We start from the raw sequence: 57671 nt of genomic DNA on the forward strand, positions 1-57671 counted from the left end.
GCCCAACAGGGTTAATGGGAACAAAAGAAGTTGCGGACTTATTTAAGTTTGGTAAAAAAGGAGGTACAAAATAATGGCTGGAAACCTTCTTATCAATGTTGAAAACATGGGTATTCAATTCGGTGGTTTAAAGGCGGTACAGGGCGTTAATATGTACCTAAATCAAGGAGAGCTAGTAGGTCTTATAGGGCCCAATGGTGCTGGTAAAACAACTAGCTTTAACATGCTTACCGGAGTGTATATGCCAACGGAGGGCACGATTACATTTGACGGTATAAAGTTGAACGGGCTTGCACCATATCAAGTAACACAAAAAGGTATTAGCCGTACGTTCCAAAATATTCGTTTATTTAAGGAGCTATCTGTTTTAGATAATGTTAAGGTAGCGAACCATTCGCTTGCAAAGCATTCTATGTGGTCTTCCATTTTCCGCTTGCCGAATCATTTTAAAGGTGAGGCAGAAATGGAGCATCAATCTATTGAGTTTCTAAAAATCTTTGGTCTAGATGTTTATAAGGATGAGCTTGCGAAAAATTTACCTTATGGGATGCAGCGCCGTTTAGAAATTGCTCGTGCCCTAGCTGCAAAACCTAAGCTACTTTTATTGGATGAGCCTGCAGCAGGGATGAACCCGCAGGAAACGCAAGATTTAATGGAATTAATAGCGTTTATTCGTAAGGAATTTGGCTTAACCATTCTTCTAATTGAGCATGATATGAGCTTAGTTATGGGGATATGTGAACGTATATATGTGCTCGATCACGGTCAACTAATCGCAGATGGGACACCAGAAGAAATTCGCAACAATTCAAAGGTAATTGAAGCGTACCTTGGAGAGGAGGTTATCAGCTAATGCTAAAAGTACAAAATATAGATGTATTTTATGGTAATATTCAAGCATTAAAGGGCCTCTCTTTAGAAGTAAATGAGGGTGAAATCGTAACGTTAATCGGTGCAAATGGTGCTGGTAAAAGTACATTATTAAAAACATTGTCGGGCCTATTAAAACCAAAGGGTGGCATCATTGAATATGAAGGCTTCTCTATCGCAGGGAAGGCTGCACAGACAATAGTAAAATCAGGTATTTCACATGTTCCAGAGGGGCGTCGCGTTTTTGCCAATATGTCCGTTGAGGAAAACTTAGAGCTAGGCGCATATCTTCGCAACGATAAGGCTGGCATCAAAAAAGATATGGATCATGTGTTTGAACTATTCCCACGTCTTTTCGAACGTCGGAAACAGCAATCAGGTACATTATCCGGTGGTGAGCAGCAGATGTTAGCGATGGGGCGAGCATTAATGGCAAAACCGAAATTGTTATTAATGGATGAGCCTTCAATGGGACTTGCGCCACTCATGGTAAAAAATATTTTCAATATTATTGAGCAAGTCAACAAAGAGGGCACAACTGTATTGCTTGTTGAGCAAAATGCGAATATGGCATTATCAGTAGCGCATCGTGCGTACGTACTTGAAACGGGACGTATTGTATTATCAGGTACAGCAAAAGAGCTTCAAGAGAGTGACCAAGTAAAGGCCGCTTATTTAGGTGGTTTATAGAGGGAGAAGGCGTCTCAATTTCTGAGACGCCTTTTTTCGTATAAACGGAGGAGTGAGGCGACGATAGAAATGTTAAAGTGAAGGATAGAAGGGCAAGAGCGACGGAAAGCAGTGCCAAAGCGACGGATAGAACAATCAAAGCGACGGAAAAAAAGGCCTAAACGACGGATACCACTTATCAAAGTGACAAAATAAGAGTAGCTTTCATCTTTTATTATTTGGTAATGTGGAAGAAAGGAGTGATGTTTTATGAAGTATTCAGCACAATATTTTATTGAAAATTTAAATTTAGCAGAGCATCCTGAAGGCGGGTACTATATATCCTCGTTTCGGGCATCGGATGATATGACTGTAAGAGATATACAGAGACCAATTTATACGAGTATTTATTTCTTACTACGTTCACAGGATATATCGCATTTGCATCGTTTGAAATCGGACGAGCTTTGGTATTATCATGCTGGCAGCCCACTAACTGTCCATATGATTTTCCCAGATGGTACATATGAGGCGAAGAAGCTTGGCTTAAATGTAGAGGCAGGAGAAGTACCACAAATTGCAGTACCAAAAAATACTATATTTGGCTCATCCGTAGAGGATGCAAATACATTTAGTTTAGTAGGCTGTATGGTTGCACCTGGCTTTGACTTTGAAGATTTCGAATTATTTACACAAGATGAGTTATTAGCTGACTATCCACAGCACGAGGAAGTTATTCGAAAAATGGCTTACACGACAATTCTAGAATAGAAGAAAAATAGCCGTCTCAAAATCATTTAAGACGGCTTATGCTATTGAAAAATGATTATATTAATGAAATTAAGGTGTCAAATTAATAAGGTATGACTCTTCGGCAAAACGAGGGGGTGATTTCCCCCCATCCCCTTAAATGGCTTTATTTTGGTGTGTATTCAAGTAGTTTGAATAGTTCTGTTCGTTCTTTGTCTGTTAAATCGCGCCACTGTCCAACTTTTAAATTGCCAAGCTTTATATTCATAATACGAATGCGTTGTAGACGTTTAACGGAGTAGCCAAGCGCTGAACACATACGACGTATTTGACGGTTTAAGCCTTGCTCTAAAATGATTTTAAAGACTTTATCAGATATTTTTTCAACATGACAAGGCAGGGTTGTAGTATCTAAAATATCTACACCAGCGCCCATTTTCTTTATAAATTGCTCTGTAATAGGTTTATCGACTTGCACGATATATTCTTTTTCGTGATGGTTTTCTGCACGTAAAATCTTATTGACGATGTCCCCATCGTTAGTCAATAATAATAGCCCTTCTGATTCTTTATCTAGTCGTCCGATATGGAAAATACGAAGAGGATGATTGACAAAATCAACGACATTCCCTTTTATATGACGTTCAGTTGTGCTTGTAATTCCTACTGGTTTGTTTAAGGCAATATAAACGAGCTGTTCTTCTTTTTTTACCTCTTTTCCATCAACGCAAACCAGATTACCAGCCTCAACCTGACTGCCGACTGTAGCAAGCTCACCATTAATCGTAACTTTACCTTCTGCTATCCATTTATCTGCGCCTCGACGAGATACAATGCCTGTTTCACTTAAATATTTATTAATTCGCATACTGTTCTCCTATACATTTATATTATTTTTAAGTATACATTATAGTTGGTCGAACCGTGAATCCTAGAAGTTTTTCTAGTCAATATAAGCTACTTTGTAAGCCTAATCACAAAGCCGATTCCAGAGGCTATTATGCCGAGGAAAAATCGGTTCAAGAATAGATTTCAGTATTAATTCAATAAAATTTTAAAAAGTTGAAATTATTCTTCGTTTCTGACAATATATTGAGTAAGAGGGTATCTATGAAAATATCGTTTTTTCGATGAAAATGATGATTTTTGTAGATTATTTTCTCATTATTATTTTGTGTAAAGGGGAGAAGTAAAATGGTTTATGCATTTCCAAACACTGAAGGATCGGTAGTTCAATTCAAAGAGAAATATGAAAATTACATTGGTGGGGAATGGACACCTCCAGTGAAAGGACAATACTTTGATAATGTTACACCTGTTACTGGACAAGTTTTTACACAATTAGCTCGTTCTACTGCTGAGGATATTGAACTTGCAGTTGATGCAGCACATGCCGCAAAAGAAGAATGGGGCAAAACATCTCCAACAGAGCGTGCAAACATTTTACTTAAAATTGCGGACCGCATAGAGCAAAACTTAGAAAAGCTAGCCGTTGCCGAAACATGGGATAACGGAAAAGCGGTACGTGAGACATTAAATGCAGATATCCCTCTTGCGATTGATCATTTCCGTTATTTTGCGGGGGCTTTACGTGCACAAGAAGGCGCGGTAAGCCAAATCGATAATGATACAGTCGCTTATCATTTCCATGAGCCAATTGGGGTAGTAGGTCAAATTATCCCTTGGAATTTCCCGTTATTAATGGCCGTTTGGAAGCTAGCACCTGCACTTGCAGCTGGAAACTGTGTAGTGTTGAAACCTGCAGAGCAAACGCCAGCTTCGATAATGGTGTTCGTTGAATTAATAGAAGATTTATTACCATCGGGCGTACTTAATGTTGTGAATGGCTTTGGTTTAGAAGCAGGAAAACCATTAGCATCGAACCCACGGATTGGCAAAATTGCCTTTACTGGTGAAACTACGACAGGTCGCTTAATTATGCAATATGCTTCACAAAATCTTATTCCAGTTACATTAGAATTGGGCGGCAAGTCACCAAATATATTCTTTGAAGATATTATGGATGAAGACGATGCCTTTTTAGATAAAGCGGTTGAAGGCTTTGTATTATTCGCCCTAAATCAAGGTGAAGTATGTACATGTCCTTCTCGTGCAATAATTCAAGAGTCTATTTATGATAAATTTATGGAACGCGTCCTACAACGTGTTGAAGCGATTAAAGTTGGGAATCCACTTGATCCGAATACGATGATGGGAGCGCAGGCTTCGAGTGAGCAAATGGAAAAAATCCTTTCTTATTTAGATATTGGTAAGCAAGAAGGTGCAGAATGTCTGATTGGAGGAGAGAAAAATAATGTAGGAGCAGGTTTTGAAAATGGTTACTACATTAAGCCAACTGTCTTCAAAGGACATAATAAAATGCGTATTTTCCAAGAAGAAATCTTCGGGCCAGTTGTTGCCGTAACAACATTTAAAACAAAAGAGGAAGCATTAGAAATCGCAAATGACACACTATATGGTTTAGGTGCAGGTGTATGGACGCGTGATATGAATACGGCTTATCGCTTCGGTCGTGGTATTCAAGCTGGGCGTGTTTGGACAAACTGCTACCATGCTTATCCTGCACATGCAGCGTTCGGTGGCTATAAAATGTCGGGTGTTGGTCGTGAAAACCATAAGATGATGTTAGCGCATTATCAGCAAACGAAAAACTTATTAGTTAGCTACAGCGAAAACAAACTTGGCTTCTTCTAATTAGTAGGGAGGTGCATGAGCGTGGTCATGCGTGTTTTAGCAACTGAAGAAGCGCTAGCACTAATCGAATTATTGAAAGAAAAGCATGGGCCCATTATGTTTCATCAATCAGGTGGATGCTGTGATGGCTCCTCGCCAATGTGTTATCCAGAAGGAGACTTACTATTAGGTGACCAGGATGTTTGTCTTGGAGAGATTGGTGGTGCTTCCTTCTACATGCATAAAAATCAATATGATTATTGGAAGCATACACAAATAATCTTGGACGTTGTCGACGGTAGAGGTGGTATGTTTTCACTGGAAGGTGTTGAAGGTAAGAGGTTTTTAACAAGGTCAAGAGCCTTTTCCGCAGAGGAATTAAAAGAATTAGGATTAATTTAAGTGCACCGAACAAGCAATTAAGCAAATTTACTTTTAAGGACAGCGGCAAGAATATTGCCGCTTTTTTTTATGTTCATTCTTCTGGAAAAAGCGTATGGAAGGTTTTAAGTATGTGCTGATTTTAAAAAACAGCTGAATCTTTTCGATAATATATTACGTAAGTATGGAAAAAGGAGCGTGTTAAACATGGACTTTGTTATGATAGAAAATCAGTTTACAAGTACGGTGGAGGATGTCTCAAAGGCTGTCGGTCGGACGGTTGATCGTAAAATTGTGTTGGCAATCGCTAGCAAATATGTGGCATCTGGAAAACCCTTTGATTCCATTAAATATAAAAAAGTATTACAAGAAATGAAAAAGCAAACGTCATGGTCATCTCCGTTAAGAACGACGGTAGGTTATAGTATTGCTGCAAATTTGATGGATCAAGAGGATACAGAACGGGCGGTGAAAAATTTACTGACGAACGTTAGCATAATGAAAGAGGTAAAATTCAGAAGCGGGAATTTTAGTTTTATAGGTGCACAGTTTTTAACGGAAGAGGAAAGTGAGAAACGCGCACATGCACAGGTAGCACGCGCATTATTTGATGCAATCCGCAAGCACCACCGATTTTTAACGTCGTACGATGATATTCCCTATGCAGTATTGTTAGGTAGCCAATCTGACGATGTTGAGCTACGTGCAGAAACAATGAATCGTTATTATAAAGAATTACGTACGTATAATTTTAATGCAGGTAATGAGCTTCAATGGCTATCACAAGTACTGACTTTCTTATCACCTCAATATGAAAATAAGTTAGTGCCTAATGTTGTTACGATCCGTGACACACTAAAAAATCAAGATGTAAAGGTCAAGGCGATGCATTATCCATTACTGGGCTTTTTAGCAATCCTTGAAGTGAATCAAGCACAGCTTCAACAGATTGTTGATTTATATCATGAGTTAAAGGGTATGAAACTTTTAAAATGGCATCGTGAATTTGTGTTATTTATGGCCACACAAATTGCTATTTATGATATGGCGAATGTACAACAATCCTTATCAATGTCAATCATGTCATCCATTGAATTGCTAATTCAAGCACAGCAGGCAGCGATGTTCGCAGCAGTAAGTGCAGCAGCTGTAGCAACAAGTTCTTCGTGATAAAATAAAGAAGAATTTGATTTTGGAGGTGCATTTGAAGGATGAAGGAAACAAAACTTTGGATGAATGGCGAGTGGCAAAGCACAAAGGAAACATATGAACTGAAATCACCTTATAGTGGTGAGATTATCGCAAAGGTAGCTAAGGCGTCAATTTCTGACGTTGAACGAGCAATCGAAGGTGCTCAGGAGGCATTCCAAACGTTTAAAAAGACAACAGCCTACGAACGTGCCGAAATATTGTATAAAGTGGTCGACATAATGCGCCAGCGTAAAGAGGAATTAGCTGAAATTTTAGCTTTAGAGGCAGGTAAACCAATATCAGCAGGTTTAACTGAAATAGAACGTACAATAGCAACATACCAATTTGCTGCAGAGGGAGCTAAGCAAGCAAAGGGTGAAACGGTACCAATGGATGCTGCACCTGGGGCAGGAGATCGTATTGGCTGGACAAAGCGAGAGCCTCTAGGTGTAATTTCAGCCATTACACCTTTTAATTTTCCCTTTAATTTAGTGGCACATAAATTAGGTCCTGCCTTTGCGGTTGGAAATACGGTTGTATTAAAGCCAGCGACGCAAACGCCATTAAGTTCTATCATAATGGCGGAAATTTTCCAACAAGCTGGTCTACCTAATGGTGCGCTTCAAATTATTACAGGTAGCGGTGGGGAGCTAAGTGATACACTTGTGACTCACCCGCTTGTGAAAAAGGTGACATTCACGGGGAGCGGTAAGGTTGGAATGGGCATTAAAGCAAAAGTAGGTTTGCGAAAAGTTACTTTAGAACTTGGTTCCAATGCGGCAGTAATTGTCGAGCCGTCGACACCAATTGATAAAATTATTTCGCGTTGTGTCGGTGGTGCCTTTAATTTTGCTGGACAAGTTTGTATCTCTTTACAACGTATTTATGTACACACATCTATTATGGATGAATTTACAAAGGCGTTTGTTGCTGAGACAGAGAAATTAGTGGTAGGTGACCCACTAGATACAAATACTGATGTTAGTGCAATGATTAACCCAAAAGAAGTTGAGCGTATTCGTCAATGGATTGAGGAAGCAAAGTCACAAGGGGCGGTAGTTGCTACAGGAGGAAAATTTACGGAACGTACTTTAACGCCTACTGTTATGACGAATGTGACGGCAAATATGAAAATTGTTTGTCAGGAAACATTCGCGCCAATCGTCTCAATTGTTTCATATGAAACATTAGACGACGCTATTCGACTAGTGAATGAGTCGGACCTTGGCTTAAATGCTGGAATTTATACGAATGTTTTACAAGATGCATTATATGCAGCGGATGAATTACAGGCAGGTGCTGTTATGATTAATGATATTCCGACTTTCAGGGTTGATAATATGCCATATGGTGGCGTAAAAATGAGTGGTTACGGTCGTGAAGGCATTAAGTGGGCAATCGAAGAAATGACAGATATGAAATTAATTACGATGAAAAAATCGTTCTAGTTTGCATCGACTCTTGTTCTGCGATACGATGACGAAAGAACATTCATGAAGGGAAGTCGCAAGAATTATGTCAAACAACGCAATACCGATGAGCCAGTCACGTACTGTTCAGACTCGTCTCGTATTACCGCCAGATACAAATAATCACAACTCCATTTTTGGTGGAAGAGTGTTAGCGTATATTGATGAAATTGCTGCTATTACAGCAATGAAGCATGCAAAAGGTCATGTAGTCACAGCTTCTATCGATTCGGTTGACTTTTTATCGCCAGCACATGTAGGGGCTATTTTAGAAATTGAAAGCATTGTTTCGTCAACTGGACGGTCTTCAATGGAAGTTTATGTTCGAGTTATTTCACGAAACATTGAAACTGGTGAGGAGAAATTAACGACGGAATCCTTTGTAACGATGGTTGCAGTTGATGATGAAGGTAAACCTAAGCCAGTTCCGGCAATTTATCCTGAAACAGATGCGGAAAAACGTCTGTTTGAAACGGGACCAGCAAGACGCGAACATCGTAAACAAAAACGCGAGTTACCGCATTAAAAATAAAAGGGAAATTGACGTATGCTGTCAGTTTCCCTTTTTCGTGCTTACATTTGTAATTCATTTACTACGTTAATAAGTGAATCGGAAGAAGAAGAAACAAGTGTAGCGCCTTGTGACAATTCAGTAATCAAATTAGAGATGGCTGAAATATCTCTGGATGTATTTACATACTGCTGCTGAATGCCAGAAACTGCATCGGCGATATCATTAAATGATTTAGACAAACTGTTTTGCGTATCTACACTATGTTGAATCTTTTGATCAACGTTAGTAACCGAAGTCGACATTGTTGTAATATTACTTTCAGTTTCTTTAATGAGATGAGAAACATTTTGTACCGCATTTTTTGTTTCTTCAGCAAGTTTACGAACTTCCTCTGCAACAACAGCGAAGCCTTTACCATGCTCACCTGCACGGGCTGCCTCGATAGAAGCATTCAGTGCTAATAAGTTCGTTTGATCGGCAATTCCTGTGACCAGTCCTACAATTTCCGATATTTTTTGAGAAGATGTGCGTAGCTGGTTCATCGTAACTTCGAGACTGTTTACACTTTGTAAAATTACTTGTATTAAATCATTTTGATCTTGCAGTTGCTGCTGTCCACGTCTGGATTTTTCCTGTGTATCAGCAACGAAGGTTAAACCTTGCTTCGTAGCTACTGCGATATCATCTGTTTGAGAGGAAATGACTAATAAAGAAGCTGCCGTTTCTTCACTAATCTCATTGAGTTCCTCTGCCGTTTTTTGAATGGTAGTAACAAGTGCATGCTTTGTTTCACCTTCTACTGTACGAATGCGTTCCTCTTCTTTTTCATAGGCTTCGATTACAAGCTGCTGCTCGAAGTTAATGATTTTGCAGAAGGCATTGATAGCACGAATTGCATCATGTTTTGATACATCTAACTCATTTGTAAAGCGTGTAAAGGTCGTTGTTAATGATTGGAATGAGGCGATATACCACTTCGATTGTAGACCAATTCGAACGTGAGTTTCGGCAATTGCCTTTCGTTCATTAATGTAAGAGTCATTAATACGACTTTCAAAAATATCACTCAAATGTTTATGTAAAGTAACTTTTAAACGCTCGATTTGTGATGTTCTGTTTATAATATTTAACAAATCTTGGCTCAAACTAATGGCTGCATAAAATTGATCCACCATTTCAGGAACTAAATCCTTAGCTAAAGGCTGTAGTTGTTTTATGATGGCTAAATCCTCAATAGTTAAATCTAAAAGTTGTAACTGTTTTTGAAGATTTGGATGGTTTGATACATCCAATTGTACATCGCTCTTATAATTTTCAGGCGCTAGTGTAATTGAGTAGCTAGAATCGTTCTTTTTTGTAAACCAACTCATCGTTGTTTGCTCCATTCCTTAGGTCCGTAGTATGCATAGAATAGTAAACTAAATACCTATTAAATTACTTGGGTTGTTAATTTGCTGAATATATAGTATTTAATATATTCTACTATTTTTTGTGCTATATTTGGTTGAAATTTTAGTTTATTTCTATATTTTTTTTATTAGTTACAGATGATTGTCGATTAAAAGTCATGAAATCGACTACTAAAAAGGTAATAGGTAAATTGAATTTGAAATAGGAAACCTGTAAAATACGAACTGTTTAGCTTGAACGTAACGATAGTGTTGAGGAGGTATTATATGGAAAAGAAACGTTTCAAATTTGTCATTCCGGTTATGGTAATAGTAGCAATTGGGTCGGTTTACATGTTAAGAAACTACTATGCTGAGGTACCAGAATTAGATCAACTATTAATTACTATCTGTGCAACATTAGTATCTGGTGTACTCGCATACTTTTTATTTCCACAGCAAGGTGAAGATAAAGTTGATGATCGCGGTCCTTACTAACAGTGAAAGGCACCTTAGAAAAAATCTAAGGTGCCTTTAGCTTGTCGATAAATGAATAAATGGCTTACTTTTATGTTTTAAATAAATTGAACCAGCCTTTAAGTTTAAAGATTGCCAGCATGAATAATGCGATAAAAATCATAATTCCGAGTACGATAAAGTAGCTATACTTCCCATGTAGCTCGGGCATATGGTCAAAATTCATTCCATAAACACCTGCAATAAATGTTAGGGGAATAAAGATAGTTGAAACAATTGTTAAGGTCATCATAATGCCATTCATGCGAGTAGAGCTCATCGCCATATAACTATCACGCATATCAGCAGTGAGCTCGCGGTTAGATTCGATCATTTCGGTGAGTTTTAGCAGATGGTCGTAAATATCTCCGAAATAAGCTCGTTCTGATTTATTAAGTGAAAATCGGTATGAGTTAAGGATGCGATATAATAAATCACGCATTGGTAAAATGGTGCGTCTTAAATCGAGCAAATCACTACGGAATTCAAATACAATTTTCATGGCATTAGGGTTACTTTGATAGGTAAGCTCATCTTCAAGTGTATTTAAATGATCCTCAATTTTATAGACAAGTGGGAAATAGTTATCAACAATTTTATCGATTACCTGGTACGTTAAATATACTGTGCCACGTTCCCAATTCTTTGGCTGTTTTTCTAACATCATTTGTACTCGATCTATTTCCGGTGCTACATTTTTGTGGAACGTAACAATAAATTTATTAGAAACAAAAATATTTACTTCCTCAGCTGTTAATTCTTCGTTCATCCTTTGAATAACAAAGAAATGGAAATCATCATAAAAATCGAGCTTTGGCCGCTGTAAACGCATTAAACAATCTTCTATAGCGAGTGGATGGAAATGGAAAAACGAATCTAACAATAGTTCTTCCTCATCGGTCGGACAATTAAAATCGACCCAGTACCATTCAAATTCGTTTTTGTGTATATCTTCAAGCGGAAAGTCCTTTATAAGTTTTTGATCTTTTGTAATTCCAATAGTGCGTATCACAGCATTCACCTCAATTCTTTTAATTCTATCCTAACAGGTGTATTAATCTTCACAAGGAATAATTTTAGACGCTTTCTTTATAACATATCCAACCACCAAATAAAGTAGTGGCAAAGAATCTAGATGGTTTTGTAAAGCCTGCCTGCTGTAATAGTGCTAATATGTCCTCTTCACACATAAATGAAAGAGAACGGATGGATTTCTCCATTTCCGCTACGTCTGATGGTGATAGCTTTGTATGCTGTAGCCAATAAGCGCGCCATAAATCAAATTGTAGCTCGGTTTCTAAAGTACCCGGCTGCCCGTATTTTGAGACGAGCACAAATGGAGCACCAGGCTTTAAATTATTGGCTATTTTTTTTAATGTTGCAAGCTTCTCTTGATCATCTTGTATAAAGTGAAGCACTAGTACACAGCTTGCCGCATCAAATTTTACTGAAGGTAGCTTAGTATCCAGTATAGTTCCTTGATATAAAGAAATATTATTAGGTAGAGACTTTAAACGTTCGCCAGCAATTTGTAGCATCGCTTCTGATGGATCGATGCCAACAAATGACCAATGGGGTCTTTTCTCGGCGAGCTGTAAAATTTCATTACCGCTTCCGGAGCCAACTACTAAAAATTCAGCGTTTTCAGGTAATGCAAATTGATAAAAGGTTTGTGTTAAACGTAGCATTGCATCGTAGCTAGGTAGCGTGCGACGAATACCTTTTTCATATTCATTTGCAAGTGTGTTATTAAATTCCATCGAGTATCACATGCCTTTCAAAAAAATTTTATAAATCCAATTTAAAATTGAAACTATTTAAGGTGTATTTCCGTAAAAAATAGTACATAAAATAAAAAAATTATATGGAAGGGTTGATATAAATGGAAACTAAATGGTCTAAGGTAATCATACACGCAAGTGCATTTTTTGCGCCATGGTTAGTACCTATTATATTTTTCTTAATTAGTTCGGAGGAAGAGGTAAAGAGCATTTCTGTGCAAGCCTTGCTGTTCCAAGTAGTGATGATAGTTTTACTTACAATTTCGGGTATTTTTAGCTTCCTACTCATTGGTATACCGTTCTTAATTGTTTTTGGGATTATGTATTTTATCGCGCCAATTATCGGTATTGTGAAGGCTTTATCTGATGAGTCTTGGCGCTATCCAATTGTTGGTCGCTGGGTATAATTTTTATAGACGCAAGTATATGCTAGTTGCATATGCTTGCGTTTTTTCTTTTGCCAATAAGGGTATCTTATAGCTAAAGCACTCGGCGGATTTTTTTTCTGTGTGCGAAATAATTGCAATTATTTTCAAGCGTTTTGTATAATATACTCAAAGAAAGTCAAAGATAGTCAAAGTCAGTGTAGTAAGCGAGGTGTATTCCTAAAATGCGTAATATATCAGACATCATAGAAGGCTACTTAAAGCAAGTACTTGAATTAGGTGGAGAAGGGCATATTGAAATAAAACGTAGTGAAATTGCAGATAAATTTCAGTGCGTGCCCTCACAAATAAATTATGTAATTAATACAAGATTTACCGCCGAACGAGGTTACCTTGTTGAAAGCAAACGTGGTGGTGGTGGATACATTCGAATTTTACGTGTCCGCGCGAATTCACAAATTGATCTAATCGATGATGTCCTCAGGCAAATTGAAGGTGGGGCATCGCAAATAATGGCAGAAGATTTAGTTTATCGACTAATTGATGAGCAGGTAATTTCAAGGCGAGAAGCGAACATAATATTAGCAGCAGTTGATCGCTCAACTATTGATTTGCAACTCCCGTTACGGGATCATATTCGAGCAAAAATTTTACGAGCGATGCTAACAACGATTAAATATGAACAGCAAAAATAAAAGAGGTGATGGAAATGATTTGCGAACATTGTAAGCAGCGTAATGCGACGGTTACTGTAACACAAGTTCAAAGTGGTCAAAAGGTGGAGCACCATTATTGTGACGTCTGCGCCTCGCAGTTCCATCCATTTCATGCTGAATTTAAGCAAGAGCCAGTATCTATTCAACAGCTATTATCCAATTGGTTTGGCTCACCTACATGGCAGCAACAAAAAGTGGGTGAAAAGCAGCAAGCACCACCGCAACCGCAAACATGTCCACAATGTGGATTTACGTATAAACGGTTTTTAAAAGAAGGTAAATTTGGATGCCCTAGCTGCTATGATACCTTTAGTGAGCACTTACCGAAGCTCTTTAATCGTATACAGGCTGGACCTCAACATATAGGGAAAATGCCCGGCGCTCGAAGCAATGTTTATGTCATCAAAAAGCAAATTGAGGATATTCGTAAACGTATGAAGATGGCTGTAGATAAAGAACATTTTGAAGAGGCAGCAAAGCTTCGTGATGAAGTGAAGGAACTTGAGAAACAGGTACAATTTGAAGGTGGTGATGTGTCGTGATGATTGAATCGTTTTTAGAGCGTGCTACACCAACATGGATGAGTGTGGAGGACGATTATTCAGATATTGTCATTAGTACACGCATCCGCCTTGCTCGAAATTTAGATGGATATCGTTTTCCGTTAGCCTTTACAGAGGATGAAGCATTACATGTAGAACAGGCAGTTACACATGCAATAAAGGACAGTACAGAACTTCAAGAAAATTTTTCATATTTTGCTATTAAGGATTTAACACTTTTACAACGTCAAATACTTGTAGAAAAACATTTAATTAGTCCTCAGCTTGCAAAAAAAGAGCAAGTTGGTTCCATGCTCTTATCGGATGACGAATCAATTAGCATTATGGTGAACGAAGAAGACCATTTACGCATTCAATGTATGACAGCGAGTTTTCAACTTCAAAAGGCATACGAGCAGGCCAATAAAATTGATCGTACCTTAGAGAAAGCTCTGCCTTATGCATTCCGAGATACATTTGGTTATTTAACAAGTTGCCCAACAAATATTGGTACTGGTTTACGAGCATCTGTCATGATGCACCTGCCAGCCCTTACACTTACGGGTCAGATGAATCAAATCATTAATGCAATGACACGATTAGGAATGACGGTAAGAGGAATATATGGGGAAGGTAGCGAAAATACAGGTAATGTTTACCAAGTGTCAAATCAGATTACACTAGGAAAAACAGAGGATGACATTTTAGCGGACATCCAAAGTGTTGCTGAAAAAATAATTCAAAAAGAACGACATGCAAGAGGCAAGTTAATGGAAAAAGCAGAGCTTGCCCTAGAAGATCGTGTGTACCGTGCTTTAGGTACGTTAACATATGCTCGGGTTTTAACGAGTGAGGAAGCTGCTACCTGTCTATCCAATGTTCGTTTAGGAGTAGATTTACAGTTAATTGAAGGTATTAAAGCGACCAAATTAAACGAATGTGTAGTCAGTATGCAACCTGGTTTTTTACAGAATTATGCAGGCGACGTTTTGCCGCCTGCTGAGCGAGATCGCGTACGAGCTGAAATGCTTCGTGAGGCACTATCTCAAGAAAGTATGAGTAAGCCTATTATTCGGGGAAAAGGAGAGGATTCATTTGATGTTTAATCGTTTTACACAACGCGCGCAAAAAGTATTACAGCTTGCACAAGAAGAGGCGATTCGTTGGAAGCACGAATCAATTGGAACAGAGCATATTCTATTAGGGCTTATCCGCGAAGGTGGCGGTATTGCTGCAAAAGCATTAGAAGCCATTGATATTAGCCCTCAAATGATTGAAGCGGGTATTGAAGAGCTTGTAGGGAAGGGTAAAGAGGATGTTGGCCCAATTGTCCACTACACACCTCGAGCTAAAAAAGTAATAGAGCTATCAGTCGATGAATCACGTAAATTAGGCCATTCCTATATTGGAACAGAGCATTTACTATTGGCGCTTATTCGTGAAGGTGAAGGGATCGCGGCTCGTGTATTAAATAACGCTGGTGTCGGATTGAATAAGGCTCGTCAGCAAGTACTATTGTTATTAGGCAATAATGACAATGCTCAATCTGGTCAACAAGCTGCACAGGCTGCCAATACACCTACATTAGATAGCCTTGCGCGTGATTTAACACAAATTGCTCGTGAAGGTACTCTAGATCCGGTTATTGGTCGAAGCAAGGAGATTACACGTGTTATCGAGGTACTCTCTCGCCGTACAAAAAATAACCCTGTATTGATTGGTGAGCCAGGTGTCGGTAAAACAGCTATCGCTGAAGGCTTAGCACAGCAAATTATTAATAATGAAGTGCCAGAAATTCTTCGTGATAAACGTGTCATGACACTTGATATGGGGACGGTTGTTGCTGGAACAAAATATCGCGGTGAATTTGAAGATCGCTTGAAAAAAGTGATGGATGAAATTCGCCAAGCTGGTAATGTCATTTTATTTATCGATGAATTGCACACATTAATCGGGGCTGGTGGTGCAGAAGGTGCCATCGATGCATCAAATATTTTAAAACCATCTTTAGCACGTGGTGAGCTTCAATGTATTGGTGCAACAACACTAGATGAGTATCGCAAATATATTGAGAAAGATGCGGCATTAGAGCGCCGTTTCCAACCAATTCAAGTTGATGAGCCAACTGTAGAAGAGGCGATTCAAATTATTCAAGGCTTACGTGATCGTTATGAAGCACATCACCGTGTGAAAATCACAGATGAAGCTATTGAAGCGGCAGCAAAAATGAGTGACCGATATATTTCGGATCGTTTCTTACCAGATAAGGCGATTGATTTGATTGATGAAGCAGGCTCTAAAGTACGCTTACGTTCATTCGCGGTGCCACCAAACTTAAAAGCGCTTGAAGATAAGCTGGAAAATGTACGCTCTGAAAAGAATGCAGCTGTCTCAGGCCAAGAGTTTGAAAAGGCAGCATCATTAAGAGATACAGAGCAAAAGCTAAAAGATGAAATTGAAACTACGAGAAAAAATTGGAAGGAAGAGCAAGGTAAAGCCGAATCAAAAGTTACAGTGGATGATGTAGCGGCGGTAGTATCTATGTGGACTGGAATTCCAGTATCTAAAATTGCTTCCGAGGAATCTTCTAAGTTATTACAACTTGAAGAAGAGTTACACAAACGTGTTGTAGGTCAAGGAGAAGCGGTAGAGGCAATTTCTCGCGCAATTCGTCGTGCAAGAGCTGGCTTGAAAGATCCGAAACGACCAATTGGTTCATTTATTTTCTTAGGCCCTACAGGGGTTGGTAAAACAGAGCTGGCTAGGGCATTAGCTGAAGTTATGTTTGGTGATGAGGACGCAATGATTCGCGTTGATATGTCTGAGTACATGGAAAAACATTCGACTTCACGTTTAGTTGGTTCACCTCCAGGCTATGTAGGCTTTGATGATGGCGGTCAACTAACTGAAAAGGTTCGCCGTAAACCATATTCTGTAGTATTACTAGATGAAATTGAGAAGGCTCATCCAGATGTTTTCAATATTTTACTTCAAGTACTAGAAGATGGCCGTTTAACAGACTCTAAAGGTCGAGTGGTGGATTTCCGCAACACAGTTGTTATTATGACATCAAACGTTGGTGCGGATGCTTTAAAATATCAGAAAAACCTTGGCTTCAATGTCGGTGGTACGGATACGAAGTATAAAGATATGAAGGGTACGATGCTGGAGGAACTGAAAAAAGCATTCCGCCCAGAATTCTTAAACCGTATCGACGAAATGATCGTCTTCCACTCACTAGAAAAAGAACATTTAAAAGAAATCGTAGCGATGATGGCGAATTCTTTAACAAAACGTCTAAAAGAGCAAGACATTTCGTTAGAGTTAACGGATTCGGCTCTTGAAAAAATTGCAGAGGAAGGCTACGACCCTCAATATGGTGCTCGCCCACTACGTCGTTCATTACAAAAACAAGTAGAAGACCGTTTATCGGAAGAACTGCTGAAAGGTAATGTAGAGAAGGGTGACCAAGTGATCATTGATTATGTGAATGATGAGTTTGTTGTGAAGAAAAAAGAGGAAGTTTCTACTTCTAAATAATTCATATCATACGAACGGATATAATTGCACACTCATGCAGGGTAAACAAGGACAGCGAGGCTATAGTGCCAAGCTGTCCTTTTTTATCTTCATTCACATTCATCTCCCATCTCGGAAGGTGTGAGATGAATATGGATGCGATTCCTTTTTAGAGGGTATCCAAAATCTACTGAAATAGAGTAACTCAGTCTAAGGATGCCGCGTCCTGTGGCAATTTTGTCTGTGCGAAAACGGCTAACTGACCTGCATCGGTATACACGCCACGTCCTGTGGCACTACTGAAATGACCGACATCGTGTCGGCCCTCGTGCAGGACTGAGCTCAATTAAAAATCCGGATGCAATTACGCCAAGGCGAAATTGATGTACAATAAACATAAGAACAAATATTCGAGGTGGATGCAATTTGGCAAAGAAAAAAACAAAATTTGTATGCTCAGGCTGTGGTTATGAATCTGCAAAATGGATGGGAAGATGTCCAGGATGTGGGGAATGGAATAAGATGGTTGAAGAGGTGGAAGTCGTTGCAAAAGGGCCACGCGGTGCATTCCAACACTCTGCTACGGTTACCCAAAAGGCACTTCCTATTATGCAAATTGAAGCTGCTGAGGAATCACGCGTTGCAACAGAAATGGGTGAGCTTAACCGAGTATTAGGGGGAGGCATCGTACCAGGTTCTCTTGTGTTGATTGGGGGAGATCCTGGGATTGGGAAGTCGACATTATTATTACAAGTATCTGCGTTGCTTTCAAATAAGGGGCATCGTGTGCTCTATATTTCTGGTGAGGAATCCATCCGTCAAACAAAGCTGCGTGCAGAACGTTTAGGGGTAATCTCACAGGAGCTTTATATATATTCTGAAACAAATTTGGAGCTATTAAATCAGACGATTGATGATGTGAAGCCAAAGTTTGTTATTGTCGATTCTATTCAAACTGTTTTTCATCCAGAGGTAACGAGTGCGCCTGGTAGTGTATCACAAGTACGTGAATGTACTGCAGAACTTATGCGAATAGCAAAAACAAAAGGAATTGCCATATTTTTAGTCGGACATGTAACAAAAGAGGGGCAAATTGCAGGACCACGTATTTTGGAGCATATGGTTGATACGGTATTGTATTTTGAAGGAGAACGACATCATAATCACCGTATTTTACGCAGCCAAAAAAACCGCTTTGGTTCTACGAATGAAATTGCTATCTTTGAAATGCTTCAGGGGGGCTTAAAGGAAGTGTTAAACCCGTCTGAGTTGTTCTTACAGGAGCGTTCGCAGGGGGCGGCAGGGTCAACAATCGTAGCCTCAATGGAAGGTACACGGCCAATTTTAGTTGAAATTCAGTCGCTTGTAACACCAACAAGCTTTAATTATCCGAAACGAATGGCAACAGGTGTCGATCAAAATCGTGTGCAATTACTTATGGCCGTCCTTGAAAAGAGAATGGGCCTCATGCTGCAGGCGCAGGATGCATATATTAAAGTTGCTGGCGGCGTGAAGCTTGATGAGCCTGCCATTGATTTAGCTGTATTGACAAGTATTGTTTCGAGTTTTAAGGATCAAGCTGTTAGGGCAACGGATTGCTTTATTGGAGAAGTAGGTTTGACTGGTGAGGTGCGTCGTGTATCTCGTATTGAACAACGTGTGATTGAGGCAGCAAAGCTCGGGTTTAAACGCGCCTTCATACCAGCTTCAAATATCGGTGGTTGGGATTTTCCTCAAGGTATTGAGATAGTTGGTGTAGAAACGATAAAAGATGCATTGAATGCTTGCTTTAGAGAGCTATAAAATAGTTTGTGCATGTTGGACAATGTTCTGACATGCACTTTTAACTTCTTTTTCGCAATTGAACACCAGGGTGTTGGATTTTTTAATTCATAGATAGAAGGTAGGAAACTCAAAGAGGCGTATTGGCGTCTATGATAATGTCTGTGAAAATGCTTGTTTAATGCAGAGTGGATGCCAAGGGGCATTTCTGATTTTAGTGTGAAAAATTTTTAGTCATTGATTTTCAGTAGACTCGGGATGATCGGAAAATGGATGAAATTACCGATGCATTGATAGGGTCATAAAAGATTTTCTGCAGTAAACTATGTATAATTATATATTAAAAATGGGAGGTGACAGTTTGTGAAAAAATTTGTTCAAATTGCTTTTTTACTGATTGGAGGAGCATTAGGCCTTGTTTTCTTACCGCCATTATACGAATTGCTTCATTTATCATCTAATCCTTGGCTTGATAACCCTTACGTATCAGTAGCTTTAGGAGCGCTATTGCTATTTACATTATCATTTGCCTTTTCGGATTATTTTGTACGGCTTATTAGCTGGATGGAAGAGGTGCTATTTAAAGTGCCGGTTGGTGACTTATTCTTTGGTACACTCGGCCTTATTATCGGACTAATCGTTGCTTATTTCTTAGGTTTTGCAATCGATAGTATTGATTTACCTATTATTACAAAGGTTTTACCAATTATACTGTCATTTATGCTTGGATATTTAGGGTTCCGTGTTGGCTTTAAAAAGCGAGATGAATTAATCCAGCTATTTACTTTGCGAGGTAACACTACAAAGAAAAAATTAGCGGAAGGTGTAGAGCCTCAAGAAGTACGAGGAAGCTATAAACTGTTAGATACTAGTGTAATTATTGATGGTCGAATTGCAGATATTTCGGAAACAGGCTTTATAGAAGGTACACTAGTTGTACCCCAATTTGTTCTTACTGAGCTCCAGCATATTGCTGATTCTTCGGATACGTTAAAGCGTACAAGAGGTCGCCGCGGCTTAGATATTTTGAAAAAATTACAAGATGAGCGTATGACGAATGTTGAGATTACTGAAGAGGACTTTGAGGATGTTCAAGAGGTTGACTTAAAGCTAGTGCGCCTTGCGAAGAAAAGGGGTTACGATACACAAATTGTGACGAACGACTTTAACCTTAACAAAGTTTGTGAGCTACACCACGTTAAAGTGCTAAACATCAATGATTTAGCAAATGCAGTCAAACCTGTTGTAATTCCAGGTGAGGATATGCAAGTGATGGTCATTAAAGATGGGAAAGAGCATAATCAAGGGGTTGCTTATTTAGATGATGGCACAATGATCGTTGTTGAAGGTGGACGTAGTTATATAGGACAGGCAATTACAGTAACCGTAACAAGTGTTCTTCAAACATCAGCAGGTCGAATGATTTTTGCTAAACCAAAGGATGACTAGGAAGTGGGAAATGTGCAATATGAAGTAGTATTGCCTGCTGCGGGAAGCGGAAAGCGAATGGGTGCAGGGCAAAATAAGTTATTTTTAAATCTTTTAGAAAAACCGATCCTCGTACACACGCTAGAGGTATTTGAACAGGATAGTCAGTGTACAGGTATTTGGCTTGCGGTAAAGCCTGAAGAGCGTGTGTTTATTCAGGACATGCTAGAGAGGTATGGAATTACTAAAGTTAAAGGTTTACCTGATGGTGGTGCAGAGCGACAGCATTCAGTCCATTCTTGCATGAAAGAAATGAAGCAGGTCGATATTGTGCTTGTGCATGATGCTGCGCGTCCATTTATTACTCACGACATTATAGCGAATCTTGTGCGAAGTGCGCATGACTTTGGCGCTGCGATTGCGGGTGTTCGTGCGAAGGATACGATGAAAAAAGTACGTGATGGTGTAATTGAAGAGACGATTGATCGAGAAAGCTTATGGATGATTCAAACTCCTCAAGCATTTCAATTTGATTTGATTGTAGAGGCAGAGGATGTCGCTGAGAAGGTGGGCTTCCTTGGTACCGATGAAGCAATGCTTGTTGAACGTCTTGGACATGAGGTGCATATTGTAGAAAGTAGCTACGAAAATGTAAAGATGACGACACAAGAGGATTTAGTTTTTGGTGAAGCGATTTTGCGTAAACGTGCTTTGAAAACATTATGAAAGCATACAAAAATCTCATTAGCAGTGGATGCTGATGAGATTTTATTTTTTAATTGAACTTTAGTCTAGAGTAAGGTTTACTGTTAACTCAATTTCCTAGGAAATATGTTAAAATATGAGGGTATAATATAGAGTAAATATAAAAGTGAAGGAAGGTGAATGAGACTGCCTTATAAGCTGAATAGAAGCTTTTTAAGTCTGCATATTTCTTGAAGTAAATGAGCTTCGATTGGTGGATTTTTTATTTATCTTATTAGACAGTTTCAAAATCATATGTTTCGAGTGGGACAAGGTTTTGACGTGCATGCATTTGAAGAAGGGCGTCCATTAATTATTGGTGGTATAACAATTCCTCATGAAAAAGGGTTAGTAGGGCATTCGGATGCAGATGTTTTATTACACACTGTAACAGATGCAGCGTTAGGGGCTATTGGTGAGGGCGATATCGGTCGTCATTTCCCAGACACCGATCCTGCGTTCAAAGATGCTGATTCAGCGAAATTATTAGAGCATATTTGGAAGATTGTTGAGGATAAAGGCTATGTTTTAGGTAATGTGGATTGTACGATTATGGCACAGCGTCCGAAAATGGCACCGTATATTGGACAAATGCAAAATCGTATTGCTGAATTGCTTCATGCAGAGCCTTCTCAAGTGAATGTTAAAGCAACAACAACTGAGCGTTTAGGTTTTACAGGTCGCGAGGAAGGGATTGCAGCGATGGCGACAATCCTATTGATGAAGAAATAAAAGCGGGTTCACAGTGCTTTTATTTCCTGTAACAGAGTGGTAAAATGAACAAAGTCAATTTTTTGAACGAAAATTTAGGAGGCTTTTAATTATGGCGAAAGAAGTTCGTGTTCGATACGCGCCATCCCCTACTGGTTTCTTACATATCGGTGGAGCGCGTACAGCGTTATTTAACTATTTATATGCAAAACATCATAACGGTAAATTCATCGTACGTATTGAGGATACAGATGTTGAGCGTAATGTAGAGGGCGGAGAAGCATCTCAGCTAGATAACTTAAAATGGTTAGGTATGGAATATGATGAGTCAATCGATATTGGTGGACCGTATGCACCTTATCGTCAAATGGAGCGTCTTGATATTTATAAAGAGCACGCTGAAAAGCTACTAGAGCAAGGTTTAGCTTACAAATGCTTCTGTTCTTCAGAGAAATTAGAAGCGTCTCGTGAAGAACAAAAAGCACGAGGTGTAGCAGCTCCGACTTATGATGGAACTTGCCGTCATTTATCAGCAGAGGAAGTTGCAGCTAAAGAAGCTGCTGGTGAACAATATACAATTCGTATGCGCGTACCTGAAAATGTAACATATGAATTTGAAGATTTAGTACGTGGACAAGTAACATTTGAGTCTAAAGATATTGGTGACTGGGTACTTGTTAAAGCAAACGGAATCCCAACGTATAACTATGCGGTAGTGCTAGATGATCACTTTATGGAAATTTCACACGTATTCCGTGGTGAAGAGCATTTATCGAATACACCAAAACAAATGATGATTTTTGATGCATTCGGCTGGGAATATCCAAGCTATGGTCATATGACATTAATTATTAATGAAAACCGTAAAAAATTATCAAAACGTGATGAGTCAATTATTCAATTCGTAACACAATATAAAGATTTAGGTTACCTACCTGAAGCAATGTTTAACTTCTTCGCATTACTTGGCTGGTCTCCTGAAGGGGAAGAAGAGATTTTCTCAAAAGAAGAATTTATTAAAATCTTTGATGAAAAACGTCTTTCAAAATCACCATCTATGTTCGATAAACAAAAGCTTACTTGGATGAATAACCAATACATTAAAAAATTATCTTTAGAAGAAGTAGTGGCTTTATCTTTACCACACTTACAAAAAGCTGGTTTATTACCAGAAGAATTAACAGAAGAAGAACGTGCATGGGCTACAGATTTAATCGCACTTTATCATGATCAAATGAGCTTTGGTGCTGAAATTGTAGAACTATCTCGCCTATTCTTTAACGATCATATTGAATATGATGAAGAAGCAAAAGCAGTTTTAGAAGGTGAACAGGTACCTGAGGTAATGACTGCATTTAAAGCACAGCTTGAAAGTTTAGAGGAATTTACGCCTGATACTGTTAAAGCGGCTATTAAAGCTGTTCAAAAAGAAACTGGACACAAAGGTAAAAATCTATTTATGCCAATTCGCGTCGTAACGACGGGTGAAATGCATGGTCCAGAACTTCCGAACGCAATTTGCTTAATTGGCAAACAGAAAACAATTGATCGTGTAGAAAAATTTGCGCAATAAGTAGAAATTGATTGACAATTTATTAGTTCGTTGTAAAATGTATTTACATTGAAAAAGCGTTGATAAGGAGAAGTAAGTGGCGCATGCTCTAAAGAGAGGACCATCACCGGCTGAAAGTGGTCTGAGCCTAGGCAAAACTGAAATGCACCTTTGAGCATGAAGCTGAAAAAAAGTAGGCTTTATCGATTCGTTCCCGTTACAGAACGTCCAGAGTGGAAGGCATTCGCCTTCAATCAGAGTGGAACCGCGCAAATTTAGCGTCTCTGTCATTCCTTTTTTGGGATGATAGGGGCGCTTTTTTATTTTCTAGACGACATAGACTTAAAGTGGGGGATGTGCCAAAACTCACTCGGCTAACTCTGGGGTGAATCAACGTCAGTTATAGTATTTCAAAGGATCAAGGCAGATCAAAATGAAAAGGGGGAGCTTTTGTGTTTAAAAGAATGAAGGAAGATGTAGAAACAATTTTTGAGAATGACCCAGCAGCGCGTAGTGTATTCGAAGTGATATTAACATACTCGGGCCTGCACGCTACTTGGGCACATCGAGTTGCCCATTGGTTCTTTAAAAAGCGTTTTTATTTTATAGCCCGTACCATTTCACAAATTAGTCGCTTCTTTACTGGAATTGAAATTCACCCTGGAGCGAAAATCGGTCGACGTTTCTTTATTGACCATGGGATGGGTGTTGTCATTGGTGAAACATGTGAGATTGGTGATAATGTAACGTTGTATCAAGGTGTAACTTTGGGTGGTACAGGAAAAGAAAAGGGGAAACGCCATCCGACATTAGAGGATAATGTACTAGTTGCAACAGGTGCAAAAGTGTTAGGTTCTATTACAATTGGTGAAAATAGTAAAATTGGTGCAGGCTCAGTTGTCTTAAAAGAAGTGCCGCCAAATGCTACGGTTGTCGGTATTCCTGGTAAAATAGTGATTAAGGATGGAGTCCGTCTAGAGAAAAAACTAGATCATCAAAATATTCCTGACCCTGTAGAAGAACGTTGTCAAGCTTTCGAGAAGCAGATTGCAGCAATGAATCAGGAAATCGAACGCTTACAAAAGGAGAGAGAAATACAATGAGTATTCAAATTTTCAACTCATTAACACGACAAAAGGAAACTTTCGTACCGCTGGAGGAAGGCAAAGTAAAAATGTACGTTTGCGGTCCGACAGTATATAACTACATTCACATTGGGAATTCACGTCCTGTTATTGTTTACGATACAGTGCGTCGCTATTTCCAATACAAAGGTTACGATGTGAAATTTGTTTCAAATTTCACAGATGTTGACGACAAAATTATTAAGGCTGCTAATGAACTTGGAGAAGAGGTTCATGAATTAACGGAACGCTTTATTGCTGCATACTTTGAAGATATTACGGCGTTAGGCTGCAAGAAAGCAGATGTACATCCACGCGTAACAGAGCATATGGATGATATCATTCAATTCATTCAAGTATTAATCGATAAAGGCTACGCTTATGAGTCAGCTGGTGATGTTTATTACCGCACTCGTAAATTTAATGGTTACGGTAAATTATCTCACCAAGCGGTGGATGATTTAAAAATCGGTGCTCGTATAGAAGCGGGTGAGAAAAAAGATGATGCGTTAGATTTCGCTCTATGGAAAGCTGCGAAGCCAGGCGAAATTTACTGGGAAAGTCCGTGGGGCAAAGGACGTCCAGGTTGGCATATTGAATGCTCAGTAATGGCGCGTGAGCATTTAGGAGATACTATGGATATTCATGCTGGTGGGCAAGATTTAACATTCCCGCATCATGAAAATGAAATTGCACAATCTGAAGCTCATAATGATAAAACATTTGCGCGTTATTGGATGCACAATGGGTATATTAATATAGATAATGAAAAGATGTCCAAATCTCTTGGCAATTTTATACTCGTAAATGATATTCGTAAACAAATTAACCCGCAAATTTTACGATTCTTTATGCTTTCGGTGCATTATCGTCATCCGATTAACTTTGCGAAGGATTTAGTAGATGCAGCTGCAAATGGTTTAGAACGAATTCTTACTGCCTACAACAATGTCAAACACCGTTTAACAGCAACAGCAAGCTTAGGTGATTGCTCAGAAGAATGGCTTGAAAAAATTGCTGAACAAAAAGCTCATTTTGAAGAAGCGATGGATGATGATTTTAATACAGCCAACGCCATTTCTGTATTATTTGAATTAGCGCGAATCGCAAATATTTATTTAAACGAAACGAATACTGATGAAAAAGTATTATTGCGTTTTACTGAAACTTTTGAGGTGTTAGGTGACGTCTTAGGTATTGAATTTGCAAAAGAAGAAGAGTTGTTAGACGAAGAAATTGATGCTCTTTTACAGGAGCGTATAGAAGCTCGTAAAAATCGTGATTTTGCCCGTTCAGATGAAATTCGTGACCATTTGCAAGCACAAGGTATCATTTTAGAAGATACGCGACAAGGAACTAGATGGAAACGAGGGTAAGTAATTTGGGTAAACTCCGCAACGAAGATGTTAAGCAATTGAATGCATTAGCGTTAGCCTATATGGGGGACGCAGTTTTAGAACAAAAGGTACGAGAGCATCTGCTACGTGCCGGTCGCGTCAAACCTAACACACTTCATAGGGAAGCGACACATTACGTATCAGCGAAAGCACAATCTACGATTGTACATCGAATGATGGATGAAGGTTTTTTAACAGAGGAGGAGTTGGCTGTGTTCCGTCGTGGACGCAATGCCAAATCCGGCTCTGTGCCGAAAAATACAGATGTTCAAACATACCGTAATAGCTCCGGTTTTGAGGCGGTGCTGGGTAGTTTATTTTTATTAAATGAATTAGAACGCGTTTATGCAATCATTGCATACGCTATTCAAATAATCGAGGAATCGAAAGGAGTGTCAAATTAATGGCAGAGCAAAATGGAGAAATGATTGCCGGTAAAAACCCAGTGTTAGAAGCGCTTCGTTCAGGCCGCGATATGAATAAAGTATGGATTGCAGAAGGTGTGAAAAAATCAGGGGTTAACGAACTTCTAGATTTGGCACGTGAACGTGGTGTCATTGTTCAATTTGTCCCGAAGAAAAAGGTTGATCAATTATCAGATGCCAATCACCAAGGAATTGTTGCCTCTGTTGCGGCATATCAATATGCAGAGCTAGAGGATTTATTTGCGGCTGCGGCAAAAAAACAAGAAGACCCATTTTTCTTAATTTTAGATGAGCTAGAGGATCCGCATAATCTAGGCTCTATTATGCGAACTGCTGATGCGATAGGCGCGCATGGTATTATTATTCCGAAACGTCGTTCTGTGAGTTTGACAGCCGTAGTGGCAAAGGCATCAACTGGAGCAATTGAGCATGTACCTGTCGTGCGTGTTAATAATTTAGCGCAAACGGTAGATGAGCTAAAAGAACGAGGGGTATGGATTGCAGGGACAGATGCCAAGGGTTCTGCAGACTATCGTAAAATGGATGCAACATTGCCGCTTGCGATTATTATTGGTAGTGAAGGCAAAGGAATGGGCCGCTTATTAAAAGAGAAATGTGACTTTTTATATCATTTACCGATGATTGGACATGTCACATCACTAAATGCATCGGTAGCTGCTGCACTTTTAATGTACGAAGTGTATCGTAAACGTCAAGAAGCGAATGATTGACAATGAAAACTATTTTGCTTGTTGACGGCTATAATATGATAGGAGCTTGGAAAGAGCTACGACCATTACGTGATACAAATTTTGAAGATGCCCGTAAGAGATTGGTTGAGCTTATGGCTGAGTATAAGGCAGCTATGGGGTGGCGCGTAATTATAGTTTTTGACGCACATCTTGTACCGGGTGTGGAGCAAACTTATTTAGAAAACGATGTCGAAATCATTTATACACGGAAAAATGAAACAGCAGATGAACGTATTGAAAAAATGACACACGAACTAAAAGCTAGAAATGTACAGATTCACGTAGCAACCTCCGATATGGCAGAGCAAAACGTTATTTTTGGTAACGGTGCTCTGCGAAAATCGGCAAGAGAGCTAGAAATTGATATGGGTATTATCCAACATAAAATTTCTCATGAGGTGAAACAAAAACATGATAGCAAACCGCCATCCCGCATGGAGCTTAAGCCGGATGTTGCTTTGGCCTTTGAAAAATGGCGGCGTGGTTTGAAATGATTGATTGACTCATATTTTCCAATTCCGTTATACTGTTTCTAATTATCTGTTGTGGCTGAGGTGATACCATGTTTAAAAATAGTATTGTACAAGTGACACAAGATTTTGAACGATTCAATGATGAAGAACTTATTGAAATGGTGCATCAAGGTAATACAGATGCGTTGGATTATTTAATTACGAAATACCGTTTGTTAGTAAGAGCAAAGGCTAGATCTTATTTTTTAATTGGTGCAGATAAGGAAGACATTGTGCAAGAGGGCATGATTGGTTTATATAAAGCCATTCGCGATTTTAAGGGAGATAAGCTTGCTTCTTTTCGAGCTTTTGCTGAGCTATGTATTACAAGGCAGATTATTACGGCTATTAAAACAGCTACGAGACAAAAGCATATTCCACTTAACTCATATGTTTCTCTGGACAAGCCTATTTTTGACGAAGAGTCAGATCGTACTTTAATGGATGTATTAACGGGTGCTATTATGGATGATCCGGAAGAGTTAATGATTCATAGAGAAGAGTTTGGCTACTTAGAAGAGAAGATGGGTGAGATTTTAAGTGAACTAGAACTACAAGTGTTAGCTCTTTACTTAGATGGTCAGTCTTATCATGAAATTTCTGCGAAACTAAATCGTCATGTGAAGTCTATTGACAATGCTTTACAACGAGTAAAGCGTAAATTAGAGCGACATTTAGTTCTCGAAGAAATGTCTTAGCAGTTGTATGCCTTTGTTGACATTGACAAATATAGGTGTTAGTCTTGAAAAGACAAAGTGCCGAAAAGGTGATTATATGGCAAAAAAAGTCGTTCTAAATTGCGAAAAATGCGGATCGAGAAATTATACGTTTCCAGCTAAGGAAGATTCAATTGTACGCCTCGAATTAAAGAAATTTTGCTCGCATTGCAATGAACATACAGTGCATAAACAAACGCTATAAAATAATTTGTAAATAGACAGATATGATTGATTCGGAGGTTAGGCTAGAATGGGCAAGATTAAAGGCTTTTTCAGCAATGTAATGTCGGAAATGCGCAAAACAAGCTGGCCAAAAAGTAAAGAACTGACGAAATATACAGTCGTTGTAATTTCAACTGTTGTAATTATGGCTTTATTTTTTGTGTTAGTAGACTTAGGTATTTCATCATTATTCCGCTGGTACTTAGAGTTATAATTTAGTAAATAGCATGTTAATACTTCTGAAATAGCCCGTCATTACAATAAACGGGTTTTTTCGTTTGTTTCGTTTGTTGTATGAAGTGATCAGCAGTAAAATATTCTTAATATGATAAGTATGCTACTCGGGATAGTATGAGGGTAGCGATAGATGACTATGCTAGATTTGGTATATATCATCAGGCTTTCGCTAGCTATTAGCGAAAGCTATGTTTTTCTAATAGCAGTTTGTGAAAAGAGTAAAGAATGCACTTAGCATATCCAATTCTTTTCACTTTTATCATCATTCAGTAGAAGATTCCTGCTTCTAAAAGTGGTAGGTTGAATGCAAATGCAGTTCCTTTTTGGTAGGTGTCCAAACACCGATTGAATGAAGATAAAGCCGCTGGCATATGTCACGGATTTTGAAAGGGACTAATTGTGCGAACACAATACAAAATCCAGACACAATTACGCCAAGGTGTAATTGATTTAGTAAGGGAGGGACGGACGAGGAGTCCTAGTAGTTATGGAGAAAAATTGGTATGTTGTTCATACGTATTCAGGGTATGAAAACCGTGTAAAAGCAAACCTAGAGAAACGTGTAGAAACGATGGGTATGCAAGATAAGATTTTCCGTGTTATTGTGCCTGAACACGAAGAAACGGAATTGAAGGATGGGAAAAAGCGTACAATGATGCGTAAAGTTTTCCCTGGTTATGTTTTAGTAGAGCTTATTATGACAGATGATTCATGGTATGTTGTGCGTAATACGCCAGGCGTAACTGGCTTTATCGGTTCATCTGGCGGTGGTGCGAAGCCAACACCATTATTACCTGAAGAAGCGGACCGTCTACTACAACAAATGGGCATGACTGACAAAGTTGTCGAGATTGATATTTCTGTTGGAGAAGCGGTAGAAGTATTAGAAGGGCCTTTCGCACACTTCCAAGGACGTGTTGAAGAAATTGATACTGAAAAAGGAAAAGTGAAGGTTTCTGTAGACATGTTTGGTCGCGAAACAATTATGGAACTTGATTTTGAGCAAATACAAAAAATGTAGTTTTAGCAACTAAAGTGCCATATGTCTGATGAGTATGTCACAGAATTTGTTATTTACTACTTGCTTAAAAAAAATAAAAGTGGTATCATTTCAAAGGTCAGACTGTCATACTTTGCTTTGACGTCTGTAATGATAATTTTAATGTTATCGGCACTTAGCTGACAGACAGATATTGAGTGGGAGGGGCAACCCAATTACCACATCACGGACTTAAGGAGGTGTGTCTCGTGGCTAAAAAAGTTATTAAAGTTGTTAAACTTCAAATCCCTGCTGGTAAAGCAAATCCAGCTCCACCGGTTGGTCCTGCATTAGGTCAAGCGGGTGTGAACATCATGGGATTCTGTAAAGAATTCAACGCGCGTACTGCTGATCAAGCTGGTCTTATTATTCCAGTTGAAATTTCAGTATTCGAGGACCGTTCATTCACTTTCATTACGAAAACTCCACCTGCAGCAGTTCTACTTAAAGTAGCAGCTGGTATCCAATCTGGATCAGGTGAACCAAACCGTAAAAAAGTTGCAACGGTTAAACGTGATAAAGTTCGCGAAATCGCTGAAACTAAAATGCCAGACCTTAACGCTGCTTCAGTTGAAGCTGCAATGTTAATGGTTGAAGGTACTGCACGAAGCATGGGTATTGTTATCGAAGACTAATCCCATTACTTGATGATGTATTTGTTTTTGGAAGGTTGCGGAGTTTCTTTGTGAACGCGCAACCTTTATTCGTGGGAGGTAAAATCCGCTATAACCACAATCAAGGAGGAATTATATAATGGCTAAAAAAGGTAAAAAACTGCAAGATGCAGCAAAATTAATCGACCGTAACGCAGTATACGGCGCACAAGAAGCAATCGAACTTGCTCAAAAAACTAGCTCAGTGAACTTCGACGCTACTGTAGAAGTTGCTTTCCGTCTAGGAATCGATACTCGTAAAAACGACCAACAAATCCGTGGTGCGGTAGTGTTACCAAACGGTACTGGTAAAACTCAACGTGTATTAGTATTCGCTAAAGGTGAAAAACTTAAAGAAGCTGAAGCAGCTGGTGCTGACTACGTAGGCGATGCAGAATACATCCAAAAAATCCAACAAGGTTGGTTCGATTTCGATGTAATCGTTGCAACTCCTGACATGATGGGTGAAGTTGGTAAACTTGGTCGTGTATTAGGACCTAAAGGTTTAATGCCAAACCCTAAAACTGGTACAGTTACTTTCGATGTAACTAAAGCGATCGAAGAAATTAAAGCTGGTAAAGTAGAATACCGTGCTGATAAAGCTGGTATTATCCACGCTCCTATCGGTAAAGTTTCTTTCTCTGCAGAAAAATTAGTAGAAAACTTCTTAACTGTATTTGATGTAGTACAAAAAGCAAAACCTGCTGCTGCTAAAGGTACTTACATGAAATCTGTAAACGTTACAACTACAATGGGCCCAGCTATTAAAGTTGACGCTTCAAGCGTAGTAGTAAAATAATTAGTTTTTTTATATAAATCTGTTGACGGCTCTGTCTATCTGTGATATGATGGATGCTGTTGTGAATCATCCATTTGTACCGTAGACAGTAGGAGTGACTTGTCACTTAATGATCCTACCGAGGACATCGGAATTCGGATTCTTATTTTAAAGATGATGACTTTCAGCCTCTGTGTCTATTTTGACCCAGAGGCTTTTCTTTTGTCGGTATAAATGACCCATTCTAATAGGAGGTGTCATCATGAGCAAAGCAATCGAAAACAAACAAGTACAAGTTCAAGAGATTACAGAGAAATTCCAAAATGCTGCTTCTGTAGTAGTTGTGGATTACCGTGGTCTTAACGTTTCACAAGTGACTGAGCTTCGTAAACAACTTCGTGAAGCTGGCGTTGAGTTCAAAGTTTACAAAAACACTTTAACTCGTCGTGCGACTGAAGCTGTTGGCCTTGAAGGAATCAATGACGTATTAGTTGGTCCTAACGCAATTGCGTTCTCTAATGAAGATGTTGTAGCTCCTGCTAAAATCATCAACGAGTTCGCTAAGAAAAATGAAGCTTTAGAAATTAAAGCAGGTATTATTGAAGGTACAATCTCTTCTGTTGAAGATGTTAAAGCACTTGCAGAACTTCCATCACGCGAAGGTCTTCTTTCTATGCTTTTATCTGTACTTCAAGCTCCAGTGCGTAACTTCGCACTTGCAACAAAAGCTGTTGCAGAACAAAAAGAAGAACAAGGCGCGTAATTTCATACGCACTATAACTTCTGCGGCCTAACCCGCAACAAAAAAACATTATCCAATTAGGAGGAAATTATAATGAATAAAGAGCAAATCTTAGAAGCTATCAAAGCTATGACAGTTCTTGAATTAAACGATTTAGTAAAAGCTATCGAAGAAGAATTCGGTGTAACAGCTGCTGCTCCTGTAGCAGTAGTAGGTGGTGCTGCTGCTGGCGCTGCTGAAGAAAAAACTGAGTTTGACGTAGTACTAGCATCTGCTGGTGGCGAAAAAATCAAAGTAATCAAAGCAGTTCGTGAAATCACTGGTTTAGGTCTTAAAGAAGCTAAAGAAGTAGTAGATAACGCTCCTAAAGCTCTTAAAGAAGGCGTTTCTAAAGATGAAGCTGAACAAATCAAAGCTAAACTTGAAGAAGTTGGCGCATCTGTAGAAGTTAAGTAATCTCGCGTTACTTTTAAACAAAAGGAAAGCTCGTCATTGCGGCGAGCTTTTTTTCTTCATTATGAGGAGGCGTGAAAATGTCAGATCACTATTATACAAGTAAGCCTCAAACTGAGAGTAAACCTCGTCACTGGACATTCAAATTGTTAGGGCATACGTTTTCCTTCGAAACGGATGCAGGGGTATTTAGTAAAAGCGAAGTAGATTTTGGATCCCGTGTATTAATAGATGCTTTTCAAATGCCTGATATTGATGGTGCAATTTTTGATGTGGGGTGTGGGTATGGACCAATTGGATTATCGATTGCCAAGACAAACCCAGATCGTACCGTTCTTATGATGGATATAAATGAACGTGCAGTTGCACTCTCACAAAAAAATGCGCAAGTAAACGGTGTTCAAAATGTACGGATATTTGTGAGTGACGGACTATCGATGGTTGGCAACGATATAAAAGCTGCAGCTATTTTAACCAATCCTCCAATTCGCGCAGGAAAGGAAACAATTTTCCGTTTTTACGATGGAGCTTATGATAAGTTAGTGTCATCTGGCGAGTTGTGGGTAGTAATACAGAAGAAGCAAGGTGCACCATCAACGGTAAGTTATTTAGAAGAAAAATTTTCTGAAGTCGATGTTGTGGAGAAGAAAAAAGGCTACTGGATAGTGCGTGCAAAAAAATAAATGAAATATGCATAAATTATTGACTTGACAAATCGGCTATGATAATATGGTAAAATGCAAAAATATTATTTTGAGGTCGTATGCCCTTTTGTATATGATTGTTATAATGTGGGTATACTTGCCAAGATAAGTTTAGTTAACCGAAAATGAGATCTTTTTGAAGACTCGTTTTCTTTTTGTCTTTCGAAATCATACACTATTTGTATGATTTTGCAAAGACCTAATATCGCTTTATTGAGGGGTGAATGAGTTGACAGGTCAACTAGTTCAGTATGGACAACACCGCCAGCGTAGAAGCTTTGCGCGTATTAACGAGGTGCTTGAGCTTCCAAATCTGATTGAGATTCAAACGGCGTCTTACGAGTGGTTCCTTGAAGAAGGTCTACGTGAAATGTTCCGTGACATTTCGCCGATCGAGGACTTTACAGGTAATCTTTCATTAGAATTCATTGATTATTCATTAGGAGATCCTAAGTATGAAGTCGATGAGTGTAAAGAGCGAGATGTTACTTACGCAGCTCCATTACGTGTGAAAGTACGTCTTTACAACAAAGAAACAGACGAAGTGAAGGAACAGGATGTCTTCATGGGCGACTTCCCATTAATGACAGAAACAGGTACGTTCATTATCAATGGTGCTGAACGTGTTATCGTTTCACAATTAGTTCGTTCACCAAGTGTGTATTTCCATGATAAAACTGATAAAAACGGTAAGAAAGGTTTCGGAGCAACAGTTATTCCAAACCGTGGTGCATGGTTGGAATATGAAACTGACGCAAAAGATGTAGTTTACGTGCGTATTGATCGTACTCGTAAGCTACCAGTAACGGTGTTACTTCGTGCATTAGGTTTCGGTTCAGACCAAGAAATTATCGATATTATCGGTGACAATGAATTTTTACGTAATACGTTAGAAAAAGATAACTCTGAAAGTACTGAAAAAGCACTTTTAGAAATCTATGAACGTTTACGTCCAGGTGAGCCACCAACAGTTGAAAGTGCGAAGAGTTTATTATACTCTCGTTTCTTTGATGCGAAACGCTATGATTTAGCGAATGTTGGTCGCTACAAAATGAATAAAAAGCTTCATATCAAAAATCGTTTATTTAACCAAACGATTGCTGAAACGCTTGTAGATCCAGAAACAGGCGAAATTTTAGTAGAAAAAGGTACAGTTCTTGACCGTCGTACTTTAGATAAAATCTTACCGTATTTAGAAGATTCATCAAAAGGAATCGGTTTCCGCACTTTATCACAAGTAGGTGGAGTGCTTGAGGATGATGTAACAATCCAATCTATTAAAATTTATGCACCAAAAGATGAAGCGCAAAAAGAAATCAATATTATTAGTAATGCGTACATCGATGAAGAAGTGAAGAATATTACGCCTGCTGACGTATTATCTTCAGTAAGTTATTTCTTCAACTTACTTTACCAAGTAGGGGCAACAGATGATATCGACCACTTAGGTAACCGTCGTCTACGCTCTGTTGGTGAGCTTCTACAAAACCAATTCCGTATCGGTTTATCTCGTATGGAACGTGTAGTACGTGAGCGTATGTCTATTAACGACACAGCGGCAATCGTACCACAGCAATTAATTAATATTCGTCCAGTAATTGCGTCAATTAAAGAGTTCTTTGGTAGCTCTCAATTATCACAATTCATGGACCAAACAAACCCACTGGCAGAGTTAACGCATAAACGTCGTCTATCTGCATTAGGACCTGGTGGTTTAACACGTGAGCGTGCTGGTTTCGAAGTACGTGACGTTCACTATTCTCACTATGGTCGTATGTGTCCAATCGAGACACCAGAGGGTCCAAACATTGGTTTAATCAACTCTTTATCTTCATTTGCCAAAGTAAATAAATTCGGATTCATTGAAACACCTTATCGTCGTATTGACCATGAAACAGGTAAAGTATCGGATCAAATTGATTATTTAACAGCTGATGAAGAAGATAACTACTATGTAGCACAAGCGAACTCACTATTAAATCCTGATGGTACATTTGCTAAAGAAGAAGTAGTAGGCCGTTTCCGTGGGGATAACACAGTATTTAATAAATCGCAAATGGACTACATGGACGTATCACCTAAACAAGTAGTGTCAGCTGCGACTGCATGTATCCCGTTCTTAGAAAACGATGACTCGAACCGTGCACTTATGGGTGCCAACATGCAACGTCAAGCAGTTCCTCTTCTTAACCCAGAAGCACCATTTGTTGGTACTGGTATGGAACACGTTGATGCGCGTGACTCAGGTGCGGCGGTAGTAGCGAAATATGATGGTATTGTTGAGCACGTTGAAGCTCGCTCTATCCATGTTCGCCGTATTGAAGTCGTTGACGGTAAAGAGGTTAAAGGCGATTTAACAAAATATAAATTACAAAAATTCATTCGTTCTAACCAAGGTACTTCATACAACCAACGTCCACTTGTAAAAGTTGGCGAACGCGTGAAACCTCGTGACATTTTAGCAGACGGTCCATCTATGGAAAAAGGCGAACTTGCTCTTGGTCGTAACGTACTTGTTGCGTTCATGACTTGGAACGGCTTTAACTATGAGGATGCTGTTATTATGAGCGAACGCCTTGTAAAAGACGATGTATATACATCTGTTCATATTGAAGAATATGAATCAGAGTCTCGTGATACAAAATTAGGACCTGAAGAAATCACTCGTGATATTCCAAACGTCGGGGAAGATGCACTTCGTAATTTAGATGAACGTGGTATCATTCGCGTTGGTGCGGAAGTACGTGACGGTGACATTCTTGTAGGTAAAGTAACACCTAAAGGGGTTACTGAATTAACAGCTGAAGAACGCTTATTACATGCTATCTTCGGTGAAAAAGCTCGTGAAGTTCGTGATACTTCATTACGCGTACCACATGGTGCTGGCGGTATTATTCTTGATGTAAAAGTATTTAACCGTGAAGATGGCGATGAATTACCACCAGGTGTTAACCAATTAGTTCGTGCTTACATTGTTCAAAAGCGTAAAATTCGCGTAGGGGACAAAATGGCCGGACGTCATGGTAACAAAGGGGTTATCTCTCGTATCTTACCGGAAGAGGATATGCCATTTATGCCAGACGGTACTCCTGTTGATATCATGTTAAACCCACTTGGTGTACCTTCTCGTATGAACATCGGACAAGTTTTAGAATTACACTTAGGTATGGCTTCTCGTTCCCTAGGCATTCATATGGCAACTCCAGTATTCGATGGTGCCAACGAAGAAGATGTTTGGGAAACGATGGAAGAGGCAGGCATGAACCGTGATGGTAAAACAATCCTGTATGATGGACGTTCAGGTGAACCATTTGATAACCGTGTATCAGTAGGGATCATGTACATGATCAAACTTGCTCACATGGTTGATGATAAACTTCACGCACGTTCAACTGGTCCTTACTCACTTGTTACGCAACAGCCACTTGGTGGTAAAGCACAGTTCGGTGGACAACGCTTTGGTGAGATGGAGGTATGGGCACTTGAAGCATACGGTGCTGCTTATACTCTTCAAGAAATCTTAACAGTTAAATCCGATGACGTTGTTGGACGTGTGAAAACATACGAAGCAATCGTTAAAGGTGAAAGTGTACCAGAGCCAGGCGTTCCTGAATCATTCAAAGTATTGATTAAAGAACTTCAATCTCTTGGTATGGATGTGAAAATGTTAACGGTCAATGATGAAGAAGTAGAGCTTCGCGACTTAGACGAAGAAGAAGATCTTCAACCAGCTGATGCACTTAACATTGCACCACAGAAAGATACGGAAGAAGAGCCAGTAGAGTCTTTTGAATAATGGAAAACGTTAATTCACATTATTAGTGAACACGGTCAAAGTTATTTTTCAAATTAGTCGGGCAGGATTTAACGCCCTGTCCGGCTTTTTCTTTTAACTTCTTTCAGCGGAAGTCTCCCACCTCTATAGGTGGGCGGGTTTAAGCTGATATCAGCGGGTGTCCAAACACCTGTAGCTGACGCTTCGCTTTCGCTACAAAAAACACTTGTAGCTGACGCTTCGCTTTCGCTACAAAAAACACTTGCTGAAAGAAGTTAAAGCCTCCGGCGGATGTCACGGAATCGGAAAGGAATGCTTTATGCAAACACAAAGCCGATTCAGGACACAATTATGCCGAGGCATAATTGATTAAATCATTCTATTTTTAATCTTTTGCTAAAGAGAAATGATTCTTGCAAACGATTATCGAGCTGCGTAAAAGAGTCTTTATAAAGACCTATACTAGAGGGAGGTAGGCTCCTTGATAGACGTTAATGAATTTGAATATATGAAAATTGGTTTAGCTTCTCCTGACAAGATTCGTTCTTGGTCATACGGTGAAGTTAAAAAACCTGAAACAATTAACTACCGTACATTAAAACCAGAAAAAGATGGTTTATTCTGTGAGCGTATTTTTGGTCCAACTAAGGACTGGGAGTGTCATTGTGGTAAATACAAACGTGTACGCTACAAAGGCGTAGTTTGTGATCGTTGTGGTGTTGAAGTAACACGCGCGAAAGTTCGTCGTGAACGTATGGGCCACATCGAATTAGCAGCACCAGTTTCACATATCTGGTACTTCAAAGGTATTCCTAGCCGTATGGGCCTTATTTTAGATATGTCCCCACGTGCACTAGAAGAAGTAATTTACTTTGCATCTTACGTTGTAATCGAACCAGGTGCTACAAACTTAGAAAGTAAGCAACTACTTTCTGAAAAAGAGTACCGTGCGTATCGTGAAAAATTCGGTAACACTTTCGAAGCATCTATGGGTGCGGAAGCAATTAAAAGATTATTAGGCAAAATTGATCTTGAAGATGAAACTCAATCTTTAAAAGAAGAGTTGAAATCAGCACAAGGTCAACGCCGTACACGTGCCATTAAACGTCTTGAAGTTGTAGAATCATTCCGTAACTCAGGTAACTCTCCTGAATGGATGATTTTAGATGTACTACCGGTTATTCCACCAGAGCTTCGTCCGATGGTGCAATTAGATGGTGGTCGTTTTGCAACTTCTGACTTAAACGATTTATATCGTCGTGTAATCAACCGTAATAACCGTTTAAAACGTTTACTAGACCTTGGTGCTCCAAGCATCATCGTACAAAACGAAAAACGTATGTTACAAGAAGCTGTTGATGCATTAATTGATAACGGTCGTCGTGGTCGTCCTGTAACAGGTCCTGGTAACCGTCCATTAAAATCACTTTCACATATGCTTAAAGGTAAACAAGGTCGTTTCCGTCAAAACTTACTTGGTAAACGTGTTGACTACTCTGGTCGTTCGGTTATCGTAGTAGGTCCAAACTTAAAAATGTACCAATGTGGTCTACCAAAAGAAATGGCAATTGAATTATTCAAGCCTTTCGTAATGAAAGAGTTAGTAGAACGTGGCCTTGCTCATAATATTAAATCTGCTAAACGTAAAATAGAGCGTTTAAACAACGATGTATGGGACGTTTTAGAAGATGTTATTCGTGAGCATCCAGTATTACTAAACCGTGCACCTACGCTTCACCGTCTTGGTATTCAAGCGTTTGAACCAACACTAGTTGAAGGTCGTGCTATTCGTCTTCACCCATTAGTATGTACAGCTTATAACGCTGACTTCGATGGTGACCAAATGGCGGTTCACGTACCATTATCAGCGGAAGCGCAAGCAGAGGCTCGTCTTCTAATGCTTGCTGCACAAAATATCCTGAACCCGAAAGACGGTAAACCAGTTGTAACACCATCTCAAGATATGGTATTAGGAAACTACTACTTAACACTTGAACGTGAAACAGCTCGCGGCGAAGGAACAATTTTCTATGGACCAAACGAAGTATTAATTGCATATGATACAGGTCATGTTCATTTGCATACTCGTATTGCGATTAAAGCAAGCTCGTTAAACAACCCAACATTTACTGAGGAACAAAATAATATGTTCCTATTAACGACTGTTGGTAAAGTAATCTTTAACGAAATCTTGCCTAAATCATTCCCATACATTAATGAGCCAACTGATTTCAACTTAGAGCAAGAAACACCAAGCAAATACTTCGTTAACTTAACAATTGATGAAGAAACGTTAAAAGAGCTTGAGGCAGATGCTTCTTATAATGGGCTTGATGAAAAAGGTAAAGTGGAAGCACAACGCACAGCTGTATTGCGCAAACACTTTGCATCAGTACCAGTTGTAAATCCATTCCGTAAAAAATTCTTAGGTAATATCATTGCTGAAGTATTTAAACGTTTCCACATTACTGAAACATCTAAAATGCTTGACCGCATGAAAAACCTAGGATTCAAATATTCAACACGCGCTGGTATTACTGTAGGTGTATCTGACATCGTCGTATTACCAGACAAAGGCGAAATTTTAGCGGTAGCTCAAGAAAAAGTAGATAAAGTTCAAGCGCAATTCCGTCGTGGTTTCATCACGGAAGATGAGCGTTATGATCGAGTTATTTCAAGCTGGAGTGCTGCGAAAGATGAAATTCAATCAAAGCTGATGAAGTCGCTTGAGAAAACAAACCCAATCTTTATGATGTCTGACTCAGGTGCCCGTGGTAACGCATCTAACTTTACACAGTTAGCAGGTATGCGTGGTCTGATGGCCAACCCGGCTGGTCGTATCATCGAACTTCCAATTAAATCTTCATTCCGTGAAGGTTTAACGGTATTAGAGTACTTCATCTCAACTCACGGTGCTCGTAAAGGTCTTGCCGATACAGCCCTAAAAACTGCCGATTCAGGTTACTTAACACGTCGTCTTGTTGACGTAGCACAAGATGTTATCGTTCGTGAGGATGACTGTGGAACTGACCGTGGTTTAACAATTGGTGCGTTAATGGAAGGTACAGAGCTAATTGAAGCGTTAGATGAGCGTATTATCGGTCGTCATACGAAGAAAACAATCCACCATCCAGAAACAGGTGAAGTAATTTTAGAAAAAGACGGTTTGATCGATCAAGATATCGCTCGTATCATTATAGAGCTAGGTATCGAAGAAGTTACAATCCGTTCTGCGTTTACATGTAATACAAAACATGGCGTATGTAAAAAATGTTACGGCATGAACTTAGCAACAGGTGAAGAGGTTGAAGTTGGAGAAGCAGTTGGTATTATTGCGGCTCAATCAATCGGTGAACCAGGTACACAGTTAACAATGCGTACATTCCATACAGGTGGGGTTGCCGGGGATGATATTACACAAGGTCTTCCACGTATCCAAGAGATTTTTGAAGCACGTAATCCTAAAGGTCAATCAGTTATTTCTGATATCGCAGGTACTGTTTCAGACATCACTGAAATCCGTGAAGGTCTAAAAGAGATTACAATTGAAGGTGAAGTAGAAACACGTAAATACGCAGCACCTTACAATGCTCGTCTGAAAGTACAAGAAGGCGACTTTGTAGAACGCGGTCAAGTATTAACAGAAGGTTCTATCGATCCAAAACAATTGTTAAAAGTTAAAGACGTTTCAACAGTTCAAGAATACCTGTTAAAAGAAGTACAAAAAGTATACCGTATGCAAGGGGTAGAAATTGGTGACAAACATATCGAGGTAATGGTTCGCCAAATGCTTCGTAAAGTACGTGTAATTGAAGCTGGAGATACTGAATTATTACCAGGTTCATTACTAGATATTCACCAATTCTCAGAGGCAAACGTAGATGCTGTTATGAATGGCAAAAACCCTGCGACTTGTCGTCCTGTGATCCTTGGTATTACAAAAGCGTCTCTTGAAACAGAATCATTCTTATCTGCTGCATCATTCCAAGAAACAACTCGTGTGTTAACTGATGCTGCTATTAAAGGTAAGCGTGATGAACTTCTTGGTCTGAAGGAAAACGTAATTATCGGTAAACTTGTTCCTGCAGGTACTGGTATGCAACGTTACCGTCAAATCCGTATTGAAAAAGATGAGCTTGAGACAGAAAACCTAATTTCTGCTGAATAATCATTAAAATAAGTGCCGAGGAGATGTATTTTCATCATCTCTTCGGACTTTTTAAAGATATGAGTTGACAGCCGAAATTGGTAATGATAATATATTGAAGGTTGATAGTTAACTGTCTGTACTTCGGAGGATATGAAAATGTCTTATGATAGAGTAAGGGATAGTCAAACAATCATAGGTACAAAGCAAACAGTAAAAGCAATGCGAGCCGGTTCAGTGAAAGAACTTTTTGTGGCACTCGATGCAGACAATTGGGTAACCGATTCGGCCATATCTTTCGCGAGAGAAATCGGTATACCAGTTACTCTTGTTGAGTCGAAAAAGGAACTGGGCAAGGCCTGTAGAATCCACGTTGGAGCTGCAGTAGTTGCGATTACTGTAGAGTAGTTTTTGTGTATTAAACACAAAGACTTTGTTTTTACCCAAAAAATGAACCACCTGGATGTGTGGTATTAAAAAGGAATAAATGAAGGGAGGAAAAACCGATGCCTACAATTAACCAATTAGTTCGTAAGCCTCGTCAATCTAAAAGCACGAAATCAAAATCACCAGCGTTAAACAAAGGATATAACTCATTTAAAAAATCTTTAACTGACGTTAAATCTCCACAAAAACGCGGAGTTTGTACTCGTGTAGGTACAATGACACCTCGTAAACCAAACTCAGCGTTACGTAAATACGCTCGTGTACGTTTAACTAACCAAATCGAGGTAACTGCTTATATCCCAGGTGAAGGCCACAACTTACAAGAGCACAGTGTTGTTCTTATCCGTGGCGGACGCGTAAAAGACTTAGCGGGTGTTCGTTACCATATCGTACGTGGTGCTCTTGATACAGCTGGTGTAAACGGTCGTTTACAATCACGTTCTAAATACGGAACAAAACGCCCTAAAGAAAAAAAATAATTTAACATTATTAAGCATTGCTTAATAATGAACTTTAAAATAGTTGTTGCAAATTTTTAATCTTGCTAGCAGATTGAAAATTTGTCAATCAACTATTACAAAGTAATTCTTATAAAATAAATCGATAACTATTCGAAAGGAGGAAAACACATGCCTCGTAAAGGTCCTGTTTCCAAACGTGACGTGTTACCAGATCCAATTTATAGTTCAAAACTAGTAACTCGTTTAATTAATAAAATGATGGTTGATGGTAAAAGAGGTACTTCTCAAAAGATTTTATACGGTGCGTTCGATATCGTTAAAGAACGTTCTGGTGAAAATCCAATTGAAGTATTCGAAGCTGCTCTTAACAACGTAATGCCAGTTCTTGAAGTTCGTGCTCGCCGTGTTGGTGGTTCTAACTATCAAGTACCAGTAGAAGTACGTCCAGAACGTCGTACAACTTTAGGTCTTCGTTACCTAGTTAACTACGCTCGTCTTCGTGGTGAAAAAACTATGGAAGAGCGTTTAGCTAACGAAATCCTTGATGCTTCTAACAACACAGGTGCATCAGTTAAAAAACGTGAAGATATGCACAAAATGGCAGAAGCGAACAAAGCATTCGCTCACTACCGTTGGTAATCAATATCTAAACCGCATACGCCCAATATGGAAGGAGAAATACCTATGAAACGCGAATTCTCCCTAGAGAATACACGTAATATTGGGATCATGGCTCACATTGATGCTGGTAAAACAACAACAACTGAGCGTATCCTTTATTACACAGGTAAGATTCACAAAATTGGTGAAACTCATGAAGGCGCTTCTCAAATGGACTGGATGGAGCAAGAGCAAGAACGTGGTATCACAATCACTTCTGCTGCAACAACAGCTCAATGGAACGGCCACCGTGTAAATATCATCGATACTCCTGGACACGTAGACTTCACTGTAGAAGTTGAACGTTCACTACGCGTACTTGATGGTGCTGTAACAGTTCTTGATGCTCAATCTGGTGTTGAACCTCAAACTGAAACAGTATGGCGTCAAGCTACAACTTACGGCGTTCCACGTATCGTGTTCATTAACAAAATGGATAAAACAGGAGCAGATTTCCTATATTCTGTAGGAACTCTACACGAACGTTTACAAGCAAACGCTCATCCTATCCAATTACCTATCGGAGCTGAAGATCAGTTCTCAGCAATCATTGACTTAGTTGAAATGAAAGCTACTTTCTACGGCGACGAAAAAGGTACAGCAGTGACTGAAGGCGAAATTCCTGAAGAGCACCGCGCACAAGCTGAAGAATACCGTGAAAAATTAATCGATGCTGTTGCAAGTGTTGATGAAGAAATCATGGAAAAATATTTAGAAGGCGAAGAAATTTCTGTTGCTGAACTTAAGGCGGCTATCCGTCGTGCTACGATTGCAGTAGAATTTTACCCAGTAATCTGTGGTACAGCATTCAAACACAAAGGCGTACGCCCAATGTTAGATGCAGTTATCGATTACTTACCATCTCCATTAGATGTACCAGCAATCAAAGGTACTGATGTTGATGGTGACGAGGAATTAGAACGTCATTCTTCAGATGAAGAGCCATTCTCAGCTCTTGCATTCAAAGTTATGACTGACCCATTCGTAGGTAAATTAACTTTCTTCCGTGTGTATTCTGGAACTTTAGAATCAGGTTCATACGTACAAAACTCTTCTAAAGGTAAACGTGAACGCGTAGGCCGTATCCTACAAATGCACGCAAACTCTCGTGAAGAGATTTCTAAAGTATTCGCTGGGGACATCGCAGCAGCTGTAGGTCTTAAAGATACTACTACTGGTGATACTCTATGTGACGAGAAAAACCTAGTTATTCTTGAATCAATGGAATTCCCTGAGCCAGTAATTTCTCTTTCTGTAGAACCAAAATCAAAAGCTGACCAAGATAAAATGGGTCAAGCTTTACAAAAACTTCAAGAAGAGGATCCAACTTTCCGTGCTCACACTGACACAGAAACTGGTCAAACAATCATCTCAGGTATGGGTGAGCTTCACCTTGATATCTTAGTTGACCGTATGCGCCGTGAATTTAAAGTAGAAGCTAACGTAGGTGCTCCAATGGTATCTTACCGTGAAACATTCCGTGGCTCTGCAAAAGTTCAAGGTAAATTCACTCGCCAATCTGGTGGTCGTGGACAATATGGTGACGTAACGATTGAGTTCTCTCCAAATGAAGAAGGTAAAGGCTTTGAATTCGAAAACGCTATCGTTGGTGGTGTAGTACCTCGTGAATACATTCCTGCAGTAGAAGCTGGTCTTCGTGACTCTCTTGACCGCGGTGTAGTAGCTGGTTACCCACTTATCGATATTAAAGCGAAATTAGTATTCGGTTCTTACCATGACGTTGACTCGAATGAGATGGCGTTCAAAATTGCTGCATCTATGGCTCTTAAAGAAGCTGCTAAACAATGTGATGCAGTTATCTTAGAACCAATGATGAAAGTAGAAGTTGTAATTCCAGAAGAATACCTTGGTGATATCATGGGTAACATTACTTCTCGTCGCGGACGCGTTGAGGGTATGGAAGCTCGCGGTAACTCACAAGTTGTTCGTGCAATGGTTCCTTTATCGGAAATGTTTGGTTATGCAACAACTCTTCGTTCAGCAACGCAAGGTCGTGGTGTATTCTCAATGACATTCGATCATTACGAAGAAGTACCAAAATCAATCGCTGCTGACATCATCAAAAAAAATAAAGGTGAATAATTGAATTTTCATCTTGCATAAAGTATAACTAATTTGTAAGCTATGATTGTGGGATGGTGGATGGGCCCGTTCACCATCAGCAATCATTCTATAAATTTTCAAAAAATATAAACATATAATTTTGAGGAGGCAATCTCTAATGGCTAAAGAAAAATTCGACCGTTCAAAAACGCATGCTAACATTGGTACAATCGGACACGTTGACCATGGTAAAACAACTTTAACTGCTGCTATCGCAACAGTTCTTTCTAAAAAAATGGGTGGGGAAGCTAAATCATACGCTGATATCGATAACGCTCCAGAAGAAAAAGAACGTGGTATCACAATCAATACTTCTCACGTAGAATATGAAACTGATACTCGTCACTATGCACACGTTGACTGCCCAGGACACGCTGACTATGTTAAAAACATGATCACTGGTGCTGCACAAATGGACGGCGGTATCTTAGTAGTATCTGCTGCTGATGGCCCAATGCCACAAACTCGTGAACACATCCTTTTATCTCGTCAAGTAGGTGTTCCATACTTAGTAGTATTCATGAACAAATGTGATATGGTTGACGACGAAGAATTATTAGAATTAGTAGAAATGGAAATCCGTGACCTACTATCTGAATATGACTTCCCAGGTGACGATCTTCCAGTAATCAAAGGTTCTGCTCTTAAAGCTCTTGAAGGCGAAGCAGAATGGGAAGAAAAAATCGTTGAATTAATGGACGCTGTAGATTCTTATATCCCAACTCCAGAACGTCAAACTGACAAACCATTCATGATGCCAGTAGAGGACGTATTCTCTATCACTGGTCGTGGTACAGTTGCAACTGGCCGTGTTGAACGTGGTCAAGTTAAAGTTGGTGACGTAGTTGAAATCGTAGGTATTACTGAAGAAGCAAAATCTACAACTGTAACTGGTGTAGAAATGTTCCGTAAATTATTAGACTATGCTGAAGCTGGTGACAACATCGGTGCTTTACTTCGTGGTGTAGCTCGTGAAGATATCCAACGTGGTCAAGTATTATCTAAACCAGGTTCAATCACTCCACACACAAGCTTCAAAGCTGAAGTTTATGTTTTATCAAAAGAAGAGGGTGGACGTCATACTCCATTCTTCACTAACTACCGTCCTCAGTTCTACTTCCGTACAACTGACGTAACAGGTATCTGTAACTTACCAGAAGGCGTTGAAATGGTAATGCCTGGTGATAACATCGAAATGACAGTAGAACTTATCGCTCCAATCGCTCTAGAAGAAGGTACTAAATTCTCTATCCGTGAGGGTGGCCGTACTGTAGGCGCTGGCGTAGTTGCTTCTATCCAAAAATAATTTAAGCATTTAGCTTATTTTCAAAACCAATCTGTAGGGACGCTTACAGATTGGTTTTTTATGTTAAAATAAGTTAAAAACATTTGATAATTTTATTTGAATTAGATTATTTTATGTATACATACTAGGTGAAATACCAAAAAGCAGAAATAACTCAACTCGCTAAAAGTAAGAATAAAATTTCTTTTATACGAAGTAGCCGGAAATGATAGCTAGTGCCATAGATCAAAATCCCCTTTTGTTTCTATAATTTTTTAATAGGTCCTCTCCAAAAGATTGGTGGATAATATTTGTTAGAACGTATGTTAAGTACGCTGATTGGAGTGGAGACTGGACGCCCTCAGGAAAGCGCCCTGTCGGAGCAGAAATTAACCCAACGTTATGGTGTGAAGATATTTAATACATATAATTTCATGGAAGGAGAGTTTGTAAGTGGAGATGAAAATATTGTTGATAGAAGATGATCCATCCATTTTTGAAATGATTCAGACACGTTTTGCACAGTGGTCGCTTCAAGTTGTAGGTGCTAAAGACTTTCAAAAAGTAATGGATGATTTTATTGAAGAAAAACCACAGCTTGTATTGATAGACATTCAGCTACCTTCCTATGATGGCTTTCATTGGTGTCGTGAAATACGTCATATCTCAAAGGTGCCAATTCTCTTTCTATCTTCACGAGACCATCCAATGGATATGGTTATGGCAATGCAAATGGGTGCAGATGACTTTGTACAAAAGCCGTTCCATATGGAGGTATTACTTGCAAAGGTACAAGCCGTTTTACGTCGTACATATGATTATATAGAAGAATCAATGGATGTCACACGGTTTAATGGTGCAGTTATTGACTATGCGCGCAGTGAAATTATGTATGAGGGTAATCTCTCTTCATTAACTAAAAATGAGCTCTTTATTTTACGTATTTTAGTGGAGAAGGCCGATCAAATTGTTTCTAGAGATGATTTAATGAGAAAGTTATGGGACGATGAACGCTTTGTCAATGATAATACATTATCGGTAAATGTTAATCGGTTACGTACTAAGCTTGAGGAAATAGGTTTACAAGAAGTGATTTTAACTAAAAAGGGACTTGGTTATATGGCTTTAACACAAGGGACGTGATGGACAATGCTCATTTTATTTTTAAGAGAACGCCTTGCATGGATAGGCTTTTTTGTTTTTATCATCGTTATGATCAATGTTTTATTTTCTTTAGACGTTGGATTAGTGGGGATTTCAATTTTATATATTAATATTAGCATGCTTATTAGCTTTATGACCTTTCTTTTTTGGCGATACGTAGTAGAAGTTGGGCGGCTAAAAAATTTCCTAGGAAATGTTGAAAACCAATTTGATGACGTGCATAGCAAAAATTTAGTGTTATCGCCTTTTCAAATGGCATACTTTACGAAAATTGAAGAAGTTCTCTACGGCAAGAATACAGAGTTAAATCAAGCAAAGGTACAGCTGCAGGAATATTCGGATGAACTTCTAGCATGGGTTCATGAAGTAAAGGCACCTTTAACTGCGGTTAATTTAATGCTGGATCGTGTAGAAGATTTGACATTACGTCGTAGATTAGAGACAGAATGGCTAAGATTGCATTTATTGGTCGATCAGCAGCTACATCAAACACGGTTAGCTTCAATTGAAAAAGATAATTATATGATGGAGATTGAGCTAAGAACGGTTGTCTATAAAGAAATAAGAGCTATGCAGGCATGGTGTATTGAAAAAGGTATCGGTTTTGATGTGGAGGAATTAACAGATACAGTGACGACGGATGCTAAATGGCTAGCCTTTATCATCCGACAAATATTATCCAATGCGATTAAATATAGTCCTGCAAATTCAGAGGTAATAATATTTACAGAAGTAGATGCTACTGGAGCAACACTATTACATATAAAAGATGCAGGTATTGGTATCCGTAAGGCGGATCTACCACGAATTTTTTATAAGTCGTATACAGGAACAGCCGGAAGAGAGTCTGCGCAATCGACAGGTATGGGTCTATACTTAGCACATAATGTGGCGCAGAAAATTGGCGTCCGTATTACTGTCCAATCTAGTGTAGGTGAAGGCTCGATATTTACATTACGTTTTCCATTACAAAATGAATATGTCAAACTAACAGGTAGATGACGAAATTGTCACCTACCTTTTTATATTGTCATGTAAAACACACGAATTGCCGACGTAGACAGGTTACACTTGGACTATAGAAAGGGGCGTTTACAAGTGGCGGTTTTAATTGGTCGTAAAGTAAAAAAAGTATATGGTAAAAAATCAACAGCCCAAGAGGTGTTAAAGGGTATTGATGTAGAAGTGAATCAAGGTGAATTTGTTGGCATTATGGGACCTTCAGGCTCTGGGAAGACAACACTTTTAAATGTTTTGTGTTCAATTGACTTTGCAACAGAAGGTGTTATTGAAATAAATGGTCAAAACTTACGTGGTATGAAGGAGAAGGCGTTAGCTAATTTCCGTCGTGAACAATTGGGGTTCATATTCCAAGATTATAATTTATTAGATACACTAACGGTGAAAGAAAATATTCTACTACCATTAGCTATTAGCAGACTACCAAAGGCTGTTGCAGAGAGTCGTGTAAAGGAGCTTACGCACTTATTAGGTATTGCTGAGATTTTAAATAAATATCCAAATGAAATATCAGGTGGTCAAAAGCAACGTACATCAGCGGCTCGGGCACTAATCACAAATCCTTCGCTTGTATTTGCTGATGAACCTACAGGCGCACTTGACTCAAAATCAGCTACTGCACTTTTAAAAAATCTACAAAGTATTAATGAGTCAAAAAAAGCAACGATTATGATGGTTACGCATGATGCGGTAGCAGCGAGTTTTTGTACACGTGTTTTATTTTTAAAGGACGGACTCATTTATAGTGAGCTATATAAAGGAGATAAAACGAGACAGGCTTTTTTCCAAGAAATCATGCATACGCAAAGTGTGCTAGGCGGTGACGGCTATGAGTCTTAGTAAACTCGTATTGCGCAGTATGAAGAAAAATATGAAGCATTATTATTTATATTTTTTCGCACTTATTTTTAGTGTTACTTTATATTTTTCTTTTGTGACATTGCAAAATAATGCTGAAGTGCTCGATACAGTAGAGAAGAGCGGTACGGCCACAGCGGGTTTTAAAGCAGCAACCTATATGTTGTACTTTATTGTCTTATTTTTCGTCCTATATGCCAACCATCTATTTATGAAGCGTCGTAGTAAGGAGATAGGTTTGTATCAGCTAATAGGGATGACAAAGGGGCTTATCGTACGTTTATTAGCGGTAGAAAGTATCTTCTTATTTGTAGGCGCGGTCGTTTTAGGTATACTTGCAGGGTTCTTTAGTTCACGCTTATTCGCAATGATTTTACTGCACGTACTTGAAAAAGAGACACTTGTGACAATGACGTTTAGTACTGAGGCACTACAACAATCTATCGTAGTATTTGCCATTCTACTAGCCATTGTACTTGTGCAAATGGCTTTGATGATTTACCGTATATCATTACTATCACTATTTAGCGCTTCAAAGCAAGCTGATGAGCGCGTAAAACGTTTCAGCCCATTACAAATGGTTATTGGTTTTTTAGGGCTTGTACTAATTGCATATGGCTACTATGCATCAACTAAGCTTTTCGATATTAACACTACTGGTGATTTAGCTCTTAATATGACTATTATTTTAGCAACTACTATTGGCGGAACATTCCTTGTTTTCCGTTTCTCTGTAGCATTTATTATGAATTCAATTCGTCTTAAGAAAAATGGACATTTAACTGCTCGTGATGTCTTAGCGTTAACACCGATTATGCATCGTATGAAGAGTAATGCGAAATCCTTAACGCTTATTACGGTTTTAACGGGTGTTTCGCTTGGCGTTACAACTTTAGCTTATATATCGTATTATTCATCAGAAGCGTCGGCGTATAGCCGAGTACCTGGTGATTATGTTTTACTTGAAGATAGGGGCCAGGAATTTTTAAAGAAGCTAGAGGACAATAATATTGCTTTTGATAAAATAGATTACCGATTACAGAGCGTTTCAGCTTCCTTTTCACAGCTATTATCGAAAGAACAGCAAAATAAAGATAATCCCCTTGATGGTGTAGAAGGACTCATTTATACAATTCCACTTTCTGATTATCAACAAATAGTTCATGAAGCTACCGTTTCGGATAATGATGTCATATTAACAAACTACGGTGGTTATATGGCAGAGATGTTTCCACTTGAAAAGGATCGTGATGTAGTTGTCACTCCTGGAGGTCCAGAGGGAACAAAGGAAGAAACGCTTCATGTCAAAGATGTTCAACATGAAAGTATTATAAGTGGTACTGTGACATCAGGGCCTGGGGGGCCAATTTTCGTAGTTTCGGATGCATTGTTTGAAAAACTAGCTACGTATTCAAGCGCTTCTGAGTGGCACAAACAAACTTCTATTAAGATAAAGAATAAAAGTGATTTAGCTCAAGCAGAGAAATTATATATACAATTAAATAAAGAAAATTACTCAAATGATATACAATCCTTTGAAGAAGCACGTAAGGGGAATATTGAAACATTAGGAATTACGATATTTACCGCAGCATTTTTAGGGTTAGCATTTTTAGTGACAACGGGTAGTATTTTATACTTTAAGCAAATGTCTGAGGCTGAAGAGGAGCGAGGCTCTTATACGATATTAAGAAAGATTGGCTTCGCTGAAAAAGATATTATGAAAGGTATATATGTGAAACAAGCCTTTAATTTTGGTGTTCCATTAATAATTGGGCTACTCCATAGTTACTTTGCTGTTAAGTCGGGATGGTTTTTATTCGGCTCAGAGTTAACCACACCATTATGGATTGCTATGAGCTGCTATATAGCGTTATATGCTATCTTCGCTGTACTTTCTGTTGGCTATTATAAAAAAGTCATTCGTGAATCGTTATAAATAGGAAGAAATCTTAAAACAGTATGATTAGTTAAGGTCATACTGTTTTTTTTTGTTGTTTAAATTTAGGGAATTTTTCCAGGGGGTAAAAACATCTTGACTTTCAAGTATTAGACGATTAAAGTTTAGTGTATTAGTAATCTAGTGTATGAAAGTGAAGTGTTGAAATGAACGCAGTAATTGTGGCAGTGGCCGTCATGTTAATATTAAGCTTGCTCCGTATCAATGTTGTTCTTTCTCTTGTATTAGGCGCCTTCGCAGGAGGTCTAACAAGCGGAATGGGTATTGAAGCAACTGTAAAATCATTTACAGAAGGATTAGGAGCAGGCGCAACGATTGCTTTAAGTTATGGGTTACTTGGTGGTTTCGCTATTGCCATTTCAAAAACGGGAATTCCTGAATTAATGATTGCAGGGATTTTAAAAATATTAAATAAAAACGGTACAAGTAATCGAAAAGGATTAGTGAAGGTTTTAATTTTCCTACTGATCTTTATGATGTCTATTTTCTCACAAAACTTAATTCCAATTCATATAGCCTTTATCCCATTATTGATACCTCCGATTTTAAAGGTTTTAAATATGCTAGAGGTTGACCGACGAATAATCGCTACATTAATTGCTGTTGGTTTAATAGGGACGTATAGTTTCGTACCTGCAGGCTTCGGAGCTATTTTCCAAGATATCGTTTCTACTCAAGTAACCGAGGCAGGTATGGAAGCAACTTCGCGTGATGTACCGGTAGCGATGGCTATACCCGTTCTAGGGATGTTAATTGGATTATTTGTAGCCTTTTTCGTATATCGAAAACCTCGACAATATCAAAATAAAGATGTTGAGACAGAGTCTTTAAATGTTCATGTCAGTAAGTTCGTTATTTTTTCTACGACTGTAGCTTTAATTGTCTCTCTATGTGCACAAATTTATACTGACTCGATGATTGTAGGCGCCTTTGCAGGAATTATGATGATGTATTTTACTGGTGCACTAAAATGGAAAGAGGCAGATGAGATTCTTTCTGACGGAATGAAGATGATGGCCTTCATCGGTTTTGTGATGATCGCTGCAAATGGTTTTGCATCTGTTATTAACGCCACGGGTCATGTGGATAGCTTAATCTCAAACTCACTAACAATTCTTCAAGGAAATAAGAGTCTAGCTATTTTGATTATGTTGGTCATTGGTTTAATAGTGACGATGGGGATTGGTTCATCCTTCGCGACAGTACCTATCATTGCAACTTTATTTGTTCCTCTTGCACAAGGGTTAGGAATGAGTCCTTTGGCTATTATATGCCTAATAGGTACAGCAGGTGCTTTAGGTGATGCAGGTTCTCCTGCTTCGGATTCTACTCTTGGACCAACTGCAGGCTTAAATGTAGATGGACAGCATAATCACATTTGGGATACATGTGTGCCAACGTTTATCTTTATTAACATCCCTCTCATTATATTTGGCTGGGTTGCATGTGTGTTTTTCTTATAAGTAATAGAAAGAGCAGTTTCTAACTATTAGAAGCTGCTTTTTTATTATCTTTAAGAAATTATAGAACGTTAATGGCAACATAACTAAGTGCATCATCTACAAATTGAGCTCACTAGTGCTTTAGCGAACGCGTTCTTGTAGTCAGTTATTGTTTGAAATATTCGAAAACGTTGATATAACAACCTTATGTGTTGCAAAGTGCATGGGAATTTTATATACTAGTAAACGGTTCAGAGGAACGAAAAATATTAGTAGTAAGAATATCAGCAACATTTAAAAGAATTTAGCGAAAAGACTTGCTTATTCTTTTTTTATTGGGTATAATGTTGAATGTTGGTCTTTGACTGCGATGAAACGAGAGGTTGCCGACACACCCGGCCGCTTTGCCATGGCGGTGTGACGGAAAATTTTCGTGGAGAATGTCTAGAAAATAGGCGAGAAGGAGGGAAAATAATGGCAAAACAAAAGATTCGTATTCGTTTAAAAGCGTATGATCACCGTATTTTAGATCAGTCTGCTGAGAAAATTGTGGAAACTGCAAAACGTTCAGGTGCAAGTGTATCAGGTCCGATTCCACTTCCAACTGAGAAGTCTGTGTACACGATTCTTCGTGCCGTTCACAAGTACAAAGATTCTCGTGAACAATTCGAAATGCGTACGCATAAACGTCTGATCGATATCGTTAACCCAACACCACAAACTGTTGACGCGTTAATGAAACTTGATTTACCATCTGGCGTTGATATCGAAATCAAACTTTAATGGTAAAAATATAACTATTTAAAACTTACAGGAGGTGTGACAAATGGCTAAAGGAATCTTAGGTAGAAAAATTGGTATGACACAAGTTTTTGCTGAAAACGGCGACTTAATCCCGGTAACAGTTATCGAAGCTACTCCAAACGTGGTTCTTCAAAAGAAAACTGCTGATACAGATGGCTACGAAGCTATCCAAGTTGGTTTCGAAGACAAGCGCGTTAAGCTTTCTAACAAACCAGAACAAGGTCACGTAGCAAAAGCGAACACTGCTCCTAAGCGCTTCATTCGTGAATTCCGCAACGTGAACGTTGAAGAATACGAAGTTGGTCAAGAAGTCAAAGTAGAAATTTTCGCAGAAGGCGATGTAATTGATGTAACAGGTGTTACTAAAGGTAAAGGTTTCCAAGGTGTAATTAAACGCCACGGTCAATCTCGTGGTCCTATGGCCCACGGTTCTCGTTACCACCGTCGTCCTGGTTCAATGGGTCCAGTTGCTCCGAACCGCGTATTCAAACAAAAGAAATTACCTGGTCAAATGGGTGGCACAGTAGTTACAATCCAAAACTTAGAAATCGTGAAAGTTGATGCGGAACGTAACTTACTACTTGTTAAAGGTAATGTTCCTGGTTCTAAAAAAGCTCTAGTTACAGTTAAAACTGCAATTAAAGCTAAGTAATCACCTAAGGAAAGGAGGAAACAGGAATGACAAAAGTATCTGTACTTAGTCAAACAGGTGCTTCAGTTGGTGAAATCGAATTAAACGATGCGATCTTCGGAATCGAGCCAAATGAAGCAGTATTATTCGACGCTGTAGTTGCACAACGTGCTTCTCTACGTCAAGGTAATCACAAGGTTAAAAACCGTTCTGAAGTTGCTGGTGGTGGTCGTAAACCATGGCGTCAAAAAGGAACTGGTCGTGCTCGTCAAGGTTCTATCCGTTCTCCACAATGGCGCGGTGGTGGTATCGTATTCGGTCCAACTCCACGTAGCTATTCTTACAAATTACCGAAAAAAGTTCGTCGCTTAGCTCTTAAATCTGCTTTATCAGCTAAAGTAGTAGAACAGAACTTCTTAGTTCTTGATGCTCTTTCACTAGCAGCACCAAAAACAAAAGAATTCACAAAAATCCTTAAAGATCTTTCTTTAGAGAAAAAATCTTTATTCGTAACTGCTGACCTAGATGAAAACGTAGCATTATCTGCTCGTAACATCCCTGGTGTAACAGTTTTAACTGCAAACGGAATCAACGTTCTTGATCTATTAGGTCACGAAAAAGTTGTGTTCACTAAGTCTGCAGTAGAAAAAGTTGAGGAGGTGCTTGGATAATGGAAGCACGTGATATTTTAAAACGTCCGGTCATTACTGAGCGTTCTTCAGAACTTATGGCAGAGAAAAAGTATACTTTCGAAGTAGACACTCGCGCTAACAAAACTCAAGTAAAAGACGCTGTAGAAGAAATCTTTGGTGTAAAAGTTGAGAAAGTAAACGTTCTTAACTACAAAGGTAAATTCAAACGCGTTGGCCGTTACGGTGGTTACACTAACAAACGTCGTAAAGCGATTGTTAAATTAACTGCTGATAGCAAAGAAATCGAATTATTCGAAATGTAATCCTTTATGGATTTATGATTTGAACAATCAAGAAGGAGGGAAACACAATGGCGATTAAAAAGTATAAACCTACCTCTAATGGTCGTCGTAATATGACGTCTTTAGACTTTGCGGAAATTACAACTAACAAGCCTGAGAAATCATTGCTTGAACCAACTAAACGCAAAGCTGGTCGTAACAACCAAGGTAAAATCACTGTTCGTCATCATGGCGGTGGACATAAGAAGCAATACCGTGTTATCGATTTCAAACGTGTAAAAGATGGCATTCCGGCTAAAGTTGCTACTATCGAGTATGATCCAAACCGTTCTGCGAATATCGCATTAATCAACTACGCTGATGGAGCAAAAGCTTACATCTTAGCACCTAAAGGTCTAGAGGTTGGTCAAACAATCGTATCTGGTCCAGATGCTGATATTAAAGTAGGTAACACATTACCATTAGCAAACATTCCTATGGGTACAACAATCCATAACATCGAGTTAAAACCTGGTAAAGGTGGACAATTAGTACGTTCTGCTGGTACTTCTGCACAAGTACTTGGTCGTGAAGACAAATACGTAATCGTTCGTCTACAATCTGGTGAAGTACGTTTAGTGTTAGCTACTTGCCGCGCTACAATCGGTCAAGTTGGTAACGAACAACACGAACTAGTACACATCGGTAAAGCAGGTCGTAGCCGTTGGTTAGGTAAACGCCCAACAGTTCGTGGTTCTGTAATGAACCCTAACGATCACCCACACGGCGGTGGTGAAGGACGTTCTCCAATCGGACGTAAATCACCAATGACTCCTTGGGGTAAACCAGCACTTGGTTACAAAACTCGCAAGAAGAAAAACAAATCGGATAAATTCATCATCCGTAGTCGTAAAAAATAATGTGGTTAAACTACGGTTCTATGTGAGAGCCGTGGTGGAATCACGGAGGGAGGTTCCTACATGGGTCGCAGCTTGAAAAAAGGACCTTTTGTTGATGACCACTTAATGAAAAAAGTGGAAGCGCAAGAGGCTTCTGAGAAAAAACAAGTTATCAAAACTTGGTCTCGCCGTTCTACAATTTTCCCGACTTTCATCGGTTTAACGATTGCTGTTTATGATGGACGTAAACACGTTCCTGTATACGTAACAGAAGATATGGTAGGCCACAAACTTGGTGAATTCGCACCAACACGTGCTTACAAAGGTCACGGTGCAGACGACAAGAAAACAAGACGCTAATTTTGAGAGGAGGTAAATCCTAATGACACAAGCTAAAGCTATCGCTCGTACTGTTCGCATTGCTCCTCGTAAAGTCCGTCTAGTTGTAGACTTAATCCGAGGCAAGCAAGTTGGTGAGGCAGTTGCAATTTTACGTCATACTCCAAAAGCGGCGTCTCCAGTCGTTGAAAAAGTATTAAAATCTGCAGTTGCTAACGCTGAGCATAACTACGATCTTGACATCAACTCTTTAGTAGTTTCTGAAGTATTCGTTGATGAAGGTCCAACATTAAAACGTTTCCGTCCACGTGCACAAGGACGTGCAAGCGCAATTAACAAACGCACAAGCCACATTACTCTAGTGGTATCTGAGAAGAAGGAGGGTTAATCCGTGGGTCAAAAAGTACATCCAATAGGACTGCGCGTTGGTATTATTCGTGACTGGGAGTCAAAATGGTACGCTGAAAAAGACTATGCAACTCTACTTCATGAAGACATCAAAGTGCGTAAATATATTGAAACGGCTCTTAAAGACGCTTCTGTTTCTAAAGTAGAAATCGAACGCGCTGCAAACCGTGTAAACATTACAATTCACACTGCGAAACCAGGTATGGTAATCGGTAAAGGTGGTTCTGAAGTTGAGAATCTTCGTAAATACCTTAGCGATTTAACTGGTAAACGTGTACACATCAACATTATCGAAATCAAACGTGCTGATCTTGACGCTCGTCTAGTAGCTGAAAACATCGCTCGTCAATTAGAAAACCGTGTATCATTCCGTCGTGCGCAAAAGCAAGCGATCCAACGCACAATCCGCGCTGGTGCAAAAGGAATTAAAACACAAGTATCTGGTCGTTTAGGTGGCGCTGATATCGCGCGTGCTGAACACTATAGTGAAGGAACTGTTCCACTTCATACTCTACGTGCTGACATCGACTATGCACACGCAGAAGCTGACACTACTTACGGTAAATTAGGCGTTAAAGTATGGATCTACCGTGGTGAAGTTCTTCCTACGAAGAAATCTGTGGAAGGAGGCAAATAATATGTTATTGCCTAAACGCGTAAAATACCGTCGTGAACACCGCGGAAACATGCGTGGCGAAGCGAAAGGCGGTAAAGAAGTATCTTTCGGCGAATGGGGCTTACAAGCTCAAACAGCTAGCTGGATTACTAACCGTCAAATCGAATCTGCACGTATCGCGATGACTCGTTACATGAAACGTGGCGGTAAAGTTTGGATTAAAATCTTCCCACACAAACCTTACACTAAAAAACCTCTAGAAGTCCGCATGGGTTCTGGTAAAGGTTCTCCTGAAGGTTGGGTTGCAGTAGTAAAACCAGGAAAAGTAATGTTCGAAATCGCTGGTGTATCTGAAGAG

Annotated in this window: 61 protein-coding genes and 2 other annotated features (2 of these 63 running past the window's edge); of the genes, 56 read left to right on the forward strand and 5 right to left on the reverse strand. The window is 39.1% G+C overall.

Annotated elements, in window-relative coordinates; translation table 11 throughout:
• The 4 genes from ABNX05_RS13555 to ABNX05_RS13570 all read left to right on the forward strand — a co-directional run.
• Nucleotides 1-74: the final stretch of a branched-chain amino acid ABC transporter permease gene (locus ABNX05_RS13555; RefSeq protein ID WP_197142666.1), read on the forward strand. Its footprint begins 862 nt before the window's first position; the window shows 74 of its 936 coding nt (coding positions 863-936); the start codon falls outside the window, past its left edge; the stop codon is at nucleotides 72-74.
• Nucleotides 74-853 (forward strand): ABC transporter ATP-binding protein, encoded by a 780-nt coding sequence (locus ABNX05_RS13560; protein ID WP_349660234.1) that lies wholly within the window; start codon nucleotides 74-76, stop codon nucleotides 851-853. The genes ABNX05_RS13555 and ABNX05_RS13560 overlap by 1 nt, the downstream gene beginning before the upstream one ends.
• Complete coding sequence (locus ABNX05_RS13565; RefSeq protein WP_349660235.1) at nucleotides 853-1560, forward strand: ABC transporter ATP-binding protein; 708 nt, start codon at nucleotides 853-855, stop codon at nucleotides 1558-1560. The genes ABNX05_RS13560 and ABNX05_RS13565 overlap by 1 nt, the downstream gene beginning before the upstream one ends.
• A 249-nt stretch (nucleotides 1561-1809) precedes the next feature.
• Nucleotides 1810-2310 (forward strand): cupin domain-containing protein, encoded by a 501-nt coding sequence (locus ABNX05_RS13570; protein WP_349660236.1) that lies wholly within the window; start codon nucleotides 1810-1812, stop codon nucleotides 2308-2310.
• 145 nt (nucleotides 2311-2455) lie between these two features.
• On the opposite strand, the gene rluF is transcribed toward ABNX05_RS13570, so the two are convergent.
• A complete protein-coding gene (gene rluF, locus ABNX05_RS13575) occupies nucleotides 2456-3157 on the reverse strand; it encodes a 23S rRNA pseudouridine(2604) synthase RluF (protein WP_349660237.1) in 702 nt (233 codons plus the stop codon).
• A 326-nt stretch (nucleotides 3158-3483) separates the two neighbouring features.
• On the opposite strand from rluF, the gene adh reads away from it, so the two are divergent.
• The 5 genes from adh to ABNX05_RS13600 all read left to right on the forward strand — a co-directional run bounded on the left by adh (nucleotide 3484) and on the right by ABNX05_RS13600 (nucleotide 8550).
• The gene (gene adh / locus ABNX05_RS13580; protein ID WP_197142579.1) at nucleotides 3484-5004 is read left to right on the forward strand and encodes an aldehyde dehydrogenase; all 1521 of its coding nucleotides are present in this window, start codon (nucleotides 3484-3486) and stop codon (nucleotides 5002-5004) included.
• A gap of 21 nt (nucleotides 5005-5025) precedes the next feature.
• Nucleotides 5026-5385 (forward strand): DUF779 domain-containing protein, encoded by a 360-nt coding sequence (locus tag ABNX05_RS13585; RefSeq protein WP_349660238.1) that lies wholly within the window; start codon nucleotides 5026-5028, stop codon nucleotides 5383-5385.
• A 186-nt stretch (nucleotides 5386-5571) separates the two neighbouring features.
• A complete protein-coding gene (locus ABNX05_RS13590) occupies nucleotides 5572-6534 on the forward strand; it encodes a DUF4003 family protein (protein WP_349660239.1) in 963 nt (320 codons plus the stop codon).
• Nucleotides 6535-6575: 41 nt separating this feature from the next.
• Nucleotides 6576-8003, forward strand: a complete 1428-nt coding sequence (locus ABNX05_RS13595; protein ID WP_349660240.1) for an aldehyde dehydrogenase family protein — start codon at nucleotides 6576-6578, stop codon at nucleotides 8001-8003.
• A 67-nt stretch (nucleotides 8004-8070) separates the two neighbouring features.
• Nucleotides 8071-8550, forward strand: coding sequence for an acyl-CoA thioesterase (locus ABNX05_RS13600; RefSeq protein ID WP_079562402.1), 480 nt, complete (start codon nucleotides 8071-8073; stop codon nucleotides 8548-8550).
• Between the two features lie 47 nt (nucleotides 8551-8597).
• On the opposite strand, the gene ABNX05_RS13605 is transcribed toward ABNX05_RS13600, so the two are convergent.
• Nucleotides 8598-9908, reverse strand: a complete 1311-nt coding sequence (locus tag ABNX05_RS13605) for a protoglobin domain-containing protein (RefSeq protein ID WP_349660241.1) — start codon at nucleotides 9906-9908, stop codon at nucleotides 8598-8600.
• A 306-nt stretch (nucleotides 9909-10214) separates the two neighbouring features.
• Between ABNX05_RS13605 and ABNX05_RS13610 the strand changes: the two genes are divergently transcribed.
• Nucleotides 10215-10424, forward strand: a complete 210-nt coding sequence (locus ABNX05_RS13610; RefSeq protein ID WP_349660242.1) for a hypothetical protein — start codon at nucleotides 10215-10217, stop codon at nucleotides 10422-10424.
• 70 nt (nucleotides 10425-10494) lie between these two features.
• Here ABNX05_RS13610 and corA read toward each other — a convergent pair whose 3' ends face one another.
• Together corA and ABNX05_RS13620 are read right to left on the reverse strand one after the other, a co-directional pair.
• Nucleotides 10495-11454 carry a magnesium/cobalt transporter CorA gene (corA, locus tag ABNX05_RS13615; protein ID WP_349660243.1) on the reverse strand — a complete coding sequence of 320 codons (960 nt, stop codon included), beginning with the start codon at nucleotides 11452-11454 and terminating at the stop codon, nucleotides 10495-10497.
• Between the two features lie 64 nt (nucleotides 11455-11518).
• Complete coding sequence (locus ABNX05_RS13620) at nucleotides 11519-12202, reverse strand: class I SAM-dependent methyltransferase (protein WP_349660244.1); 684 nt, start codon at nucleotides 12200-12202, stop codon at nucleotides 11519-11521.
• Between the two features lie 122 nt (nucleotides 12203-12324).
• Here ABNX05_RS13620 and ABNX05_RS13625 point away from each other — a divergent pair, with 122 nt between their 5' ends.
• The 25 genes from ABNX05_RS13625 to rpoB all read left to right on the forward strand — a co-directional run bounded on the left by ABNX05_RS13625 (nucleotide 12325) and on the right by rpoB (nucleotide 37156).
• Nucleotides 12325-12630 carry a DUF4870 domain-containing protein gene (locus tag ABNX05_RS13625; RefSeq protein ID WP_197142567.1) on the forward strand — a complete coding sequence of 102 codons (306 nt, stop codon included), beginning with the start codon at nucleotides 12325-12327 and terminating at the stop codon, nucleotides 12628-12630.
• Between the two features lie 203 nt (nucleotides 12631-12833).
• Entirely contained in the window at nucleotides 12834-13304 is a 471-nt protein-coding gene (locus ABNX05_RS13630) for a CtsR family transcriptional regulator (protein WP_349660245.1), read from the forward strand.
• A gap of 14 nt (nucleotides 13305-13318) precedes the next feature.
• Complete coding sequence (locus ABNX05_RS13635) at nucleotides 13319-13867, forward strand: UvrB/UvrC motif-containing protein (RefSeq protein WP_349660246.1); 549 nt, start codon at nucleotides 13319-13321, stop codon at nucleotides 13865-13867.
• Nucleotides 13864-14973, forward strand: a complete 1110-nt coding sequence (gene mcsB / locus ABNX05_RS13640) for a protein-arginine kinase McsB (protein ID WP_349660247.1) — start codon at nucleotides 13864-13866, stop codon at nucleotides 14971-14973. Before ABNX05_RS13635 ends, mcsB begins: the two co-directional genes overlap by 4 nt.
• On the forward strand, nucleotides 14963-17407 hold the full coding sequence (locus ABNX05_RS13645; RefSeq protein ID WP_349660248.1) for an ATP-dependent Clp protease ATP-binding subunit: 2445 nt from the start codon (nucleotides 14963-14965) through the stop codon (nucleotides 17405-17407). Before mcsB ends, ABNX05_RS13645 begins: the two co-directional genes overlap by 11 nt.
• A gap of 405 nt (nucleotides 17408-17812) precedes the next feature.
• On the forward strand, nucleotides 17813-19189 hold the full coding sequence (radA, locus tag ABNX05_RS13650; RefSeq protein WP_349660249.1) for a DNA repair protein RadA: 1377 nt from the start codon (nucleotides 17813-17815) through the stop codon (nucleotides 19187-19189).
• Between the two features lie 342 nt (nucleotides 19190-19531).
• Complete coding sequence (locus ABNX05_RS13655) at nucleotides 19532-20617, forward strand: PIN/TRAM domain-containing protein (RefSeq protein WP_079562391.1); 1086 nt, start codon at nucleotides 19532-19534, stop codon at nucleotides 20615-20617.
• A 12-nt stretch (nucleotides 20618-20629) separates the two neighbouring features.
• Complete coding sequence (gene ispD / locus ABNX05_RS13660) at nucleotides 20630-21322, forward strand: 2-C-methyl-D-erythritol 4-phosphate cytidylyltransferase (protein WP_079562453.1); 693 nt, start codon at nucleotides 20630-20632, stop codon at nucleotides 21320-21322.
• Nucleotides 21323-21595: 273 nt separating this feature from the next.
• Nucleotides 21596-22072, forward strand: a complete 477-nt coding sequence (gene ispF, locus ABNX05_RS13665; protein WP_349660250.1) for a 2-C-methyl-D-erythritol 2,4-cyclodiphosphate synthase — start codon at nucleotides 21596-21598, stop codon at nucleotides 22070-22072.
• 91 nt (nucleotides 22073-22163) lie between these two features.
• On the forward strand, nucleotides 22164-23624 hold the full coding sequence (gene gltX / locus ABNX05_RS13670; RefSeq protein ID WP_349660251.1) for a glutamate--tRNA ligase: 1461 nt from the start codon (nucleotides 22164-22166) through the stop codon (nucleotides 23622-23624).
• A 50-nt stretch (nucleotides 23625-23674) separates the two neighbouring features.
• Nucleotides 23675-23892: a binding site (T-box leader), on the forward strand.
• 163 nt (nucleotides 23893-24055) lie between these two features.
• The gene (gene epsC, locus ABNX05_RS13675; RefSeq protein WP_079562388.1) at nucleotides 24056-24706 is read left to right on the forward strand and encodes a serine O-acetyltransferase EpsC; all 651 of its coding nucleotides are present in this window, start codon (nucleotides 24056-24058) and stop codon (nucleotides 24704-24706) included.
• Nucleotides 24703-26103, forward strand: a complete 1401-nt coding sequence (gene cysS / locus ABNX05_RS13680) for a cysteine--tRNA ligase (RefSeq protein ID WP_349660252.1) — start codon at nucleotides 24703-24705, stop codon at nucleotides 26101-26103. Before epsC ends, cysS begins: the two co-directional genes overlap by 4 nt.
• Nucleotides 26104-26108: 5 nt before the next feature.
• Nucleotides 26109-26528 (forward strand): Mini-ribonuclease 3, encoded by a 420-nt coding sequence (locus ABNX05_RS13685; RefSeq protein ID WP_349660253.1) that lies wholly within the window; start codon nucleotides 26109-26111, stop codon nucleotides 26526-26528.
• Nucleotides 26528-27280 carry a 23S rRNA (guanosine(2251)-2'-O)-methyltransferase RlmB gene (gene rlmB / locus ABNX05_RS13690; protein ID WP_349660254.1) on the forward strand — a complete coding sequence of 251 codons (753 nt, stop codon included), beginning with the start codon at nucleotides 26528-26530 and terminating at the stop codon, nucleotides 27278-27280. The genes ABNX05_RS13685 and rlmB overlap by 1 nt, the downstream gene beginning before the upstream one ends.
• Nucleotides 27281-27282: 2 nt before the next feature.
• Nucleotides 27283-27795 carry an NYN domain-containing protein gene (locus ABNX05_RS13695; protein ID WP_349660255.1) on the forward strand — a complete coding sequence of 171 codons (513 nt, stop codon included), beginning with the start codon at nucleotides 27283-27285 and terminating at the stop codon, nucleotides 27793-27795.
• Between the two features lie 68 nt (nucleotides 27796-27863).
• Nucleotides 27864-28511, forward strand: a complete 648-nt coding sequence (gene sigH / locus ABNX05_RS13700) for an RNA polymerase sporulation sigma factor SigH (protein ID WP_079562384.1) — start codon at nucleotides 27864-27866, stop codon at nucleotides 28509-28511.
• Between the two features lie 76 nt (nucleotides 28512-28587).
• On the forward strand, nucleotides 28588-28734 hold the full coding sequence (gene rpmG / locus ABNX05_RS13705; protein ID WP_349660282.1) for a 50S ribosomal protein L33: 147 nt from the start codon (nucleotides 28588-28590) through the stop codon (nucleotides 28732-28734).
• A 48-nt stretch (nucleotides 28735-28782) separates the two neighbouring features.
• Nucleotides 28783-28968, forward strand: coding sequence for a preprotein translocase subunit SecE (gene secE, locus ABNX05_RS13710; protein WP_053596042.1), 186 nt, complete (start codon nucleotides 28783-28785; stop codon nucleotides 28966-28968).
• A gap of 510 nt (nucleotides 28969-29478) precedes the next feature.
• Nucleotides 29479-30012 carry a transcription termination/antitermination protein NusG gene (nusG, locus tag ABNX05_RS13715; RefSeq protein ID WP_079562382.1) on the forward strand — a complete coding sequence of 178 codons (534 nt, stop codon included), beginning with the start codon at nucleotides 29479-29481 and terminating at the stop codon, nucleotides 30010-30012.
• A 227-nt stretch (nucleotides 30013-30239) separates the two neighbouring features.
• Nucleotides 30240-30665: a 50S ribosomal protein L11 gene (rplK, locus tag ABNX05_RS13720; protein ID WP_004233593.1), complete on the forward strand. Its 426-nt coding sequence runs from the start codon at nucleotides 30240-30242 to the stop codon at nucleotides 30663-30665.
• A 118-nt stretch (nucleotides 30666-30783) separates the two neighbouring features.
• Nucleotides 30784-31482, forward strand: coding sequence for a 50S ribosomal protein L1 (gene rplA, locus ABNX05_RS13725; RefSeq protein WP_349660256.1), 699 nt, complete (start codon nucleotides 30784-30786; stop codon nucleotides 31480-31482).
• A 61-nt stretch (nucleotides 31483-31543) separates the two neighbouring features.
• Nucleotides 31544-31691: a sequence feature (ribosomal protein L10 leader region), on the forward strand.
• A 32-nt stretch (nucleotides 31692-31723) separates the two neighbouring features.
• On the forward strand, nucleotides 31724-32224 hold the full coding sequence (gene rplJ / locus ABNX05_RS13730; protein ID WP_197142537.1) for a 50S ribosomal protein L10: 501 nt from the start codon (nucleotides 31724-31726) through the stop codon (nucleotides 32222-32224).
• Nucleotides 32225-32296: 72 nt separating this feature from the next.
• Nucleotides 32297-32659, forward strand: a complete 363-nt coding sequence (gene rplL, locus ABNX05_RS13735; protein WP_079562379.1) for a 50S ribosomal protein L7/L12 — start codon at nucleotides 32297-32299, stop codon at nucleotides 32657-32659.
• A gap of 77 nt (nucleotides 32660-32736) precedes the next feature.
• Complete coding sequence (locus ABNX05_RS13740) at nucleotides 32737-33339, forward strand: class I SAM-dependent methyltransferase (protein ID WP_349660257.1); 603 nt, start codon at nucleotides 32737-32739, stop codon at nucleotides 33337-33339.
• Nucleotides 33340-33580: 241 nt separating this feature from the next.
• Nucleotides 33581-37156 carry a DNA-directed RNA polymerase subunit beta gene (rpoB, locus tag ABNX05_RS13745; protein ID WP_349660258.1) on the forward strand — a complete coding sequence of 1192 codons (3576 nt, stop codon included), beginning with the start codon at nucleotides 33581-33583 and terminating at the stop codon, nucleotides 37154-37156.
• Between the two features lie 139 nt (nucleotides 37157-37295).
• On the opposite strand, the gene ABNX05_RS13750 is transcribed toward rpoB, so the two are convergent.
• On the reverse strand, nucleotides 37296-37433 hold the full coding sequence (locus tag ABNX05_RS13750) for a hypothetical protein (RefSeq protein WP_349660259.1): 138 nt from the start codon (nucleotides 37431-37433) through the stop codon (nucleotides 37296-37298).
• A 183-nt stretch (nucleotides 37434-37616) separates the two neighbouring features.
• Between ABNX05_RS13750 and rpoC the strand changes: the two genes are divergently transcribed.
• The 21 genes from rpoC to rplP form a co-directional block, all read left to right on the forward strand.
• Nucleotides 37617-41303, forward strand: coding sequence for a DNA-directed RNA polymerase subunit beta' (rpoC, locus tag ABNX05_RS13755; RefSeq protein WP_349660260.1), 3687 nt, complete (start codon nucleotides 37617-37619; stop codon nucleotides 41301-41303).
• 138 nt (nucleotides 41304-41441) lie between these two features.
• Nucleotides 41442-41690, forward strand: coding sequence for a ribosomal L7Ae/L30e/S12e/Gadd45 family protein (locus tag ABNX05_RS13760; RefSeq protein ID WP_349660261.1), 249 nt, complete (start codon nucleotides 41442-41444; stop codon nucleotides 41688-41690).
• Nucleotides 41691-41788: 98 nt separating this feature from the next.
• A complete protein-coding gene (gene rpsL, locus ABNX05_RS13765; protein ID WP_008181595.1) occupies nucleotides 41789-42208 on the forward strand; it encodes a 30S ribosomal protein S12 in 420 nt (139 codons plus the stop codon).
• 150 nt (nucleotides 42209-42358) lie between these two features.
• Complete coding sequence (rpsG, locus tag ABNX05_RS13770; protein WP_079562374.1) at nucleotides 42359-42829, forward strand: 30S ribosomal protein S7; 471 nt, start codon at nucleotides 42359-42361, stop codon at nucleotides 42827-42829.
• Nucleotides 42830-42874: 45 nt separating this feature from the next.
• Nucleotides 42875-44953 (forward strand): elongation factor G, encoded by a 2079-nt coding sequence (fusA, locus tag ABNX05_RS13775; protein WP_349660262.1) that lies wholly within the window; start codon nucleotides 42875-42877, stop codon nucleotides 44951-44953.
• A gap of 139 nt (nucleotides 44954-45092) precedes the next feature.
• The gene (tuf, locus tag ABNX05_RS13780) at nucleotides 45093-46280 is read left to right on the forward strand and encodes an elongation factor Tu (protein WP_079562372.1); all 1188 of its coding nucleotides are present in this window, start codon (nucleotides 45093-45095) and stop codon (nucleotides 46278-46280) included.
• Between the two features lie 290 nt (nucleotides 46281-46570).
• Nucleotides 46571-46744, forward strand: a complete 174-nt coding sequence (locus ABNX05_RS13785) for a hypothetical protein (RefSeq protein ID WP_349660263.1) — start codon at nucleotides 46571-46573, stop codon at nucleotides 46742-46744.
• Nucleotides 46719-47402, forward strand: a complete 684-nt coding sequence (locus ABNX05_RS13790; protein WP_349660283.1) for a response regulator transcription factor — start codon at nucleotides 46719-46721, stop codon at nucleotides 47400-47402. Before ABNX05_RS13785 ends, ABNX05_RS13790 begins: the two co-directional genes overlap by 26 nt.
• Nucleotides 47403-47408: 6 nt before the next feature.
• Entirely contained in the window at nucleotides 47409-48425 is a 1017-nt protein-coding gene (locus ABNX05_RS13795; RefSeq protein WP_349660264.1) for a sensor histidine kinase, read from the forward strand.
• Between the two features lie 96 nt (nucleotides 48426-48521).
• Nucleotides 48522-49283 (forward strand): ABC transporter ATP-binding protein, encoded by a 762-nt coding sequence (locus tag ABNX05_RS13800; protein WP_349660265.1) that lies wholly within the window; start codon nucleotides 48522-48524, stop codon nucleotides 49281-49283.
• Nucleotides 49273-51240, forward strand: a complete 1968-nt coding sequence (locus ABNX05_RS13805; protein WP_349660266.1) for an FtsX-like permease family protein — start codon at nucleotides 49273-49275, stop codon at nucleotides 51238-51240. Before ABNX05_RS13800 ends, ABNX05_RS13805 begins: the two co-directional genes overlap by 11 nt.
• A gap of 167 nt (nucleotides 51241-51407) precedes the next feature.
• Nucleotides 51408-52724, forward strand: a complete 1317-nt coding sequence (locus ABNX05_RS13810) for a Na+/H+ antiporter family protein (RefSeq protein WP_349660267.1) — start codon at nucleotides 51408-51410, stop codon at nucleotides 52722-52724.
• Between the two features lie 453 nt (nucleotides 52725-53177).
• Nucleotides 53178-53486: a 30S ribosomal protein S10 gene (gene rpsJ, locus ABNX05_RS13815; RefSeq protein ID WP_004233624.1), complete on the forward strand. Its 309-nt coding sequence runs from the start codon at nucleotides 53178-53180 to the stop codon at nucleotides 53484-53486.
• A 43-nt stretch (nucleotides 53487-53529) separates the two neighbouring features.
• Nucleotides 53530-54159 (forward strand): 50S ribosomal protein L3, encoded by a 630-nt coding sequence (gene rplC, locus ABNX05_RS13820; RefSeq protein ID WP_197142515.1) that lies wholly within the window; start codon nucleotides 53530-53532, stop codon nucleotides 54157-54159.
• A gap of 26 nt (nucleotides 54160-54185) precedes the next feature.
• Nucleotides 54186-54809, forward strand: a complete 624-nt coding sequence (gene rplD / locus ABNX05_RS13825) for a 50S ribosomal protein L4 (protein ID WP_197142513.1) — start codon at nucleotides 54186-54188, stop codon at nucleotides 54807-54809.
• Entirely contained in the window at nucleotides 54809-55093 is a 285-nt protein-coding gene (gene rplW, locus ABNX05_RS13830) for a 50S ribosomal protein L23 (protein WP_004233628.1), read from the forward strand. Before rplD ends, rplW begins: the two co-directional genes overlap by 1 nt.
• 47 nt (nucleotides 55094-55140) lie before the next feature.
• Nucleotides 55141-55971, forward strand: a complete 831-nt coding sequence (gene rplB / locus ABNX05_RS13835; RefSeq protein WP_049662846.1) for a 50S ribosomal protein L2 — start codon at nucleotides 55141-55143, stop codon at nucleotides 55969-55971.
• 60 nt (nucleotides 55972-56031) lie between these two features.
• The gene (gene rpsS / locus ABNX05_RS13840) at nucleotides 56032-56310 is read left to right on the forward strand and encodes a 30S ribosomal protein S19 (protein WP_049662848.1); all 279 of its coding nucleotides are present in this window, start codon (nucleotides 56032-56034) and stop codon (nucleotides 56308-56310) included.
• A 22-nt stretch (nucleotides 56311-56332) separates the two neighbouring features.
• Nucleotides 56333-56677, forward strand: coding sequence for a 50S ribosomal protein L22 (gene rplV / locus ABNX05_RS13845; protein WP_004233639.1), 345 nt, complete (start codon nucleotides 56333-56335; stop codon nucleotides 56675-56677).
• A 3-nt stretch (nucleotides 56678-56680) separates the two neighbouring features.
• Nucleotides 56681-57334, forward strand: a complete 654-nt coding sequence (gene rpsC, locus ABNX05_RS13850; RefSeq protein ID WP_049662850.1) for a 30S ribosomal protein S3 — start codon at nucleotides 56681-56683, stop codon at nucleotides 57332-57334.
• Between the two features lies 1 nt (nucleotide 57335).
• Nucleotides 57336-57671, forward strand: the 5' portion of a protein-coding gene (gene rplP / locus ABNX05_RS13855) for a 50S ribosomal protein L16 (protein WP_010860599.1). Its footprint extends 99 nt past the window's final position; 336 of the gene's 435 nt are visible here — the first part of the coding sequence; its start codon is at nucleotides 57336-57338; its stop codon lies off the right edge, out of view.

Origin of the sequence: Lysinibacillus zambalensis (genome assembly GCF_040183165.1) — a bacterium.
Lineage (GTDB): Bacteria > Bacillota > Bacilli > Bacillales_A > Planococcaceae > Lysinibacillus > Lysinibacillus zambalensis.

Excerpts from the sequence above, each read along its gene's own strand:
- ABNX05_RS13560 (WP_349660234.1), top strand. The coding sequence starts at position 74 with ATGGCTGGAAACCTTCTTATCAATGTTGAAAACATGGGTATTCAATTC.
- ABNX05_RS13565 (WP_349660235.1), top strand. The coding sequence starts at position 853 with ATGCTAAAAGTACAAAATATAGATGTATTTTATGGTAATATTCAAGCA.
- ABNX05_RS13570 (WP_349660236.1), top strand. The coding sequence starts at position 1,810 with ATGAAGTATTCAGCACAATATTTTATTGAAAATTTAAATTTAGCAGAG.
- rluF (WP_349660237.1), bottom strand. The coding sequence starts at position 3,157 with ATGCGAATTAATAAATATTTAAGTGAAACAGGCATTGTATCTCGTCGA.
- adh (WP_197142579.1), top strand. The coding sequence starts at position 3,484 with ATGGTTTATGCATTTCCAAACACTGAAGGATCGGTAGTTCAATTCAAA.
- ABNX05_RS13590 (WP_349660239.1), top strand. The coding sequence starts at position 5,572 with ATGGACTTTGTTATGATAGAAAATCAGTTTACAAGTACGGTGGAGGAT.
- ABNX05_RS13595 (WP_349660240.1), top strand. The coding sequence starts at position 6,576 with ATGAAGGAAACAAAACTTTGGATGAATGGCGAGTGGCAAAGCACAAAG.
- ABNX05_RS13600 (WP_079562402.1), top strand. The coding sequence starts at position 8,071 with ATGTCAAACAACGCAATACCGATGAGCCAGTCACGTACTGTTCAGACT.
- ABNX05_RS13605 (WP_349660241.1), bottom strand. The coding sequence starts at position 9,908 with ATGAGTTGGTTTACAAAAAAGAACGATTCTAGCTACTCAATTACACTA.
- ABNX05_RS13610 (WP_349660242.1), top strand. The coding sequence starts at position 10,215 with ATGGAAAAGAAACGTTTCAAATTTGTCATTCCGGTTATGGTAATAGTA.
- ABNX05_RS13620 (WP_349660244.1), bottom strand. The coding sequence starts at position 12,202 with ATGGAATTTAATAACACACTTGCAAATGAATATGAAAAAGGTATTCGT.
- ABNX05_RS13625 (WP_197142567.1), top strand. The coding sequence starts at position 12,325 with ATGGAAACTAAATGGTCTAAGGTAATCATACACGCAAGTGCATTTTTT.
- ABNX05_RS13630 (WP_349660245.1), top strand. The coding sequence starts at position 12,834 with ATGCGTAATATATCAGACATCATAGAAGGCTACTTAAAGCAAGTACTT.
- ABNX05_RS13635 (WP_349660246.1), top strand. The coding sequence starts at position 13,319 with ATGATTTGCGAACATTGTAAGCAGCGTAATGCGACGGTTACTGTAACA.
- ispF (WP_349660250.1), top strand. The coding sequence starts at position 21,596 with ATGTTTCGAGTGGGACAAGGTTTTGACGTGCATGCATTTGAAGAAGGG.
- gltX (WP_349660251.1), top strand. The coding sequence starts at position 22,164 with ATGGCGAAAGAAGTTCGTGTTCGATACGCGCCATCCCCTACTGGTTTC.
- cysS (WP_349660252.1), top strand. The coding sequence starts at position 24,703 with ATGAGTATTCAAATTTTCAACTCATTAACACGACAAAAGGAAACTTTC.
- rlmB (WP_349660254.1), top strand. The coding sequence starts at position 26,528 with ATGGCAGAGCAAAATGGAGAAATGATTGCCGGTAAAAACCCAGTGTTA.
- ABNX05_RS13695 (WP_349660255.1), top strand. The coding sequence starts at position 27,283 with ATGAAAACTATTTTGCTTGTTGACGGCTATAATATGATAGGAGCTTGG.
- sigH (WP_079562384.1), top strand. The coding sequence starts at position 27,864 with ATGTTTAAAAATAGTATTGTACAAGTGACACAAGATTTTGAACGATTC.
- rpmG (WP_349660282.1), top strand. The coding sequence starts at position 28,588 with ATGGCAAAAAAAGTCGTTCTAAATTGCGAAAAATGCGGATCGAGAAAT.
- secE (WP_053596042.1), top strand. The coding sequence starts at position 28,783 with ATGGGCAAGATTAAAGGCTTTTTCAGCAATGTAATGTCGGAAATGCGC.
- nusG (WP_079562382.1), top strand. The coding sequence starts at position 29,479 with ATGGAGAAAAATTGGTATGTTGTTCATACGTATTCAGGGTATGAAAAC.
- rplA (WP_349660256.1), top strand. The coding sequence starts at position 30,784 with ATGGCTAAAAAAGGTAAAAAACTGCAAGATGCAGCAAAATTAATCGAC.
- rplJ (WP_197142537.1), top strand. The coding sequence starts at position 31,724 with ATGAGCAAAGCAATCGAAAACAAACAAGTACAAGTTCAAGAGATTACA.
- rplL (WP_079562379.1), top strand. The coding sequence starts at position 32,297 with ATGAATAAAGAGCAAATCTTAGAAGCTATCAAAGCTATGACAGTTCTT.
- ABNX05_RS13740 (WP_349660257.1), top strand. The coding sequence starts at position 32,737 with ATGTCAGATCACTATTATACAAGTAAGCCTCAAACTGAGAGTAAACCT.
- ABNX05_RS13760 (WP_349660261.1), top strand. The coding sequence starts at position 41,442 with ATGTCTTATGATAGAGTAAGGGATAGTCAAACAATCATAGGTACAAAG.
- rpsL (WP_008181595.1), top strand. The coding sequence starts at position 41,789 with ATGCCTACAATTAACCAATTAGTTCGTAAGCCTCGTCAATCTAAAAGC.
- rpsG (WP_079562374.1), top strand. The coding sequence starts at position 42,359 with ATGCCTCGTAAAGGTCCTGTTTCCAAACGTGACGTGTTACCAGATCCA.
- fusA (WP_349660262.1), top strand. The coding sequence starts at position 42,875 with ATGAAACGCGAATTCTCCCTAGAGAATACACGTAATATTGGGATCATG.
- tuf (WP_079562372.1), top strand. The coding sequence starts at position 45,093 with ATGGCTAAAGAAAAATTCGACCGTTCAAAAACGCATGCTAACATTGGT.
- ABNX05_RS13790 (WP_349660283.1), top strand. The coding sequence starts at position 46,719 with ATGAAAATATTGTTGATAGAAGATGATCCATCCATTTTTGAAATGATT.
- ABNX05_RS13795 (WP_349660264.1), top strand. The coding sequence starts at position 47,409 with ATGCTCATTTTATTTTTAAGAGAACGCCTTGCATGGATAGGCTTTTTT.
- ABNX05_RS13805 (WP_349660266.1), top strand. The coding sequence starts at position 49,273 with ATGAGTCTTAGTAAACTCGTATTGCGCAGTATGAAGAAAAATATGAAG.
- ABNX05_RS13810 (WP_349660267.1), top strand. The coding sequence starts at position 51,408 with ATGAACGCAGTAATTGTGGCAGTGGCCGTCATGTTAATATTAAGCTTG.
- rpsJ (WP_004233624.1), top strand. The coding sequence starts at position 53,178 with ATGGCAAAACAAAAGATTCGTATTCGTTTAAAAGCGTATGATCACCGT.
- rplC (WP_197142515.1), top strand. The coding sequence starts at position 53,530 with ATGGCTAAAGGAATCTTAGGTAGAAAAATTGGTATGACACAAGTTTTT.
- rplD (WP_197142513.1), top strand. The coding sequence starts at position 54,186 with ATGACAAAAGTATCTGTACTTAGTCAAACAGGTGCTTCAGTTGGTGAA.
- rplW (WP_004233628.1), top strand. The coding sequence starts at position 54,809 with ATGGAAGCACGTGATATTTTAAAACGTCCGGTCATTACTGAGCGTTCT.
- rplB (WP_049662846.1), top strand. The coding sequence starts at position 55,141 with ATGGCGATTAAAAAGTATAAACCTACCTCTAATGGTCGTCGTAATATG.
- rpsS (WP_049662848.1), top strand. The coding sequence starts at position 56,032 with ATGGGTCGCAGCTTGAAAAAAGGACCTTTTGTTGATGACCACTTAATG.
- rplV (WP_004233639.1), top strand. The coding sequence starts at position 56,333 with ATGACACAAGCTAAAGCTATCGCTCGTACTGTTCGCATTGCTCCTCGT.